58 protein-coding genes (2 of these 58 cut by a window edge) are annotated in these 54,886 nt (G+C 68.7%); 30 read left to right on the forward strand and 28 right to left on the reverse strand.

Features of this window, described 5'->3' with window-relative positions; all coding sequences use genetic code 11:
* Positions 1-879 carry the 5' portion of a M23 family metallopeptidase gene (locus tag ACFXKA_RS07015; protein ID WP_379426621.1) on the reverse strand. Its footprint begins 102 nt before the window's first position, so only the first 879 of its 981 coding nucleotides appear in the window; its start codon is at positions 877-879; the stop codon falls past the left edge of the window.
* Between the two features lie 813 nt (positions 880-1,692).
* Here ACFXKA_RS07015 and sucC point away from each other — a divergent pair.
* The 6 genes from sucC (at position 1,693) to purH (ending at position 9,079) form a co-directional block, all read left to right on the forward strand.
* On the forward strand, positions 1,693-2,859 hold the full coding sequence (gene sucC / locus ACFXKA_RS07020) for an ADP-forming succinate--CoA ligase subunit beta (RefSeq protein WP_154789973.1): 1,167 nt from the start codon (positions 1,693-1,695) through the stop codon (positions 2,857-2,859).
* Between the two features lie 14 nt (positions 2,860-2,873).
* On the forward strand, positions 2,874-3,788 hold the full coding sequence (sucD, locus tag ACFXKA_RS07025) for a succinate--CoA ligase subunit alpha (protein WP_379387303.1): 915 nt from the start codon (positions 2,874-2,876) through the stop codon (positions 3,786-3,788).
* Positions 3,789-4,080: 292 nt separating this feature from the next.
* Entirely contained in the window at positions 4,081-5,076 is a 996-nt protein-coding gene (locus ACFXKA_RS07030; RefSeq protein WP_379426449.1) for a DUF5336 domain-containing protein, read from the forward strand.
* A 123-nt stretch (positions 5,077-5,199) separates the two neighbouring features.
* Positions 5,200-6,771 (forward strand): DUF6350 family protein, encoded by a 1,572-nt coding sequence (locus tag ACFXKA_RS07035; RefSeq protein ID WP_379426450.1) that lies wholly within the window; start codon positions 5,200-5,202, stop codon positions 6,769-6,771.
* Between the two features lie 104 nt (positions 6,772-6,875).
* Positions 6,876-7,508 (forward strand): phosphoribosylglycinamide formyltransferase, encoded by a 633-nt coding sequence (gene purN / locus ACFXKA_RS07040; protein WP_379426622.1) that lies wholly within the window; start codon positions 6,876-6,878, stop codon positions 7,506-7,508.
* The gene (purH, locus tag ACFXKA_RS07045; protein WP_354836299.1) at positions 7,505-9,079 is read left to right on the forward strand and encodes a bifunctional phosphoribosylaminoimidazolecarboxamide formyltransferase/IMP cyclohydrolase; all 1,575 of its coding nucleotides are present in this window, start codon (positions 7,505-7,507) and stop codon (positions 9,077-9,079) included. The genes purN and purH overlap by 4 nt, the downstream gene beginning before the upstream one ends.
* 123 nt (positions 9,080-9,202) lie before the next feature.
* Here the strand turns inward: purH and ACFXKA_RS07050 are convergent, their stop codons facing one another.
* Complete coding sequence (locus tag ACFXKA_RS07050) at positions 9,203-9,664, reverse strand: hypothetical protein (protein WP_354836297.1); 462 nt, start codon at positions 9,662-9,664, stop codon at positions 9,203-9,205.
* A gap of 215 nt (positions 9,665-9,879) precedes the next feature.
* On the opposite strand from ACFXKA_RS07050, the gene ACFXKA_RS07055 reads away from it, so the two are divergent.
* Positions 9,880-10,440: a LysM peptidoglycan-binding domain-containing protein gene (locus ACFXKA_RS07055; protein WP_379426451.1), complete on the forward strand. Its 561-nt coding sequence runs from the start codon at positions 9,880-9,882 to the stop codon at positions 10,438-10,440.
* A 92-nt stretch (positions 10,441-10,532) separates the two neighbouring features.
* On the opposite strand, the gene rpsR is transcribed toward ACFXKA_RS07055, so the two are convergent.
* Genes rpsR through rpmB form a run of 4 tightly spaced genes read right to left on the reverse strand, consistent with a single transcriptional unit; the run spans position 10,533 to position 11,546 of the window.
* Complete coding sequence (rpsR, locus tag ACFXKA_RS07060) at positions 10,533-10,787, reverse strand: 30S ribosomal protein S18 (protein ID WP_040695439.1); 255 nt, start codon at positions 10,785-10,787, stop codon at positions 10,533-10,535.
* 33 nt (positions 10,788-10,820) lie between these two features.
* A complete protein-coding gene (gene rpsN, locus ACFXKA_RS07065; RefSeq protein WP_354836292.1) occupies positions 10,821-11,126 on the reverse strand; it encodes a 30S ribosomal protein S14 in 306 nt (101 codons plus the stop codon).
* Position 11,127: 1 nt separating this feature from the next.
* Positions 11,128-11,298, reverse strand: a complete 171-nt coding sequence (gene rpmG / locus ACFXKA_RS07070; RefSeq protein ID WP_354836290.1) for a 50S ribosomal protein L33 — start codon at positions 11,296-11,298, stop codon at positions 11,128-11,130.
* 11 nt (positions 11,299-11,309) lie between these two features.
* Positions 11,310-11,546 (reverse strand): 50S ribosomal protein L28, encoded by a 237-nt coding sequence (gene rpmB / locus ACFXKA_RS07075; protein ID WP_354836567.1) that lies wholly within the window; start codon positions 11,544-11,546, stop codon positions 11,310-11,312.
* A gap of 111 nt (positions 11,547-11,657) precedes the next feature.
* Here rpmB and mrf point away from each other — a divergent pair, with 111 nt between their 5' ends.
* Genes mrf through rpmF form a run of 3 tightly spaced genes read left to right on the forward strand, consistent with a single transcriptional unit; the run spans position 11,658 to position 13,412 of the window.
* On the forward strand, positions 11,658-12,947 hold the full coding sequence (mrf, locus tag ACFXKA_RS07080) for a ribosome hibernation factor-recruiting GTPase MRF (protein WP_379426452.1): 1,290 nt from the start codon (positions 11,658-11,660) through the stop codon (positions 12,945-12,947).
* Positions 12,948-12,951: 4 nt separating this feature from the next.
* Positions 12,952-13,236, forward strand: coding sequence for a type B 50S ribosomal protein L31 (locus ACFXKA_RS07085; RefSeq protein ID WP_379426453.1), 285 nt, complete (start codon positions 12,952-12,954; stop codon positions 13,234-13,236).
* Between the two features lie 2 nt (positions 13,237-13,238).
* Entirely contained in the window at positions 13,239-13,412 is a 174-nt protein-coding gene (rpmF, locus tag ACFXKA_RS07090; RefSeq protein WP_379426454.1) for a 50S ribosomal protein L32, read from the forward strand.
* Positions 13,413-13,733: 321 nt separating this feature from the next.
* Here rpmF and ACFXKA_RS07095 read toward each other — a convergent pair whose 3' ends face one another.
* A complete protein-coding gene (locus ACFXKA_RS07095; protein ID WP_379426455.1) occupies positions 13,734-14,726 on the reverse strand; it encodes a DUF1906 domain-containing protein in 993 nt (330 codons plus the stop codon).
* Positions 14,727-14,943: 217 nt separating this feature from the next.
* Here ACFXKA_RS07095 and ACFXKA_RS07100 point away from each other — a divergent pair, with 217 nt between their 5' ends.
* Complete coding sequence (locus ACFXKA_RS07100; RefSeq protein ID WP_379426456.1) at positions 14,944-15,744, forward strand: VOC family protein; 801 nt, start codon at positions 14,944-14,946, stop codon at positions 15,742-15,744.
* Between the two features lie 12 nt (positions 15,745-15,756).
* On the opposite strand, the gene ACFXKA_RS07105 is transcribed toward ACFXKA_RS07100, so the two are convergent.
* The 5 genes from ACFXKA_RS07105 to ACFXKA_RS07125 are packed head-to-tail and all read right to left on the reverse strand — an operon-like array spanning position 15,757 to position 21,067.
* A complete protein-coding gene (locus tag ACFXKA_RS07105; protein ID WP_379426457.1) occupies positions 15,757-16,590 on the reverse strand; it encodes a hypothetical protein in 834 nt (277 codons plus the stop codon).
* A 47-nt stretch (positions 16,591-16,637) separates the two neighbouring features.
* Positions 16,638-17,333 carry an ATP/GTP-binding protein gene (locus tag ACFXKA_RS07110; protein ID WP_354836276.1) on the reverse strand — a complete coding sequence of 232 codons (696 nt, stop codon included), beginning with the start codon at positions 17,331-17,333 and terminating at the stop codon, positions 16,638-16,640.
* Positions 17,314-17,691 (reverse strand): DUF742 domain-containing protein, encoded by a 378-nt coding sequence (locus ACFXKA_RS07115; RefSeq protein ID WP_040812792.1) that lies wholly within the window; start codon positions 17,689-17,691, stop codon positions 17,314-17,316. Before ACFXKA_RS07115 ends, ACFXKA_RS07110 begins: the two co-directional genes overlap by 20 nt.
* A gap of 11 nt (positions 17,692-17,702) precedes the next feature.
* Positions 17,703-18,110, reverse strand: a complete 408-nt coding sequence (locus tag ACFXKA_RS07120) for a roadblock/LC7 domain-containing protein (protein ID WP_154789962.1) — start codon at positions 18,108-18,110, stop codon at positions 17,703-17,705.
* Complete coding sequence (locus ACFXKA_RS07125) at positions 18,107-21,067, reverse strand: ATP-binding protein (protein ID WP_379426458.1); 2,961 nt, start codon at positions 21,065-21,067, stop codon at positions 18,107-18,109. Before ACFXKA_RS07125 ends, ACFXKA_RS07120 begins: the two co-directional genes overlap by 4 nt.
* A gap of 330 nt (positions 21,068-21,397) precedes the next feature.
* Between ACFXKA_RS07125 and ACFXKA_RS07130 the strand changes: the two genes are divergently transcribed.
* The 7 genes from ACFXKA_RS07130 (at position 21,398) to ACFXKA_RS07160 (ending at position 28,132) form a co-directional block, all read left to right on the forward strand.
* Positions 21,398-22,087, forward strand: a complete 690-nt coding sequence (locus tag ACFXKA_RS07130) for a response regulator transcription factor (protein WP_354836271.1) — start codon at positions 21,398-21,400, stop codon at positions 22,085-22,087.
* 89 nt (positions 22,088-22,176) lie between these two features.
* Positions 22,177-23,562, forward strand: coding sequence for a HAMP domain-containing sensor histidine kinase (locus ACFXKA_RS07135; protein ID WP_354836565.1), 1,386 nt, complete (start codon positions 22,177-22,179; stop codon positions 23,560-23,562).
* A gap of 452 nt (positions 23,563-24,014) precedes the next feature.
* Complete coding sequence (locus ACFXKA_RS07140; RefSeq protein WP_379426623.1) at positions 24,015-25,469, forward strand: S1C family serine protease; 1,455 nt, start codon at positions 24,015-24,017, stop codon at positions 25,467-25,469.
* A 98-nt stretch (positions 25,470-25,567) separates the two neighbouring features.
* The gene (locus tag ACFXKA_RS07145; RefSeq protein ID WP_354836561.1) at positions 25,568-26,062 is read left to right on the forward strand and encodes a MogA/MoaB family molybdenum cofactor biosynthesis protein; all 495 of its coding nucleotides are present in this window, start codon (positions 25,568-25,570) and stop codon (positions 26,060-26,062) included.
* Between the two features lie 98 nt (positions 26,063-26,160).
* On the forward strand, positions 26,161-26,307 hold the full coding sequence (locus tag ACFXKA_RS07150) for a hypothetical protein (protein WP_379397343.1): 147 nt from the start codon (positions 26,161-26,163) through the stop codon (positions 26,305-26,307).
* Positions 26,308-26,709: 402 nt separating this feature from the next.
* Positions 26,710-27,387 (forward strand): MspA family porin, encoded by a 678-nt coding sequence (locus ACFXKA_RS07155; RefSeq protein ID WP_379426459.1) that lies wholly within the window; start codon positions 26,710-26,712, stop codon positions 27,385-27,387.
* Positions 27,388-27,451: 64 nt separating this feature from the next.
* On the forward strand, positions 27,452-28,132 hold the full coding sequence (locus tag ACFXKA_RS07160) for an MspA family porin (RefSeq protein ID WP_379426460.1): 681 nt from the start codon (positions 27,452-27,454) through the stop codon (positions 28,130-28,132).
* A gap of 89 nt (positions 28,133-28,221) precedes the next feature.
* Here ACFXKA_RS07160 and mscL read toward each other — a convergent pair whose 3' ends face one another.
* From mscL to ACFXKA_RS07185, 5 genes are all read right to left on the reverse strand, one after another.
* Positions 28,222-28,620 (reverse strand): large conductance mechanosensitive channel protein MscL, encoded by a 399-nt coding sequence (mscL, locus tag ACFXKA_RS07165; RefSeq protein ID WP_379426461.1) that lies wholly within the window; start codon positions 28,618-28,620, stop codon positions 28,222-28,224.
* 76 nt (positions 28,621-28,696) lie between these two features.
* Positions 28,697-29,344: an SAF domain-containing protein gene (locus ACFXKA_RS07170; RefSeq protein ID WP_379426462.1), complete on the reverse strand. Its 648-nt coding sequence runs from the start codon at positions 29,342-29,344 to the stop codon at positions 28,697-28,699.
* 87 nt (positions 29,345-29,431) lie between these two features.
* Positions 29,432-29,731: an FmdB family zinc ribbon protein gene (locus tag ACFXKA_RS07175; protein ID WP_379426463.1), complete on the reverse strand. Its 300-nt coding sequence runs from the start codon at positions 29,729-29,731 to the stop codon at positions 29,432-29,434.
* A 70-nt stretch (positions 29,732-29,801) separates the two neighbouring features.
* A complete protein-coding gene (locus ACFXKA_RS07180) occupies positions 29,802-30,386 on the reverse strand; it encodes a 5-formyltetrahydrofolate cyclo-ligase (RefSeq protein ID WP_379426464.1) in 585 nt (194 codons plus the stop codon).
* A 23-nt stretch (positions 30,387-30,409) separates the two neighbouring features.
* Entirely contained in the window at positions 30,410-32,065 is a 1,656-nt protein-coding gene (locus ACFXKA_RS07185; protein WP_379426465.1) for a purple acid phosphatase family protein, read from the reverse strand.
* Between the two features lie 199 nt (positions 32,066-32,264).
* Between ACFXKA_RS07185 and ACFXKA_RS07190 the strand changes: the two genes are divergently transcribed.
* The 4 genes from ACFXKA_RS07190 to glpR all read left to right on the forward strand — a co-directional run bounded on the left by ACFXKA_RS07190 (position 32,265) and on the right by glpR (position 36,630).
* The gene (locus ACFXKA_RS07190; RefSeq protein ID WP_364614446.1) at positions 32,265-33,227 is read left to right on the forward strand and encodes a UTP--glucose-1-phosphate uridylyltransferase; all 963 of its coding nucleotides are present in this window, start codon (positions 32,265-32,267) and stop codon (positions 33,225-33,227) included.
* A gap of 97 nt (positions 33,228-33,324) precedes the next feature.
* Positions 33,325-34,584, forward strand: coding sequence for a gephyrin-like molybdotransferase Glp (glp, locus tag ACFXKA_RS07195; protein ID WP_364614449.1), 1,260 nt, complete (start codon positions 33,325-33,327; stop codon positions 34,582-34,584).
* A gap of 9 nt (positions 34,585-34,593) precedes the next feature.
* A complete protein-coding gene (locus ACFXKA_RS07200) occupies positions 34,594-35,244 on the forward strand; it encodes a GNAT family N-acetyltransferase (protein ID WP_379426466.1) in 651 nt (216 codons plus the stop codon).
* A 273-nt stretch (positions 35,245-35,517) separates the two neighbouring features.
* A complete protein-coding gene (gene glpR / locus ACFXKA_RS07205; RefSeq protein ID WP_379426467.1) occupies positions 35,518-36,630 on the forward strand; it encodes a gephyrin-like molybdotransferase receptor GlpR in 1,113 nt (370 codons plus the stop codon).
* 224 nt (positions 36,631-36,854) lie between these two features.
* On the opposite strand, the gene ACFXKA_RS07210 is transcribed toward glpR, so the two are convergent.
* Both ACFXKA_RS07210 and ACFXKA_RS07215 read right to left on the reverse strand, forming a co-directional pair.
* The gene (locus ACFXKA_RS07210; protein WP_379426468.1) at positions 36,855-37,907 is read right to left on the reverse strand and encodes a hypothetical protein; all 1,053 of its coding nucleotides are present in this window, start codon (positions 37,905-37,907) and stop codon (positions 36,855-36,857) included.
* On the reverse strand, positions 37,907-38,653 hold the full coding sequence (locus ACFXKA_RS07215; protein WP_354836243.1) for a ParA family protein: 747 nt from the start codon (positions 38,651-38,653) through the stop codon (positions 37,907-37,909). The genes ACFXKA_RS07210 and ACFXKA_RS07215 overlap by 1 nt, the downstream gene beginning before the upstream one ends.
* Before the next feature lie 299 nt (positions 38,654-38,952).
* Here ACFXKA_RS07215 and ACFXKA_RS07220 point away from each other — a divergent pair, with 299 nt between their 5' ends.
* Positions 38,953-39,882, forward strand: a complete 930-nt coding sequence (locus tag ACFXKA_RS07220; protein ID WP_379426469.1) for a C40 family peptidase — start codon at positions 38,953-38,955, stop codon at positions 39,880-39,882.
* Here ACFXKA_RS07220 and ACFXKA_RS07225 read toward each other — a convergent pair whose 3' ends face one another.
* Entirely contained in the window at positions 39,883-41,469 is a 1,587-nt protein-coding gene (locus ACFXKA_RS07225; RefSeq protein ID WP_379426470.1) for a family 20 glycosylhydrolase, read from the reverse strand.
* Between the two features lie 78 nt (positions 41,470-41,547).
* On the opposite strand from ACFXKA_RS07225, the gene ACFXKA_RS07230 reads away from it, so the two are divergent.
* Positions 41,548-42,498 carry an SMP-30/gluconolactonase/LRE family protein gene (locus tag ACFXKA_RS07230; protein ID WP_379426471.1) on the forward strand — a complete coding sequence of 317 codons (951 nt, stop codon included), beginning with the start codon at positions 41,548-41,550 and terminating at the stop codon, positions 42,496-42,498.
* On the opposite strand, the gene ACFXKA_RS07235 is transcribed toward ACFXKA_RS07230, so the two are convergent.
* A complete protein-coding gene (locus tag ACFXKA_RS07235; RefSeq protein WP_379426472.1) occupies positions 42,447-43,100 on the reverse strand; it encodes a TetR family transcriptional regulator in 654 nt (217 codons plus the stop codon). The genes ACFXKA_RS07230 and ACFXKA_RS07235 overlap by 52 nt on opposite strands.
* A gap of 132 nt (positions 43,101-43,232) precedes the next feature.
* Here ACFXKA_RS07235 and ACFXKA_RS07240 point away from each other — a divergent pair, with 132 nt between their 5' ends.
* Positions 43,233-44,315 (forward strand): substrate-binding domain-containing protein, encoded by a 1,083-nt coding sequence (locus ACFXKA_RS07240; protein WP_379426473.1) that lies wholly within the window; start codon positions 43,233-43,235, stop codon positions 44,313-44,315.
* A gap of 121 nt (positions 44,316-44,436) precedes the next feature.
* A complete protein-coding gene (locus ACFXKA_RS07245) occupies positions 44,437-44,742 on the forward strand; it encodes a hypothetical protein (RefSeq protein ID WP_379426474.1) in 306 nt (101 codons plus the stop codon).
* Positions 44,743-44,816: 74 nt separating this feature from the next.
* On the opposite strand, the gene ACFXKA_RS07250 is transcribed toward ACFXKA_RS07245, so the two are convergent.
* Complete coding sequence (locus ACFXKA_RS07250; RefSeq protein ID WP_379426475.1) at positions 44,817-45,080, reverse strand: hypothetical protein; 264 nt, start codon at positions 45,078-45,080, stop codon at positions 44,817-44,819.
* Between the two features lie 53 nt (positions 45,081-45,133).
* Positions 45,134-46,009: an alpha/beta fold hydrolase gene (locus tag ACFXKA_RS07255; RefSeq protein WP_379426476.1), complete on the reverse strand. Its 876-nt coding sequence runs from the start codon at positions 46,007-46,009 to the stop codon at positions 45,134-45,136.
* Between the two features lie 187 nt (positions 46,010-46,196).
* Here ACFXKA_RS07255 and ACFXKA_RS07260 point away from each other — a divergent pair, with 187 nt between their 5' ends.
* Positions 46,197-47,153: an undecaprenyl-diphosphate phosphatase gene (locus tag ACFXKA_RS07260; protein ID WP_354836557.1), complete on the forward strand. Its 957-nt coding sequence runs from the start codon at positions 46,197-46,199 to the stop codon at positions 47,151-47,153.
* A 91-nt stretch (positions 47,154-47,244) separates the two neighbouring features.
* Here ACFXKA_RS07260 and ACFXKA_RS07265 read toward each other — a convergent pair whose 3' ends face one another.
* The 3 genes from ACFXKA_RS07265 to ACFXKA_RS07275 all read right to left on the reverse strand — a co-directional run bounded on the left by ACFXKA_RS07265 (position 47,245) and on the right by ACFXKA_RS07275 (position 51,762).
* Positions 47,245-48,894, reverse strand: coding sequence for a cutinase family protein (locus tag ACFXKA_RS07265; protein WP_379426477.1), 1,650 nt, complete (start codon positions 48,892-48,894; stop codon positions 47,245-47,247).
* A gap of 248 nt (positions 48,895-49,142) precedes the next feature.
* Positions 49,143-50,243, reverse strand: coding sequence for a hypothetical protein (locus tag ACFXKA_RS07270; RefSeq protein ID WP_379426478.1), 1,101 nt, complete (start codon positions 50,241-50,243; stop codon positions 49,143-49,145).
* A 115-nt stretch (positions 50,244-50,358) separates the two neighbouring features.
* Positions 50,359-51,762 carry a lipase family protein gene (locus ACFXKA_RS07275; protein ID WP_379426479.1) on the reverse strand — a complete coding sequence of 468 codons (1,404 nt, stop codon included), beginning with the start codon at positions 51,760-51,762 and terminating at the stop codon, positions 50,359-50,361.
* Between the two features lie 184 nt (positions 51,763-51,946).
* Between ACFXKA_RS07275 and ACFXKA_RS07280 the strand changes: the two genes are divergently transcribed.
* The 3 genes from ACFXKA_RS07280 (at position 51,947) to ACFXKA_RS07290 (ending at position 53,610) form a co-directional block, all read left to right on the forward strand.
* On the forward strand, positions 51,947-52,765 hold the full coding sequence (locus tag ACFXKA_RS07280; protein WP_354836221.1) for an SDR family oxidoreductase: 819 nt from the start codon (positions 51,947-51,949) through the stop codon (positions 52,763-52,765).
* Between the two features lie 123 nt (positions 52,766-52,888).
* Positions 52,889-53,035 carry a hypothetical protein gene (locus tag ACFXKA_RS07285; RefSeq protein ID WP_379426480.1) on the forward strand — a complete coding sequence of 49 codons (147 nt, stop codon included), beginning with the start codon at positions 52,889-52,891 and terminating at the stop codon, positions 53,033-53,035.
* Between the two features lie 14 nt (positions 53,036-53,049).
* Positions 53,050-53,610 (forward strand): DUF4822 domain-containing protein, encoded by a 561-nt coding sequence (locus ACFXKA_RS07290; RefSeq protein WP_379426481.1) that lies wholly within the window; start codon positions 53,050-53,052, stop codon positions 53,608-53,610.
* A gap of 201 nt (positions 53,611-53,811) precedes the next feature.
* Here the strand turns inward: ACFXKA_RS07290 and ACFXKA_RS07295 are convergent, their stop codons facing one another.
* Both ACFXKA_RS07295 and ACFXKA_RS07300 read right to left on the reverse strand, forming a co-directional pair.
* A complete protein-coding gene (locus ACFXKA_RS07295; protein WP_379426482.1) occupies positions 53,812-54,264 on the reverse strand; it encodes a MaoC family dehydratase in 453 nt (150 codons plus the stop codon).
* Positions 54,265-54,274: 10 nt separating this feature from the next.
* Positions 54,275-54,886, reverse strand: partial view of a PHA/PHB synthase family protein gene (locus ACFXKA_RS07300; RefSeq protein ID WP_379426483.1) — the 3' portion only. It continues 1,098 nt past the right edge of the window; only the last 612 of its 1,710 coding nucleotides appear in the window; its start codon lies off the right edge, out of view; the stop codon is at positions 54,275-54,277.

Genomic DNA, 54,886 nt, shown 5'->3' on the forward strand with positions numbered 1-54,886 from the left:
GCCGGTCGAGAAGCCGCGGTTACCGACGGTCGCGATCTGGTCGCCCGCCAGCACGCGCTGGCCCTGCGAGACGGTCGCGGTGTCGATGTGGCCGTAGATGGTGACGGTGCCGTCATCGTGGAGCAGCCGCACCCACATGCCGAAACCGGAAGCGGGACCGGCCTCGAGCACGGTGGCGTCGGCCACCGCATAGATCGGGGTGCCGATCGGAGCGGCGATGTCCACGCCCTGGTGGGCGACGCCCCAGCGGATGCCGAAGCCGGAGGTGAAGGTGCCGGCGGCGGTGAACTTGGTCCACAACGGCCGGTTCTTCAATGCCTCCTGGTTGGCCATGTCGGCGGCGAACTGCTTGCCCTTGGCCAGAATGTCGTTGAACTGGTCCAGGCTCGCGGGCGCGTTCGGGCTCACCACCTGGGGCGATCCGGGGGCGCCGTCGCCGACCACCGAGGTCGCCGCGACCTCCTTGACCTGATTGGCGGCCTGGTAGTCGACATTGCTGTTGTCATGGCCCGTGGACTCGATGGTGGCCTGGCCCGCGGCCACGACCGCACCGGCCGCGACCGCGACGACCGCAGCGCGGCCCTTGAGCGCGGTGGGCGGGGCGGGTAGGCGGTGGGTGCCCCCGGAGCGGCGCTTGCCGCCGGAGCGGGTCGGGCGCGGCCCGTCGTCGTAGTCGGCGTCGTGCTCGGCTTCGGCTTCCCGCGCACTGCGATTCAGGCGGGCGCCGTCGCCGGAGAACTGGAGCTTCTCGCCGGACGCGGTCTTGAACGTGTAGACCGGTCGGTACTCGTCGGAGGGGGTCGGGTCCGCGGTCGGATCCCAGTTGGTCCGCGACTGCGGGGCCCAATCACTCGGGTTCGGTGCGGCCCAGCCGTTCACGGTGGTCTGGGCGTTGTAGTCCCAGTTCGGTTCGGGCTGCCAATCGGCGGATTCGTCCCACTGCGGGGACTCACCCCACTGCTGATCGCCGTTCCAGTCCGCTTCGGAATTCCACTGCGAGCCGGAATCCCACTGTGTGTCGCCGTTCCAGGCCTGAGTGGCGTCCCAGTCGCCGTGGGCGACCCCGCTGTGCATCGGAGCGGGAGCATCGAAGGTCGTCGCGCCGCCGTAGTTCTCTGCGTCCTCGCGATAGCGGTGTCCGCGGCGGGCGCGGGGCTGCGAGGAGAAGGGGCCGTCGCTCATTTGCGCCGGTCCGGAGAGTGCTGCGGGGCTGACAAGTCGCCTGCGGAGCGGCTCATTTCCTGGGGAGCGCTGTGCTGCGTCAAGCCTGCCGTCCTCCTGTCCGTGACCGGGTTGTGACATCGACCGCAACGACGGTAACGAAACGATTGCGGCTCAGCAAGCGATGGACTTGGTTCGACACGCTGCTGTGATATTGATCACGTTCTGAGCGGGAATGCGCTCACTGTGCTTGGGGTAACCGGGTGAGGTTTTTCGACGACGCAACGTAGTAGCCGGTATCGCTGTCCGGGATTCGTGTGTCCCACCTGGCGCGGTGTCAACAAGCTACCGATGAGTAGCATTGACGAGGGGTTTTGGGATTGCGGAGACAGTACCGTGACCTGCGCCACTTAGGCTGTATGCGGCTGATTTCCGCTCCATGTGACTGATTAGAGTCCGAGCCAACCCGCCTCCGACGACGGGCCGCCAACCAAGACGTTGTCACAACAACGCAGACGAGACGGTGAGTACATGGATCTCTTCGAATATCAGGCGAAGGAACTCTTCGTGAAGCACGGAGTGCCTTCGTCGGAGGGCCGCGTCACGGACTCGGCCGAGGACGCCCGTGCGATCGCGGAAGAAATCGGCAAGCCGGTGATGATCAAGTCGCAGGTCAAAGTCGGTGGCCGCGGCAAGGCCGGTGGCGTGAAGTACGCCGCCACCCCGGACGACGCCTTCACCCACGCGCAGAACATCCTGGGCCTGGACATCAAGGGCCACATCACCAAGAAGATCCTGGTTGCCGAGGCCAAGGACATCGCCTCGGAGTACTACATCTCCTTCCTGCTCGATCGCTCCAACCGCACCTACCTGGCCATGTGCTCGGTCGAGGGCGGCATGGAGATCGAGGAGGTGGCCGCCACCAAGCCGGACCGCCTGGCCAAGGTGCCGGTCGACGCCGTCAAGGGCGTGGACCTGGCCTTCGCCCGTTCCATCGCCGAGCAGGGCCACCTGCCCGCCGACATCCTCGACGCCGCCGCGGTGACCATCCAGAAGCTGTGGGAGGTGTTCATCAAGGAGGACGCGACCCTGGTCGAGGTCAACCCGCTGGTGCGTACCCCCAACGACGAGATCCTCGCCCTCGACGGCAAGGTGACCCTGGACGAGAACGCCGAGTTCCGCCACCCCGACCACGCCGAGTTCGCGGACATCGACGCCACCGACCCGCTCGAGCTCAAGGCCAAGCAGAACGACCTCAACTACGTGAAGCTCGACGGCGAGGTCGGCATCATCGGCAACGGCGCCGGCCTGGTCATGTCGACCCTGGACGTCGTCGCCTACGCCGGTGAGAACCACGGCGGCGTCAAGCCCGCCAACTTCCTCGACATCGGCGGTGGCGCTTCGGCCGCCGTCATGGCCGCGGGCCTGGACGTCATCCTCAACGACGAGCAGGTCAAGTCGGTGTTCGTGAACGTCTTCGGTGGCATCACCGCCTGTGACGCGGTCGCGAACGGCATCGTGCAGGCCCTGGAGATCCTGGGCGCCGAGGCCAACAAGCCGCTGGTCGTCCGCCTCGACGGCAACAAGGTCGAGGAGGGTCGCAAGATCCTCGTCGACGCCAACCACCCCCTGGTGACCCTCGCTCAGACCATGGACGAAGGCGCCGACAAGGCCGCCGAGCTGGCTGCGGCCAAGTAAGGACACGAACCAAAATGTCTATCTTCCTGAACAAGGACAACAAGGTCATCGTCCAGGGCATCACCGGCGGCGAGGGCACCAAGCACACCGCGCTGATGCTGAAGGCGGGCACCAACGTGGTCGGCGGTGTCAACGCGCGCAAGGCGGGCACCACCGTCAAGCACGTCGACGCCCAGGGCAACGAGGTCGAGCTGCCGGTCTTCGCGACCGTCGCCGAGGCCATGGAGAAGACCGGCGCGGACACCTCCATCGCGTTCGTTCCCCCGGCCTTCTCGAAGGACGCCATCATCGAGGCCATCGACGCGGAGATCCCGCTGCTCGTGGTCATCACCGAGGGCATCCCGGTGCAGGACACCGCCTACGCGTGGGCCTACAACGTGGACAAGGGCAACAAGACCCGCATCATCGGCCCGAACTGCCCCGGCATCATCACCCCGGGTGAGTCGCTGGTCGGCATCACCCCGGCCAACATCACCGGCAAGGGCCCGATCGGCCTGGTCTCCAAGTCCGGCACCCTGACCTACCAGATGATGTACGAGCTGCGGGACTTCGGTTTCTCCACCGCCATCGGCATCGGCGGCGACCCGGTCATCGGCACCACCCACATCGACGCCATCGAGGCGTTCGAGAAGGACCCGGAGACCAAGCTCATCGTCATGATCGGCGAGATCGGCGGCGACGCCGAGGAGCGGGCCGCGGCCTACATCCAGGCCAACGTCAGCAAGCCGGTCGTCGGCTACGTCGCGGGCTTCACCGCGCCGGAGGGTAAGACCATGGGCCACGCCGGCGCCATCGTCTCCGGCTCCGCCGGTACCGCCCAGGCCAAGAAGGACGCCCTCGAGGCCGCGGGCGTGAAGGTCGGCAAGACCCCGTCCGAGACCGCCGCCCTGGCGCGCGAGATCCTGGAGAAGGCGAGCATCAGCGCCTGATGAGTTCTCGTGCCCCGCTTCCTGGCGGAAGCGGGGCGCAGGGCGAGATCTGATTGGCTGAGCACGAAGGCCGCCTGTCGAATTCGACAGGCGGCCTTCGTGATTCGCGGGACTGTGACGAACCCGGCCGGGGGCGGGGGTTTGCGGGTGCGACGGTCCGGGTAGGGCGATCGTGTCCTGCGCCGATTCGGGTATTGCGGTCGGGCCACGGCTGGTGGTAGATGGTGCCCGCGGCCGTCGAGTGCAGTAGCGTCGGTGGAGGTTCGTGAACGACTCGATAGGAGACGACGACATGTCATACCCGACCGGGGGCTCGGGATACAACGCGCCCCAGCCGACGCCCTCTTCCGCTTTCGGATACGGCTCGCAGCCCGCAGGCGCTCCCGCTGCCGGTTCGGGAACGTCGTCCGTCGCGGGCAAGGGCCTGCCTTTCTTCCTCGCCGTGGGCGTGGCCGCGCTCGGCGTCATCAACTTCCTGCTCGGCTTCGCGCCCTATATCGGCACCAAGGCCGTCGACATCGGCAACACCCGGGTCGGCGGTGACACCAGCTTCAGCCTGTTCGAGAGCACCGGCTCCGCGGCGCTGGTGACGATCCTGCTGATCGCGGGTCTGCTGGCCGGCCTGTCGCTGCTGCCCAAGCAGAGCGGCAACACCGGCATCGTGGCGGCCGCCTCGTTCGGCGCGTTCCTGGGCATCCTGTTCGGCTCCTTCGACCTCGGCGACAGCGTGACGCTGAAGTGGGGCGGCTGGGTGATCCTTTTCCTGTCGTTCGTGCAGGCCGTGGTGGCCGTGCTGGCGCTGCTGTTCGAGCTCGGCATCGTGAAGGCGCCCGAGCCGAAACCCGCCGCGCCGCAGGGTGGTTACGGTCAGCAGCCGCCGCAGCCGTTCAGCTCCACCGGGCCGCAGTACCAGCAGCAGGCGTTCGGTCAGCAGCCCGGCTACGGTCAGCAGCCGTCGTTCGGTCAGCCGGCGGGGTACGGCCAGCAGCCGCAGCAGCCGTCCTACGGTCAGCCGGCCGGTTACGGTCAGCAGCCCGCGGGCTACGGCACCGGTTCCCAGCCGACCTACGGTCAGCAGCCGCCGTCCTACGGCCAGCAGCCCGCCCAGCCCGGTTACGGTCAGCAGTCGCCGTACGGCACGCCGCAGCAGCCGGCCGGGAGTGCGGACGCGACCCAGCATTTCGGCGCCCAGGCGCAGCGCCCGGCGCAGCCGTTCGGCGGCGAGCAGGCGGCGGATCCGTCGGCGGACGCCACCCGTGCCTTCCGGCCGGGCCAGGACGACAAGTAGTTTCGCCTCCCATCAGGAGCGGCCTCCGGTATGTGACCGGGGGCCGTTCTCTTTTGCCAGCGCGCCGGTCGTCCCGGCGCGCCTGACCCCACGGTTTCCGAGATGCTGCCACGCTGGATGTCCATGAATGCCCCCAGAACTGCCCTGGCTCGCCTGAGCGACCCCGATCTCCGGGAGCCGCGGCGGCCCCCGGTCCGGCGGCGCGGCGGGGGCGGCGGGGGTTTCGGATCGCTGACCCCGGAACGTGCCCGGGTGCTGATGCTGGTCGCCGCGCGCGCCTCGGCCATCACACTGCTGGCGATCTTCGTGCTGGTGTACGCCACCCTGTTCGCGGCGGGTAGCGGGATGAGCGGTTCGTCGGGCGCTATCGCCGCGAGCTGGCTTGCGGTGCACCAGGTTCCGCTGGTGATCGGCAAGACCGGGATCGGGCTGTGGCCGCTGCTGCCGACCCTGCTGATGCTGTGGCTGGTGGCGCGGGACAGCGCGCAGGCGGCCGGGCCCGAGTGCGAGACCGCCGAGCTGGGCTGGGTGCTGGGCGCCGCGGTGGGCGGCCCGCTGCTGATCACCGCGGTGTGCCTCGCGGTGGCCGAGGACGCGGCGGCGGTGGTGTCGCTGCAGCCGCCGGACGCCCTGGCCGCCTTCGCCTGGGTGCTCGGGCTGAATCTGCTGGCGGCGCTCGTGGGCATCGGTGCGCGGCGCTGGCGCGACTTCGCCGATCTACTGCCGATTCCCTTGCCGGACTGGGTGGTTCCCGGTTTCCGGGCGGGGCTGCGGGCGGTGGGCCGCCTGCTGCTGGCGGCGACCGCGGTGACCGTGGTGTCGTTCCTGCTGCACTGGTCCCGCCTCGGCGACACCTATCACGCGGCCGGAAACGCGGTCGGCGCACTGGGTTTGACGCTGCTGTCGCTGGCCTACCTGCCGAATGTCGCGGTGGACGCGGTGAGCGTGCTGGCCGGCGGGCAGGTACAGATCGGCCCGGGATCGTTGAGCCTGTTCGCGATTCAGGGCGCGCCGGTGCCCGCGGTGCCGGTGGCGGCCGCGGTGCCGTCGGGTCCGGTGGCGGTGTGGTGGCTGGTGCTGCTCCTGGCGCCCGCGGCGATCGGAGTGCTCTCGGGCCTGGATTGTGGTCGCACCTCCAATGATCGGGCGACCGCGCCCTGGGCGACGCTGACCGCCGCCGGGGTGGCGGCCGTCGTGGTGGCGCTGCTGGGCGTGGTGGCCGGGGGCGAGCTGGGCACCTTCGGCCGGATCGCGCCGAATGCGGTGGGCGCGGCGCTGGTGTTCGTCTGGCTGGCCGTCGCGGGATACGTGGGCATGCTGGGCGCCCGGTTCTTCGGCGGCCCGGCCGTGGTGGCCCCCGCGGCCTTCGACGACGCCTATGACGACGAATACGAGTACGAGGACGACTACTACTACGCGGACGACGACGCCGAGTACGCGGACGACGAGTACGACGATGACGAGTACGACGACTACGACGAGGATTTCGACGACGAGGCCGCCGGTGACGCCCAGCCCGGCGCCGGCCACGACGACGAGGGCGGCTGGTACGGCGACGAGGATCTCGACGGCGCCCTCGAGGCCGAACTGGTCGACGACCAGGACGAGTACGCCGCCGATGGCGCTGTGAAATCCACCGACAACCCCGACATCGTCGACGCGGAAGTGGTAGAGGGAGACCTGCCGGACAAGTAGCAAGTGGACGGTCGTTAGGCTTGAGGCGGCGGGTTCGTTTCCGCCGTCCCATCCCGCTCCGATCGACAGGGAGTAGTGCGCTGACGTCCACGCCCGCCCCGCAGCTGCCGCCGACCGCGCCCGCGAGCGTCGTGGTGCTGGCTTCCGGCACCGGATCCCTGTTGCGTTCGCTGCTGGAAGCGACGCAGCAGCCGGGTTATCCGGCCACCGTGGTCGCCGTCGGGGTGGATCGCGATTGCGCCGCCACCGAGCACGCCGCGGCCTTCGATGTCTCGTCGTTCAAGGTCGCTCTGCGCGATTTCCCGGACCGCGCCGCATGGGATGTGGCGCTCACCGAGGTGGTCGCCGCCTTCGAACCCGATCTGGTGGTGTCCGCGGGCTTCATGAAGATTTTCGGCCCCGCTTTCATGGACCGTTTCGGCGGTCGCATCATCAATACCCATCCCGCGCTGTTACCCGCCTTCCCGGGCGCGCACGGGGTGCGGGACGCGCTCGCCTACGGCGTGCGGGTGACCGGTTCCACCGTGCATCTGGTCGACACGGGTGTCGACACCGGGCCGATCCTGGCGCAGGAGGCGGTCACGGTGCTGCCCGATGACGACGAGGACACCCTGCACGAGCGCATCAAGGTCGTGGAGCGCCGGCTGCTGGCGGAGGTCGTCGCCGCTGTCGCTACCCGAGGCATTGTCTCCGATGGACGAAAGGCAGTTATCCCAGATGAGCGAGTTCTCCGGTGAGTGAACGCAAGCCGATCAAGCGGGCCCTCGTAAGCGTCTACGACAAGACCGGTCTGATCGAACTGGCCACCGGTCTGCACAGTGCGGGCGTGGAGCTGGTGTCGACCGGCTCGACCGCCGGCAAGATCGCCGACGCCGGCATTCCGGTCACCAAGGTCGAGGACCTGACCGGTTTCCCGGAGACCCTGGACGGCCGGGTCAAGACGCTGCACCCGCGGGTGCACGCCGGCATCCTGGCCGACACCCGCAAGGAGGAGCACGTCGACCAGCTCGTCGAGCTGGGTGTCGAGGCCTTCCAGCTCGTCGTGGTGAACCTGTACCCGTTCACCCAGACGGTCGCGTCCGGCGCGAGCGTCGACGAGTGCGTCGAGCAGATCGACATCGGCGGCCCGTCCATGGTGCGCGCCGCCGCCAAGAACCACCCGTCGGTCGCGGTCGTGGTGAACACCGGTGACTACGCCGACGTGATCGCCTCCGTGCAGCAGGGCGGTTTCACCCTGGCCGAGCGGACCGCGTTGGCCGCCAAGGCTTTCCAGCACACCGCCACCTACGATGTGGCCGTCGCCAGCTGGATGACCAGTGTGGCGGTCCCGGCCGTCGCGACGGAATCCGAAGGCGCGCAGCAGTTCCCGGAGTGGATCGGCGGCACCTGGCAGCGCGCGGATGTGCTGCGCTACGGCGAGAACCCGCATCAGGCGGCCGCGCTGTACACCAACCAGGGTGGCCCGGTCGGGCTCGCGCAGGCGCAGCAGTTGCACGGCAAGGAGATGTCGTACAACAACTACACCGACGCGGACGCCGCCTGGCGCGCCGCCTACGACTTCGACGAGCCGGCGGTGGCGGTCATCAAGCACGCCAACCCGTGCGGCATCGCGATCGGCGCGGACATCGCCGAGGCGCACCGCAAGGCGCACGCCACCGACCCGGTCTCCGCGTACGGCGGCGTGATCGCGGCCAACCGCGAGGTCTCCGTGGAGATGGCCGAGCAGGTCGCCGACATCTTCACCGAGGTCATCGTGGCCCCGTCCTATGCGAATGGCGCGGTCGAGGTGTTGCAGCGCAAGAAGAACGTGCGCGTGCTGGTGGCCGAGCCGGCCCAGCGCAAGGGCGCGGAGCTGCGTCCGGTCAGTGGCGGTGTGCTGCTGCAGGAGCGCGACATCCTCGACGCCGCGGGTGACAGCGCCGCCAACTGGACGCTGGCCGCGGGTGAGGCCGCCGACGAGGCCACCCTGCGCGATCTCGAATTCGCCTGGCGCGCGTGCCGTGCCGTGAAGTCCAACGCCATCCTGCTGGCCGATGACGGCGCGGCCGTCGGCGTCGGCATGGGTCAGGTCAACCGGGTCGATTCCTGCAAGCTGGCGGTGGAGCGGGCCGGTGACCGCGCCAAGGGGTCGGTGGCGGCCTCGGACGCGTTCTTCCCGTTCTCGGACGGCCCGCAGATCCTGGTGGCCGCCGGAGTGCGCGCCATCGTGCACCCGGGCGGTTCGATCCGTGACAAGGACACCATCGAGCTGTGCCGTGAGGCCGGAGTGACCTTGTACCTGACCGGTTCCCGGCACTTCGCGCACTGAGCGTGAGCCACTGCTGACGCGAGCCATGTAGCGGGACAACGACATCAGGGGCAGGGGCCCGGATCGTACATCGGTCCGGGCCCCTGTCGCGTGCGCGGACCGCCTCCGCCGCAGCGTCGGGAACTAGGTGGCGCTGAGGACTTTTCGATCACCCAGCGGGGACTTCAGCTGGATCTCGAGAGTGCCGAAGACGGCGATCATGGTGCACATCTTGCCGACCGCGTCGGGCAGGGTGCCGGACTTCAGGTCGACGGTGACGGTCGAGGAGGTTTCGGTGACGGTGGCGTTCACGCCGTAGCACTCGGGGGAGCCGGTCTGGAAGTTGACCGCGATCCGGTCGGGTGCGACCCGGGTCCAGCTGTCGAACGAAATGCCGTGTGGGCTCACGATACTCGGATCCGCCGTGAAAGCCCGTCCGATCTGCCCGTTGGGGGCCTCGGTGGGCGTGGTCTTGGTGCTGGTCGCGGCGGCGCCGCTCTTCGATTGGTCGCCAGTGCTTTCCGTGCTTCCGCACGCCGTGATGGTGAGCCCGATCAGAGTGGCTGCGGCGGCAGCGATCAGGCGGCGTCCCCGTGTCCCGTACATGGCTGACACCCTAGTGTCCGCGACCGCGCAGCAGGCGCACGCGCCGGATTCGGCCCCCTGGCGAATTTCTGGCGAAGACACGCCGAAATCTTCGCAGAACCGGCGCGTAACCGTGCGATGACCGGCTCGGGATCGGTAGTGTCGTGACAGATGCGCGAATGCAGTTCCGCGCCATCGGCTTATCTCATGATCACCCCCTCCCGAAAGGACGCACCGTGGGCGACTCGTTGAAGGTCGGCGAAGAACTCGGTCGTGGAGAGGCGCTGCAAGGCGGTGCCTACACCCTGACTCTGCAAGATGATGGCAACCTGGTGCTGTCCGAACCGAGCGGCAATGTCGTATGGGCCACCGGCACCAACGGCCAGGGCGTCGTCCGGGCCACCCTGCAAGACGACGGCAACTTCGTTCTCTACAAGGAGGACGGCGCCGCCTGGTCCACCGAGACCAATGGCAAGAACGTGGACCGTCTGGTCGTCCAGCCCGACCGCAATGTGGTGCTGTACGGCTCCGAAGGCGCCGTCTGGTCGTCGGGCACCAACACCGACAACCCGCTCCCCGCACCGGAGCCGGTCCAGGCCCAGGCCGCCGCGGTCGTCGAGGAGGTGCCCCCGCCGCCGCCCGCCGCCCAGACCTACACCGTCGAGCCGGGTGACACCCTGTGGGCCATCGCCGAGCGCTTCTACGGCGACGGCAACCGCTACCAGGAGATCGCCAACGCCAGCGGCATCGACAACCCCGACCTCATCCAGCCCGGCCAGGTGCTGACCATCCCGTAATCGCGGCTCCGCCAAGGATTTTGGGATCAAAGAAAGAGGCTCCGATGCGAAAGCATCGGAGCCTCTTTTCTTTTCGTCGTTTCAGGCGATCGCTATCGGCTCGTGAAGGGCAGCAGAGCCATCTCGCGGGCGTTCTTGACGGCGACGGCGACCTGGCGCTGCTGCTGCGGGGTCAGACCCGTCACGCGGCGGCTGCGGATCTTGCCGCGGTCGGAGATGAACGTGCGGAGCAGGTTCACATCCTTGTAGTCGACGGTCTCGACGCCGGCGGCGATCAGGGGATTCTTCTTCGGGCGGCGGGCCTGCTCGGCACGGACCTTCTTCGACGGTGCTCGCTTCACTGCCATGTCAGCGGTTCCTCACTCACGAATCGTGGATGCTTACCAGCTCGATTTGTGCACACCGGGCAGCTCTCCTCGATGGGCCATCGCGCGAACGCGCACGCGCGAGAGACCGAACTTGCGGAGATGACCACGCGGGCGTCCGTCCGCGGCGTCCCGATTGCGCAATCGTACCGGACTGGCATCCCGCGGCAGCTTCTGCAGGGCGGCCTGCGCGGCCGCCCGTTCGGTATCGCTGCTCGCCGGTTTGCGGATGATCTCCTTCAATTCCGCCCGCCGCTGCGCCCACCGTGCCACGACGAGTTTGCGCGCTTCGTTCTTGGCGATCTTCGATTTCTTGGCCACGTCACCGGTCCTCGCGGAAGTCGACGTGCCTGCGGGCGACCGGGTCGTACTTCTTCAGGATCATCCGGTCGGGATCGTTGCGCCGGTTCTTGCGGGTGACGTAGGTGTAGCCGGTCCCGGCCGTGGACTTCAGCTTGACGACGGGCCGGATGTCGGTCGATTTCGATGCCATTGCTCTCCCTTTCAGATCTTCTCGCCGCGGGCGCGCAGCCGGGCTACCACTGCCTCGATGCCGTCGCGGTCGATGGTCTTGATGCCCTTGGTGGAGACGGTCAGCGTGATGCGCCGGTCCTCGCTGGGCAGGTAGTAGGTCTTGCGCTGGATATTGGGGTCCCAGCGCCGGTTGGTCCGCTTGTGCGAGTGCGATACGGACTTGCCGAAGCCCGGCTTGCGGCCGGTGACCTGGCAGATGGCCGACATGGGCACTCCCTTCCGGTGGTAGATGTACATGACAATCGTTTTCGACAACGAATCTATTCCACGGTACCCTCGGTCCTCGGTAATTGAAAATCATTGTCGAAAGGGGGACCGGTGCCGTCCCAACGCAAGCCAGTGCTCGTCCTCGCGGGACTCCCCGGACGCGCCGCCGAGGGTGTCGAGCGGGGCGCCCGCCTGCTGGGCGGGAAGCCCGGCACGGTCGTGGTCCGGCACGACCTGAGCGAGCTGCGCCAGGGCGTGGTGCGGCGCATCGTCCGCATCGACGGCCGGGAGACCACGACCGTGCTGGAACTCGCGCACGGCTGCGTCTCCTGCACCCTGCGCGCCGACCTGCTGCCCTACCTGTGCCTGCTGGCCGAGCGGGATTCGGTGCGGCGCATCGTGTTCGCGCTGGATCCGGCCTTCGAGGCGGAGGCGGTGTGCCGGGCCATCGCCGACGTGACGGTGACCGGCGTGGTCGGCCGGGTGGACGGGCCGGCCGGGCGCAGCGTGCGCATCGACGCCGTCCTCACCTGTGTCGACGCCCGCGACTGGCTGGCCGACGCCACCGGCGACGAGACGCTGTCCGAACGCGGCCATGCCACCGCGGAGGACGAGCGCACGGTGGCGCAGCTGGCTGTCGGTCAGGTCGAATTCGCCGATGCCCTGGTGGTTTTCGACGGCGACGCCGACCTGCTGGACCGCGAGCGCACCGCCGCCGTGCTGGCCCGGCTGGCCCCGCGCGCCCCTGTCGCCTGGGTGGCCGGGCCGCCCGCGCTCGGCGGGGACGACCTGACCTGGCTGCTGCGCCGGATACCCGCGGAGGCGCGCCGCGGGGCACCCTTCGATCCGCACGCCTCGCTGCTGGCCGGCGGTCCGCCGCTAGAGCCGGATTGCGGTGTGGCACTGGTGGAGTTCGCCACCGACCGCCCCTTCCACCCCGATCGGCTGCACTCGGCCATCGATGTGCTGCTGGACGGCGTGGTGAGCGCCCGGGGCCGGGTGTGGCTGGCCACCCAGCCGGACGAGGTGGTGTGGCTGGAGTCGGCGGGCGGCGGACTGCGGGTCGGCGGCGCGGGAAAGTGGCTGGCGGCCATGGCATTCGGGGAACTGGACGAGGTGGATCCGGAGCGGCGCGCGCTGGCCGCGCTGCGCTGGCACGAGCACTTCGGCGACCGCCACACCTCGCTGGTGATCCTGGTCGCCGACGCCGATCCCGAGGAGGTCCGCCACGCGCTGCACTGGGCACTGGTGGACGAGGACGAACTGCGGCAGGTGCGCTTCGCGCCCGAACGGGTCGCGCTGTGGCCGGACCCGTTCGGCGATCAGCACGAAGAGCCGTGTGACACAACCCGATCCGTGCCCATCGCCGGGGACGGCGCCACTCGCGACAACGAAAGGTGAAGTGATGAAACAGGGAATTCATCCCGACTACCATCCGGTGGTCTTCCAGGACGTGAGCACGGGAAAGTGCTTTCTGACCCGTTCCACCGCGGTCTCCACTCGCACCATCGAGTGGGAGGACGGCAATACCTACCCGCTGCTGGTGGTCGATGTGACCTCGGATTCGCATCCGTTCTGGACCGGGAATCAGCGCGTGCTCGACACCGCCGGCCGCGTGGAGAAGTTCGAGCGCCGCTACGGCAAACGCGTTCGCGGCAGTCGCAATTCGACCAGCGATGAGGAGAACTGACCGTGGCCGTTCCGAAGCGCAGGATGTCGCGAGCCAATACCCGCAGCCGGCGTTCGCAGTGGAAGGCGACTCCGCCGGATCTGATTCCGGTCGAGGTCGGGGGAGTGGTGTACCAGGTGCCGCGCCGGCTCGCGCGGGCGGTGGAGCGCGGCCTGATCGGACGATTCCGACAATAGCCCCGAAGTTGCTGTCCCGCCGGGTATCTGCTCGAGTCTTGCCCCTACCGTGTTCGGTGGTCCGAATGTGGCGTGGGTGCGAAAAAGTTTCCCCGAAGTTGTGAACTCGTAGCCTGGCGACGGTATTCTCGTGCCTTGAGGGCGGGTTCTTCTGATCACAGAAGAACCCGCTCATCGCCACTTCAGGGCCCGTTCAGGCTCGCTTTCACGCCAGTTCACGCACTGTTCCGCAATAACACGCGGTCCGGTCGGTCGCCGGCCGGGTGCTGGAACAAATCCGACAAATCGGCCAAATCAACTGTCGGATACCACTTTCGGCTGCTACTCCGCCGGAGCTTGCCCCGCGGCGGCCGGATGGCCGTTCGGGCCGGTGCCCCAGCCGGGCAGCGGCACTCCGGGCAGCAACTGCTCGAGCTTTGCCAGCTGATCGGCGATCGCCGTGGCCGGACCCTCCACCAGCGAGAAGGGGAACGGCCAGCGGTGTTGACCCGACAGCCGCGCCACCTCGTCCTTGAGCTCGGCCGTCGTGGTCTCCAGATCGCTGATCTCGGTGCGCAGTTCGTCGATCTGCGCGAGTGCGGCCGCCAGCCCGTCCACCACCGTCCGGTCGCGGCCCTGGGCATCGGTGCCCAGCTGCGGCCAGCCCTGCAGACCGGGACCGCGCAGCTGTGTCTGGATGTCGCGCAACACCTCGTCCTGTTCGGGAGTCAAGTCGGGTTCCTCCGTTTCCACATCCCACTGGCCGAAGTCGGCTCGGTCGGTTTGGTTCACATCGCATTGCACGCCGTCGACCGTGACCTGCTCGCCGGTCTGATAGAGGGCGATACGCGGATCGATATTCCCCCCGGACCAGGCCACCGTCTGCCACGCCCAGGTCGCGGTCCCGCTGTCCAGTGCCCGGCTCACCGGCCAATATCCGCCGTAGATCCCGACATTCGCGCGTCCGATGACGCTGGCCGCGCCGTCCAGGTAGGCGTCGATGGGCGCCTGCTGCTGCGGGGTGGCGTCGAAATCGGCGGAGAAGTAGATGGGCCGGTCGGCCCGGCCCCCGCAGCGCAGCACCTGGGCCAGCGCGGCGCGCGCATCGGTGACGCCCGCGCCGTAGCCGTCGAGCATGCGGGCGGCGGTGGTCTCCCAGTTGGAGACGATGGAAATGCCCTGTGCGCGCAGGCCGTCCGCCTCGGCGGGAGTGAGGAGCTTGCCCGGCAGGGTGGGCCCGCCCTCGGACAGGTAACGGATGACGAAGTCGTATCCGGCCGCCCTGATGGCACTCGGCGCGGGACGACCTGCGGCGTAGTCCAGCCCGAAACGCATGGTTCCCACTGTAATTCGGCGGACACGCCGACTGTGCCGGATTGCGGTGGTTGACTGGTCGGCTATGAGCGAACGCGACAACTGATTTCGCACGATCGGGGTAACTCGCCGGGGACGTCCAGAGTCGGGTTGGCTCTCAACTTCACTCCGCATGCATGCCTGTCAACGGCTCTCAGCCGGGCGCTGAAGTCGCGGAGAGGCGGAAAGGTGATGACCGATGCCGATACGCAATGAGGCCTGGCCGCCGGGAACACCGTGCTGGGTCGACTGTCAGGTCGACGATCCGGCGAAGGCCGGTGAGTTCTACGCCGCGCTCTTCGGCTGGGACATGCAAGGCGGCGGCGAGGACGCCGGGGGATACCTCATGGCCCTGCGCGACGGGCAGGCGGTGGCGGGCATCGGGCCCAAGCCGGAGGGCGGGGTGCCGTCGGTGTGGACCACGTACCTCGCGGTCGCCGACGCCGACAAGACCGCCGAGCAGGTGACCGCGGCGGGCGGCAGCCTGCTGGTGCCGGCCTTCGACGTGCTGGAGTCCGGCCGCATGTTCGTGGCCGCCGACGCCTCCGGCGCGCCCTTCGCGGTCTGGGAGGCCCGCGCGCACGACGGCGCGGCGGTGTACAACGAACACGGCGCCTACGTCTGGAACGACCTGCACACCGGCGATTTCGCGGCCGCCAAGGCCTTCTACGGTGAGGTCTTCGGCTTCATCTTCACCGAATTCGACGACGAGGCCATGCGCTATGCCACCTTCACCCCGCCCGGCGGGACCGAGTCGGTCGGCGGCATCAACGACGACAGCGTCAACGGTGTCGCCGCCGCCCAGCCCTACTGGCTGACCTGGTTCCAGTTCGAGGGCATCGACTCCGGCCTCACCCGGGCCGTGGAGCTGGGCGCGACCGTGCTCATGTCCGCCACCGACGGACCCTTCGGCCGGATGGCCATCATGGCCGCGCCGCAGGGTGAACTGTTCGGCCTGCTCGATCCCACCACCGCCGAGCCGCCCGCAGCCGCAGACTGATCCGGAGAACGCTCAGCGCACCGATTCCGGCCGCCGCGGACCCTGCTGCGCCGCGGCCTGCTGCGAGGCCGTCTGCAGCGAAGTGCCGTGCGCCGCCTGCGGATCCGCGGTCCGCATCGGGGTCCGCGCCGCGCGCCGGTCCGGCGCGACCAGAATGGCCGTGATCGGAATCGCCAGCGACAGCGTGCCGATGATGAAGGTCGGCACGAAGAAGTTGAACAGCACGTTGCCGTGCGGAGTGGGCGCGGCCGGGTCCACGTGCACCTCGAGCCCGGTCAGCCCGGCGTAGTGCATGCCGATCACCAGGATCGCGTACAGCACCGCGCCGGCCAGCACCATCGGCACCGAGCCGACCCACAGGCTGAACCACAGCATCAACGCCGAGAGCACGAAGGCGATCACGTACACCGCCACCGAGGACACCAGGCTGCGATCGACACTGCCCTGAATCCGGATGGCGCCCAGCAGCAACTGGTGGACGTCACCGAAACCGAAGGCCATCACGGCCGCCGCCACCAGCAGCCGCCACCAGACCAGCCGCCGGCCGTTGACGAGCAGCGCCGCGAACACGGTGGCCGCCGACAGCACCGAGAACAGGGTGATGGACACGTTGTCGTAGCGCAGCTGGCTGCCCCGCACGTCGAAGCCGAGCATCGACACGAAGACCGGCATGGCGACGCCGACGCCGCCGATGGACACCGCCGCCACGAACAGCCACACGATCCGGAACCGCTGGGTCACCGACTTGGTGGACTGGCGAATGCAGGCCAGACCGCACGCCGCGCCCGCGAACGACACGATCAAGGCCAGCGCCAGCACCCAGTAGCCCATGGAGAAGTAGATCATCCCGACACCTCTGTCTTCGTCTGCTGCGACCCTGGACGCGCGAACCGCTAACCGTGCTGCGCGGTTTCGCGCTGTGCGGCCGTCAGCCGTTCGATCGCGTACTCGGTGACGGCGGCCAGTGCCCGGCGCACCTCGGCCGGATCGCGCGCGTCGATGTCCACGATCGGCACGCCCTCGCGCACGCTGAGCGCCTCACGGAGCTCGGTCACCGGGAAGCGCGGCGCGTCCGGGAAGCGGTTGACCGCGATCAGGAACGGCAGCGACTTGGCCTCGAAGAAGTCCACGGCCGCGAAGCTGTCCTCGATGCGGCGGGTGTCGACCAGCACCACCGCGCCGATGGCGCCGCGGATCAGGTCGTCCCACATGAACCAGAACCGCCGCTGCCCGGGCGTGCCGAACAGGTACAGCACCAGGTTGCCGGGCAGGATGATGCGGCCGAAATCCATGGCCACCGTGGTGGTTTCCTTGCCCGGCGTGGCGGCGAGGTCGTCGACCCCGTCGGAGTAGCCGGTCACCATGGCCTCGGTGCGCAGCGGCACGATCTCCGAGACCGCGCCCACGAAGGTCGTCTTGCCGGCGCCGAAACCGCCGGCTACGACGATCTTGGTCGAGGCCGTGCGCGACTCCTCACCCGGTCGCGGCGGGTACTGCAGCGCCAGGTTCGGGAACTGCCCGGTCGTGTACCCGGGGGCCCCGTGCGGGCCACCGGGGTAGCCTCCGCCGTCATAGGGCGCGGAGTCCATGCAGTGTCCTCTCCATTAGTGACCGGCGCTCGTCGAAGGTCGCCTGATCGCTCAAAGTCGAATGCACACGCAGGGTTCCGGCGACGACGAGATCGCCGATGACGACCCGCACCATACCCAGTGGCCGGCCCAGATGGGCCGCGATCTCGGCGACCGAGAGCCGCGCCGTACCGAGTCGCAGGATCTCGGTGCGCACGTCACCGGCGGGCCAGTCGAAATGGGCGGTGTAGGACAGGGTTTCGACGACCGCCTCGAGCGGTAGCTCCACCGCCGGCTCGGTGCGGCCGGAGGTCAGCGCGTAGGGACGAACACGTGTGGTCGGTGGCCGGTTACCGCCGCCGCCAAGGGGATTGGTCATGCGCAGCTCATCTAGGCAGTGCGGGCGGTGGCCGAGACCACCGACCCGACCCGGTCGACCAGTAGGGCCATTTCGTAGCCGATGCGGCCGATGTCGTGCTGCTTGTTGGCCAGCACCGCCAGGTGCGAGCCATTGCCGACACTCATGACCAGCAGGTAGCCGCGTTGCATCTCGACGATGGACTGCATCACCTTGCCGCCCTCGAAAAGCTGTGCGGCCCCGGCGGACAGGCTGGCCAGACCGGCGGTCACCGCGGCCAGCTGCTCACCGCGGTCGGCCGGCAGGTGCGGGCTGGTGGCCTGCAGCAGACCGTCCGCGGAGACCAGGACGGCGTGCGAAACGCCCGGTACCTCCCGGGTGAAGCGGGTGACCAGCCAGTTCAGATTCTCATCGGTGGTGGTGCGCTGGGTGTCGGTCATGCATGCCCTCCGTCGTTGTACTGGGAGTCGGCCCGCCCGGAGCGGACGCCGCTGAGATGCCTGGCGAGGCTGTCGCGGATCTCGTCCGGATTGCGGCCGCTGCCGTCGTCCTCCTGGGCGACGGCACCGGGCACCAGCTGGGCGCCGGGTCGCCGAATCGGCAGGCCGCCCTCGGTGCGACTGGTTGTGGTCGGATTGGCCGCCTCTTCGGCCGCGGCCCAGCCGCTGTCCGAACTCGACGACCAAGCAGCGCCGTTCTGGTTTCCGTCGGCCGGTTCCACCAGCCACTCGGACACCATGCGCTGATAGATCGGGGTCGGGGCCGCGCCGACCGGACGCAGGCCGGGCGGGGGAGCGACCGGGCGCGTGGCGGCGGGTGCGGCCTCGTCGCCGCGAACATTGGTGTCGGCGTTGCCGTTCGTGCGGCCGTCGCCGTTCGTGCCGCCGTTGGTGTCGGCGGCCGGGATCGTGGGCCGATCGTTGTCACCGAACGCGCTGTACCCGTTGCCGAAGTAGCTGCCGGTGTCGGGCCCGTTCGGATTCCAGCCCCGCGCCGGCTCCGCGATCTGCGGCTCGGGGGCGGGCGCGACGGTCTCGGGCATCCAGACGGACTCGGGAGCCGGCTCCGGCTCGGGCGTGCGCGCCTCGCCCCAGTAGTGCACCGGCGCGGGACTCTGCTGCGGCGCAGCCGGTTCCGGCCGCAGCGCGGACACGCTGTAGGCACGCGCGTCCTCGGGTTCGGTGAAGGCGTCGGTGAAGCCGTCCGAGAACCGGTCCTGCACCGGCGGCGGCTCGGCGAACGTGGGAACGATCGGCTGCTCACCGGTGTCGGGGCCCGGCTTGCGCTGTGGCAGGCCGGAACTGGTGAAACGCGCGGTGGTGGTGGCCGGGGCGGGCTCCGGCAGGTTCGGCACCGGGGTCAGCCGCGGCGGGGCGAGCACGGGTTGCGGGCCCGTGATCGGGCCCGAGGGCGCCGGAATCGGGCCGGACGGTACCGGAATCGGCCCGGACGGCATCGCGATCGGGCCGGAGGCCAGGGCTGCCGGGGGCACCGGCAGCGGGGAGGCGACGGGGTACTGACCGGTGGGGTCGCCGACGCGCTCCGGCGCGGGCGAGACCAAGCTGCCCGGCAGGTGCACGCTGCCGGTGATGCCCGGCTGCTGCACCATGGCGGAGGTGCGGCGCAGGCTGACGGTGATGTTGTGCCGCTTGGCCAGGCGGCCGACGACGAAAAGACCCATGCGGCGGGCGGTCTCGACATTGACCTCGCCACCGGAGGCCAGGCGGTCGTTGATGCCCTGCAGGTCCTCGGCGTTCATGCCGAGGCCGCGGTCGGTGATCTCGATCAGGTAGCCGCCGTCCACGGCGCGCGCCACCGACACCGCCACCGGGGTGGTGGGCGGGGAGTAGCGCAGCGCGTTGTCGATCAGCTCGGCCAGCAGGTGCTCGATGTCGACGGCGGGCTCACCGGCGACGATGCCGTCGGGCACGGTGCCGATCTCCACGCGCTGGTAGTCCTCCACCTGGGAGACCGAGGACCACAGCATGTCCGACAGCGGCACCGGCGCGAGATGGCCACGGCGCAGCGCGGTTCCGGCCAGCACCAGCAGGTTGTCGCCGTTGCGGCGCATGCGGGTGGCGAGGTGGTCGAGGCGGAACAGCGATTGCAGGCGCTCGGAGTCGTCCTCGTCGCGCTCGAGCTCCTCGATCAGCGACAGCTGCTGCTCCACGAGGGATTGGCTGCGGCGCGAGAGGGTTTCGAACATGTTGCCGATCTGCAGGCGCAGTCGCGCCTGTTCGGCGGCCAGATGGAGGGCCTGGGAGTGGATGTCGTCGACGGCTCGGGCCAGCTGGCCGATCTCCTCGGTGGTGTGCACGTCGACCGGCGAGATCTCCGGGGTCGCGCCGCCGGCGCGCACCACCTCGAGCTCCTGCGGCAGGTCGATGTGGGCCACCTGCAAGGCGTCTCGCCGCAGGCGGCGGACCGGGACGACCAGCGAGCGGGCCACCACCAGCGCCAGCGCGAGACCGGCCAGCAGCATGCCGATCACGATGGAGGTGTCGCGCAGCACGTTGTTGCGCGCCTCGGTGGTGAGCGCGGCCAGCTTGGAGTCCATCGAGTTCGCGACCGTGGACACTTCCTTCTCGTAGGCGTCGGCACTGCCGCGCAACGAGTCCTGCATGGCCGGCAGGCTGCCCGGATCGGGCACGTTCTGCATCAGGATGCCGACACGCGCGCCGGCATTGTCCTTCAGCGTGTTCGCGTTCTGCGCCGCGTCCGGCGCCATGCCGCGATACACCTCGATCATGGTGATCTCGGCGCCGATGGCGGTGAGCAGCTTGGTGCGCAGCGCCGGATTGGAACCCGCCCCGGGCGCGGCGAGCATGATCCGCTCCTGGGTGAGCAGGCGCGAGGCGGTCTCGGCGGCGCCGAACTGCAGGAAGGACTGCTGCACCCGGAGGTCGCCGACGGTGGGCGCGCCCGCGAGCGCGTTCTGCGCCCGGGTCTGCACCTCGTCGACCTGATCGCCGATGGTCTGCGGGGAGCTGGTGCGCAGGCTGTTGCGCATGGTCTTGGCGACGGCGATGGAGGCGCCGAGTTCCTTCGTGACACCCGGATCGGCGTTCGAGGACTTGAGGACTGTTTCGAGTTCGGCCTCGGCCTGATCGAACTTGGCCGTGGCGGCGTCGAGGTCGGGGTCGACGTCCTGATTGCCGCCGGTGATCGCGGCGACCGCGAGTTCGTTGCTGGTGACGAGGAATTTGATCGTGGGGCGGAGCACGTCCATCTGCTCGCTCGCCGCGCTCAGTTTCGAAATGGTCTGCAATTCGCTGTTGATGCGCAGTACCGCGAACGTCGCGGCGAGGAGCACCGGGAGCACCAGCACGATCCCGACTTTGCGGGTAACGGGCCAGTTGGACAGGCTGAATTGCCAGGACCGGGGTGCTGCTTCCATCCCGCTTCCGTCGCCTCCGCTTCACGATTGACCCTCGGGTACGTATGCGGTTGTACGGCTTTGGGGTCGAACCCGCGCGGAACCAACTAAGGGTCTTCTTTTACGGCCTGCAACATACCGCGTGAGCTGTCCAACGGCAATTCGTAGGACTTTGAGGTTTAGTTCCCGAATGCGGCCTTCCCGCAACGAGTTTCGCGCGAATTTGGGTGACACCGCAACCACTTGGCGTCGGCCCTCCGTGAAACGCGCAGGTCATCTGCCTCACTCGTCCGGCGTGTCGAAGGGGACCTTCTCAGTCACCTCTCAGTCGCTGTGGGCAGACTGGTTGCCATGCGCATTCTGGTAGTCGACGACGACCGCGCGGTCCGGGAATCGCTGCGTCGCTCGCTGACCTTCAACGGGTACACCGTCGACCTCGCGGTCGACGGTCTGGACGCCTTGGAGAAGACCGCCAGTCAGCGACCCGACGCCCTCGTCCTGGACGTCATGATGCCCCGGCTCGACGGGCTCGAGGTCTGCCGCCGGCTCCGCAGCACCGGCGACGATCTGCCGATTCTGGTACTCACGGCACGGGATTCGGTCTCCGAACGCGTCGCCGGACTGGACGCCGGCGCCGACGACTACCTACCCAAGCCCTTCGCCCTGGAGGAACTGCTGGCCCGGCTGCGCGCGCTGCTGCGCCGCACCGCAGGCGATCCGGCCGACGCCTTCTCGGAGGCCATGGCCTTCGCCGACCTGTCGCTGGATCCGGTCACCCGCGAGGTCACCCGCGGCGAACGCCAGATCAGCCTGACCCGCACCGAGTTCTCGCTGCTGGAAATGCTGATGGCCAACCCCCGTCGTGTGCTCACCCGCAGCCGCATTCTGGAGGAGGTGTGGGGCTACGACTTCCCCACCTCCGGCAATGCGCTCGAGGTGTACATCGGCTATCTGCGCCGCAAGACCGAGGCCGACGGTGAACCGCGTCTCATCCATACCGTGCGCGGCGTCGGCTACGTGCTGCGCGAGACCCCGCCGTAGGAGCCGTGCTCGTGGGAAGAACCGTTCCCCGGCGGCCGGTGGTCGCCGGACTCGGGTCGCGTCCGGAGTCGGCCGAGCTGCGGCCGCCCATGCCGCTGACCCGGTCGGTCTCGCTGCGCTGGCGGGTCACGCTGCTGGCCGCCTCCGTGGTGGCCGTCGCGGTCGCCTTCACCTCCATCGCCGCCTACGCCATGGTGGCGCGCTCGCTGTACGCGGACGTGGATTCGCAACTGCGGGCGCGGGCTTCGGTGATGATCGACAACAACCTCGACAGCCTCGGTTTCCAGTCGCTGGTGTTCGCCGGGCTGTACTCCAGCGATGTCGGCGTCGCCCTGGTCTTCCCGGATCAGTCGCAATACGTGCCCCCGCAGACCACGCTTCCGCCCATCGGCAATCAGGAGCGCGCGGTGGCCCGCGGCGAGATCGGCTTCTCGCTGCGCACCGTCGAGGATCAGCGAGTACTGGCGCGGCGCACGCACTCCGGATCCACCCTGGTCGTCTCGCAGCGGCTGCAGCCCACCAAGGAGGTGCTGGACCGGCTGGCCTGGCTGCTGTTCGTGGTCGGCGGCTGCGGGGTCATCGTGGCCGCGGCGGCCGGAACCACCGTGGGCCGCACCGGCTTGCGGCCCATCGCCCGGCTCACCGCCGCCACCGAGCGCATCGCCCGCACCGACGACCTCACCCCCATCCCGGTCACCGGCGACGACGAACTCGCCCGGCTCACCGACAGTTTCAACACCATGCTGCGGGCCCTGGGCGAATCCCGGGAACGGCAGCGCCGATTGGTCGCCGACGCCGGCCATGAGCTGAAGACGCCACTGACCTCTTTGCGCACCAATATGGAACTGCTCATCGCCTCCTCCCGGCCGGGCGCGCCCCGCATCCCCGACGAGGACATGGCCGAACTGCGCTCCGACGTGATGGCCCAGATCGAGGAGTTGTCCACGCTGGTCGGCGATCTGGTCGACCTGGCCCGCGAGGACGCGCCCGAGACCGTCTACGAGCAGATCGACCTCGGCGACGTGGCCGAGCGGGCGCTGGAACGAGTCCGGCGGCGGCGCACCGGAATCGAATTCGACGCCGAGCTGCGCCCCTGGTTCATCTACGGCGACGAACCGGGACTGGAACGCGCACTGCTCAATGTGCTCGACAATGCGGCCAAATGGAGCCCCGAGGGCGCCAAGGTCTTCGTCGCCATGCGCGAGAGCGGACGCGGGCTGCTGGAGTTCGCCGTCGACGACGCCGGGCCCGGCATTCCGCCCGCCGAGCGGGAACTGGTGTTCGAACGCTTCTACCGGACCACCGCCTCGCGCTCCATGCCCGGTTCCGGACTCGGGCTGGCCATCGTCAAGCAGGTGGTGACCAAACACGGTGGCACCATCAACATCGATACTTCCGACCGCGGCGGCGCTTTGATCCGTATCGTGCTGCCTGGAGAAGGCGCACCGCCGCTGCCCGACTCGGCGCCGGACTGAGCGCCGGAAAGCTCGGCGAAAAGCAAGCACGGTCTCAGTCCACTCTCAGTCGTTACCGCCAGGCTTGGCGACGAGACTCGAGGAGAAAACGAGAAATGACCGAGGATTCGACAGTATCCCCCGCAGGCGGGCAGGGCCCCGAGCCCGAAGGCGACGCCCCGGATACCACCGCCTCCGGCCTGCCCAAGCGCGACCCCGCAGGCTCGGCCACCCCCGAGGCCGGATCCCCGCCCTTCGACGGCTTCGCCGCCCCGCAGCCGGGCGCACCCGCCCCTGGCGGAATGACGCCACCTGCGCAGTCGGGCCATCCAGCCCCCGCCGAACGGGCCGCGGCTCCCGGATCGGCCACCCCCGCCTCCGCGGCTCCCGCCGGATTCGGTGCGGCGCAATCCTTTTCCACCGGTGCCGTCCAGGGACCGGGCTCCGGAGTCCCGTCCGGACCCGGTCCCGGCATTGCCGGACAACCGGTTCCGGGTCCCGCGGCACCGGGCCATCCGGGTGCCGGCGGCCCCGCCTACGGCGTGGACCCGGCGACCCAGATCCTGCCCGGCGCGGGTTACGGTCCGCCGCAGGGCGCCCCGGCCTACGGCGCGGCTTTCGGTGGGGCACAGCCCTATTCGGCGCAGTACGGGGCTGGGAAGCATCCGACCGAGGAGATTCCGGCCGGGCTGTACGGGCAGGCGTACGTGGCGTCGGGGGCCGGGTACGCCACCGGACAGCATCCGACACAGGTGATTCCGGGCGGCCCGGGCATGCCGGGCGCGCCGGGGATGCCCTACGCGGGCGCGCCCGCGCCCAAGCGGTCCGGGCGCACCGGTCTGGTCGCGGGTGCGGTGGTGCTGGCGCTGCTCAGCGGCGGGATCGGCGGCGCGGTCGGCGCGCTGGCCACCCACCACAACGACACCCGCTCCACGGTGACCAACGCGCTCGATCAGCCGCTCGGCAATGGCAAGACCGCGCCCGCGCCGGAAGGTTCGGTGCAGGCGGTGGCGCAGAAGGTGCTACCCAGCGTGGTCATGATCCGGGTCGCCGGCGCACGGGCCGAGGGAGAGGGGTCGGGCGTGATCCTGTCCTCGGACGGCCTGATCCTCACCAACAACCACGTTGTCAGCGGCGCGGGCCAGAACGCCAAGATGGATGTGGCCTTCAGTGACGGCACGACCGCCCCGGCCACCGTGGTCGGCGCGGATTCGGTGTCGGACATCGCGGTCATCCGGGTCACCGGCAAGACCGGTCTCCAGCCGATCGATCTGGGCCAGTCGGCGCACCTGCAGGTCGGCCAGGGCGTGGTGGCGATCGGTTCGCCGCTGGGCCTGGCGGGCACGGTGACCAGCGGCATCGTGTCCTCGCTCAACCGCCCGGTCTCCACCAGCGGTGAGCCGGGCTCGCAGGGCACCGTCATCGACGCCATCCAGACCGACGCGGCCATCAACCCGGGCAATTCCGGCGGCGCGCTGGTCGATATGAGCGGCAAGCTGATCGGCATCAATACCGCCATCGCGACCATGGGCACCGCCGAGTCGGCGGGTGCGCAGAGCGGCTCCATCGGCCTCGGCTTCGCCATTCCGGTGGACACCGCGCGCCGGGTCGCCGACGAGCTGATCAAGAACGGCAAGGCCACCTACGCCCAGATCGGGGTGACCGTGCGGGCGCAGGACGACGTCAACGGCGCGCGCGTCATGGACGTGTCGCCCGACGGCCCGGCCGCCAAGGCGGGCATTCCGAAGAACGCGATCATTACGAAAATCGATGATCAGATTGTGGATTCGGGTAATTCGCTGATTGCCGGGGTGCGCTCGCACCGGCCCGGCGACAAGGTCAAGGTGACCTACACCGACGACCAGGGCAAGAACCCCAAGACCGTCGAGGTCACCCTCGGCGAGGCAGCTGCGGAGGGCGGCCGATGATGATTCACGAGAGCGGTAGAGAACCGACCCCGGCGATTCGCGTCACCGGGGACGGGGGCTGGGAGCTGTTGTCGGACAAGGGCGCTACGGTGAGCACCATGGAAATCGATACCGCTGTCGCGGGCCGTGCTCTTGTCGTGGTCGTCGACGATCGAACCGCCCATGGCGGGGTGGACTCGCTGGGTCCGCTGGTCACCGAACTACTCACCGAGGCCGGGTTCCTGGTGGACGCCTCGGTGTCGGTGCAGGCCGATGAGGTGGAGATCCGCAATGCGCTCAATACCGCGGTGATCGGTGGTGTCGACCTGGTCATCTCGGTCGGCGGCACCGGCATGTCGCCGCGTGACGTGACCCCGGAGGCCACCGAGGAGGTGCTGGACCGGGTGCTGCCCGGCATCAGCGAGGCGCTGCGTTCGTCCGGGCTGGCCTCGGGTTCGCTGGACGCGGGGCTGTCCCGCGGTCTGGCCGGGGTCTCGGGCAGCACGCTGGTGGTGAACCTGCCGGGTTCGCGCGCCGCGATCCGGGACGGCATGGCCACCCTGGGCCCGCTGGCCAGCCGGGTCATCGATGAACTGTCCGGTCTGTCGGAATGATCGACGCCGAGCAGCCTTCCGAGTCATCCGAGACCTCAGGGTCATCCGAGACCTCGGAACCACCCCGTCCGGCCGAGCGCCGGGCGGGGTCTCGTCGTTTGACACCCGCCGAGCGCGCCCGGCTGGCGCGCATCTTCGGTGACGAGCTGCCGTCCACGACCACGGACGAGCGCACTCCCGAGCCCGAATCCGGCCGATCCTCCGATGATTGGCTGCGCTCCCAAGTTCCGCCGCATCACGGCTGAGTCTGCTGCCGCATCGCGGTCGAGTCGCGCTCGCGACGTATTCATACCCGACTATCCGCCGTCGGCCCGAACCTCGGCCCCGGTCAGGTCACCTTCGTTTGATCAGTTTCCGCCCAGCGGAATCCGAAGGGGCCCGTCGTGATTAGCTCCGGGCCCCTTTTGCTATCCGCGACTTTCTCGACATACCTGCGGGTTTGTGTTGATCAGTGGTCGACTCTGTTCGCTCACGTCTCAGAGCCCACTCCTGTGATGTAAAGTGCCCTCCGTCGCTACGCCATAAGAATTTGTGGCCAGTAACACGGCGGCAACAATGTGGCGACAAACTCAACCGGGGATTCGGAAGGGTCCCATTTCAACCTCGGTGGTCGAGGTTGAACTGCTTGAAACCTGATGAGGGGAAGTATGAGCGAGAACCGCACCCACGGTGTGCGTACCGCGGCCCGCTTTGCGGGCGTCGGCGCGGCTGCAGCCGTGGCCATCGGCCTTTTTTCCACTGGTGCCGCTAATGCCGACACCTTCGTGTCGTTGCCGGACGGCCAGAAGGTGAACCCGGCGGGCACCGTCACCATCACCCGGACGGGCGAGCACGCCATTGTGTCGCCGTCACTCGCAGCCAACGGTGCCGGCCGTGTGGTGTGGGTGAGCGGTGTTGCCTCCGCGGTGATCGATACGCCGGACGGCACCGTCGGCCCGAACAACGGCCCGGTCGGCGGCCCCGGCTCGAATAATTCGTCCACGCATGGCACTTCGCAGATCAACACCGGCTACATCGTCGGCTGCCAGATCAGCATCGGCGAGGACGCGATCTCGGCCGGCATCTCCGGCAACGTCAGCCTGAACAGTGCCGGCGTCGGCGGATCGATCGGCGTCAACCTCGGCCCCGGACAGGTGGCGTTCGTGCAGATCGACTCCAAGGACGTGCCGAAGTCGGGCACCTACTCCGTGGAGTACCGGGATGCCGAGATCCAGATCCAGGGTTGCGCGGGTTATGCCCAGGCGCGTGCGTACACGGTCGTCGAGGTCATCGGCGACAACTACTCCAAGACCACCCTGTACGGCCAGCCGTTCAGCATCGGCTGAGTGGTCTCCGCCCGCCAAATCCTTTCTCGCGTAAGCGAATTCAAACTCTGAGGGACAACCAGAAATGAACATCCGTAAGACCGCGGCGCGGGTGGCCGGTGTGGGCGCCGTCGCCACCGCAGCCCTTGGCCTGTTCTCCACCGGTGCGGCGAACGCCGACACCTTCGTGCCGCTGCCGGGCGGCGAAATCACCCAGACCCTCTCCGACGGCACCGTTGTCACGGTGAAGCTGGTCGGCGAGTCCGCCAACATCAGCCCGTCGATGGGTGCCACCCCCGTGCACCGCAACGCCTGGGTCTCGGCGTCGGCGCAGGTCCACATCTCCGGTGACACCACTGCCACCGGCGGCAAGATCTACCCGGGTTACGTGGTGGGCTGCCAGGTCACCATCGATGGCGGCAATGTCAACGGTGGCGCAACCGGCGGTGCCAGCTGGGACAACTCCGGCAATGTCACCCCGCAGGCCGGCGTCAACTCCGGCGCCAACCTGACCCTGGGTCCGGGCCAGGCCAAGTCGTTCTACATCCTCGACGAGGAAATGCCGGATGACTACGGCAAGGAAATCCACAAGACCCGCAACAAGTTCAGTGGTAACGATGGTTCGGTGACCTGGTCGGATGAGACCATCGGCCTGAACGGCTGTGCCGGTTACGCCCAGGCGCGCTCCTTCGTGAGCGTCGAGGTCGAGACCGACAACGTCATCAGCTGGGTCACCCTGTGGGGCCAGCCCTTCAGCCTGGGGTAAAACCCGCTAGCTGGTAATGGCAACGGGCCCGGCGCTTTTCGCGCCGGGCCCGTTTGCTGTATCCCGATCCGATATTGCTATGTCCCCGTTCACATCTCGTGCTTGCCACCGGCGCTGCGCGCGGCCAGCAGGTCCCGGATCTCGGTCAGCAGTTCGGTGTCGGTGACCGGGTCCTCCACGGTGCCCCACAGCTTCTTGGCCCTGCTGTACGGCAGTACCAGGACGAAGTAGAGCAGCGCCGCGATGATCACGAAGTTGATGGCCGCGGTGATGATCGGGCCGACGGCCACATAGGTCGCCGGTTTGTCGGCCACCAGCTGGAAGCCCAGGCCGAGCTGGCTGGTGCCGCCCAATGCGGCGAGCAGCGGGGTGATGATGCCGTCGCTGAACGCGGTGACGATGGCGACGAAGGCGGTACCCATGACCACGGCCACCGCCAGGTCGATGACATTGCCGCGCATCAGGAAATCCTTGAAACCCTTGAGCATTGCGGAAGCTCCTCTACCTGAGGGATCGAACGCAGTAATGGGGGTATACGGGATGCTAGTTCACCCGCGGGCCGGTTCAGTGGAACACGACGGTGAGTGCCGTCCGCAGCGAGGCCGCGGCCACCGCGGCGGCCCGCCGGGAATCCAATGCCACCAGCACGATCCGGTCGGTGCGCCCGCGCGGGTTCTCCGTGCCCGACACCAGCACCACGGCCGCGTCGGCCGCGAGCAGCCGCGCGGGACGCCCGCCGCCGCCCGAGTCCTCGCCGGCCACCACGTCCACTCGGTCCCCGGCCCGCAGGATTTCGGCAACGGCATTGTCCGCCAAGCGAATCGGGACGATGCGCGCATCGGCGGACTGCGCCGCCACCGCCGCCAGCCGCGGCCCCACCACCCGGACCTCGGTGACGATCTCACCCGCCGCCAGCGCGCCCGCCAGGGTGGCTCCGCGCAGCCGTGCGGCCTCCCGCACGGCGCCGGTGGGCAGGGTCGCCGTCTCCCGTGCCGCGACCCGCACATCGCCGTCGCCGAGCACCTGTCCGGGTGGCAGATCCCGGGCGGCGACCAGGACCGGGGTGTGTCCGGCCGCCGGGTCGGCGCGCACGGCCAGAAACCCCGCCAGAACGAGCAGCGCGACCGCCCCGGCCCGCCGCAGTAGCACCGCGTCCGCCCAGATCAGGCGGCTACGGAACTCGTGCAGGATGGCTCGATACGGTCGCGTCATGCGGGGCAGCGTACGGTCGCCCCGGTACCGACAGGCCCGGGCGGAACCCGGGCTGTGGATAACGAAAAGCCTGTGGAGAAACTCGGATCAGGCGGCGGAGGTGCTGGAGCCGCTGGTCGACGCGGCCGAGGTCGAGGAGCTCGAGGCCGTGGAGCTGGAGCTCTCCGAGGAGGTGGACGAGGACTTGGCCGGCTCGGAGGAGGTCGATCCGTTGCGGCTGTCGGTGCGGTAGAACCCGCTGCCCTTGAAGACGATGCCGACCGAGTTGAACAGCTTGCGGAGCTTGCCGTTGCACTGGTCGCAGGTGGTCAGCGCGCCGTCGGAGAAGGACTGCACGATGTCGAACTTGTTGTCGCACTCGGTGCATGCATACGAGTAAGTAGGCATCGGGAAACCTCCACGCTCTTCGTCGAATTAGCACTCTACAGCTGGCAGTGCCAACGCTGCCAATCGGGTGTCAATTCCCGACCCGATCTGCGAGCCGTCGCAGGCCCCCGAGCGGGGTCAGTGCCCACCCCATTCGGTGGTCGTGCGGCTCTTCCGGCAAACGCTCCACGAGTTCGTCGTCACGCACCACCGCGATCAATCGCGCGTCGGCGCGGCAGGCGCTCAGACTTCGATCGTAATAACCGGCCCCGCGCCCCAATCGAACCCCGCGCCGGTCCACCGCCAATGCCGGAACCAGAATCGCCGCGGCCTTCGCGATCCCATTCGCGACCGGCGCGCCTTCCGGTTCCCGAAGTCCGAACCGCCCGCGCCGCAGCCCCGCCGGACCGGTGTACTCGGCCCACTCCAGCGGACCGGGTTCGCCGGTAACCGGCAGCAGCACCCGCGCCCCGGCGGCCCGCAGCGCGTCGAGCATGGCGAGCGAGCCGGGCTCACCGCCGACGGGCACGTAGGCGCACACCCACCCCGCGGCGGCGAGCGCCCCGGCCGCCGCGGCCAGTGCCGCCGCCTCGCGCTCCTGGTCGGCGGCGGGCAGCGCCCTGCGCCGCGCGAGGATCTCCTCGCGCCAGGCGCGCTTGTCCCGCTCGTCGGTCACGCTTCCACCCTAGGACGGGTGGGTCAGCGGTCCGAGCGCGGCCGGGTGAGGGTGAAGGTGTCGACGGCCTTCAGATCGCTGGTCGGCCCGGTGAGGGCGTAGTAGGTGCCGGTGATGGTGGTGTTGCCGCCCGGCTGACCCGGGTCCACGTCGAAAGCGCAGAAACCGTAAGGGTGTTCGGCGTCCTTGAAGGCCGACCAGGGCGCGTCCTCGAGGACGTACACCGGCGCCTTCTTGCCGGTGGCCGGATCCACCTCGCCGACCGCGGTGATGACCCGGCACTTGTCGCCGGGGAAGAACAGCTGATTCGACGGCGAGGAGGTGCCGCCGCCGCCGATCACCAGGTGCACGGTGCCCTCGCTGGTGTCGACGACGTCCTTGCGAGTGTCGGCGGGCCTGGGGGTCAGCGTCTCGGACCCGGTCACCCCGCGCAACGGATGCGAACGCTCGTAATGGTGTTCGTGCCCGCACAGCACCAGATCGACCTGGTATCTGTCGAACAGCGGCAGCCAGTCCTGCCGGATGCCCAGGTCCGCGCCGTTGAACTTGTCGGCCGAGGAGATGGCGACCTGGTGCATGAACACCACCACCCAGTCGATGCCCTTATCGGCCCGAGCCCGGGCCAGTTCGCCCTCCAGCCAGCGCTTCTGGGCGCCGCCCGAGTAGCCCCTGACGTAGGAGTTGCCGCCGTCCTGCAGACAGATGTCGTCATTGGCGACCGCGATCACCCGCACGCCGCCGACGGTGAACGAGTACCAGAGGCCCTTGGCGTGGTCCTCGCTACCGGATTCCGGGACGGTGAAGTAGGTCTGGAACGCCTGGTATCCGATGGGTCCGTTGCCGAGCTCGTTCTCGTGGTTGCCGGGCGCGGGCATCCAGGGCCGGTAGCGGGCGGAGCGAGAGTTGTTGGCCCACCAGTCGTTCCAGGTGCGGATGCGGTCGGTGGCGATATTGGCGTAGCAGAGGTCGCCGTTGACCAGGTTGAACAGCGGGGCCAGCGATTCCACCGCCGAGGTGACGTCGCCGGCGTACTGGGAGCCGAGGTTGTCGTTGAGGGCCTTGCCGTCGACGATCTTGCCGACGGTGGGCGTGCCCTGGTCGCCGAAGCTGGTGAATCGGAACTTGGCGCGGCCCGCGGGCGCGGTGCGGATGGTGCCGAGTTCGGGCGGCGCGCCGTCGTGCCCGGCGGCGTACACGTAGTCGGTGTCGGGGGACAGGCCGGTGATCCGGGCGTGGTGGGCCTGAATCTCGGTGCCGGACTTGGCATCCCGGTAGGTCCGGGTCTCGGCCTGCACGCTCTTGCCGAAGCCGGCGTCGGCGGTGCCGTAGCGCACGGTGGGCTTGGTGACCGATCCGGTGGTGTGCCAGCTGACCACCACCTCGCGGGTGGCGTCGGATCCGAATTGCAGGTGCAGGCCCGCGACCCGGGGCGCGGCCGCGCGGTCGGGGGTGGTCACCAGTTCGGCCGAGCGCGGCCACGCCTCGGAGTTCGATGCGCCGCCGCGCAGCGTGACCGCTCCGCCGGCGCCGACCGCGAGCCCGGCCAGCCCGGCCACCGCGGACGCGCCGAACAGCCGGCGGCGGCTCAGGCCGCGCGCGGCGTCGGGCGAGTTCGCGGCGGATGCGGCCGGGTTGTCCGAGGTGGAATCGGGGCTGTGGGAATCCTCACGATCGGTCATGCGTGTCAGCTAACAACCGTTGGGTACGTGAGAGGTCACAGTGCGGCGAACTTGAAATGAAATGAACAGGTCGGTCTGCCAGTTCCGCTCCGGTCCGGCGTTCGGTGCGCTCCCGGCGCTCCCGCCCCTTAGGCTCTCGGGGATATCGAGGCGGCCCTGAGCCGGTCTCGGGCGTGTGACGGATGGATAGGGTGAATTCATGACAGCTAATGGCGGCGGAGCCGAGTCGTCGAACGGCGGCGCAGCCGAGTCGTGCTTCCGTACCGCGGTGGTTCCCGCGGCGGGGCTCGGCACGAGGTTCCTGCCCGCGACCAAGACGGTGCCCAAGGAGCTGCTGCCGGTGGTCGACACACCGGGCATCGAATTGGTCGCCGCCGAGGCCGCGGAGTCCGGCGCCAACCGGCTGGTGATCGTGACCTCGCCCGGAAAAGACGGTGTGGTCGCACATTTCGTCGAGGATCTGGTGCTGGAGAGCACCCTGGCCGAGCGCGGCAAGTTCCATCTGCTGGAGAAGGTGCGCAAGGCGCCCGCGCTGCTGGACGTGACCTCGGTAGTGCAGGAGGAGCCGCTGGGCCTGGGTCACGCGGTGGCACAGGCGGAATCGGTGCTCGACGCGGACGAGTCCGCCATCGCGGTGCTGCTGCCCGACGACCTCGTGCTGCCCGGCGGCGTGCTCGAGCTGATGGCCAAGGTGCGCAGCACCTACGGCGGCTCGGTGCTGTGCGCCATCGACGTGCCGAAGGAAGAGGTCAGTGCCTACGGCGTTTTCGACGTCGAGGAGCTGCCCGGCGGCCCGCAGGACGTGCTCAAGGTCAACGGCATGGTGGAGAAGCCCGCCATCGCCGACGCCCCGTCGACCTTCACCGCGGCCGGGCGATACCTGTTGGACCGCGCCATCTTCGACGCGCTGCGCCGCATCACCCCCGGCGCGGGCGGTGAGCTGCAACTGACCGACGCCATCGCGCTGCTGATCGCCGAGGGTCACCCGGTACACGTCGTGGTGCATCGTGGGTCGCGACACGATCTGGGGAACCCGGGCGGTTATCTTCGAGCAGCGGTCGATTTCGCTCTGGAACGCGAGGAATACGGTCCCGCCCTGCGGGAGTGGCTCGAGCAGCGGCTCGGGTCCGGCTGGAATCCCCAGCTGACCTCGTACGAATAGCCGCAACGGGCAGAAGTGAAGGACAGGCGCCGGGGTCGCGTGGGCGGCCCGGCGGGCGACACGTCGACGGCGGCGGGCGAGACAACGGAAGGGCGGCATGCGCTCGGTTGAGGATCAGCAGATCAAGGTGACCGCTGCGGCCGTGGCCCCGCGGCCGGTCCGGGTCGCGATCAGCGAGGCCCAGGGACTGCTGTGTGCCGAGGACGTGGTGACCGAGCGGCCGCTGCCGGGCTTCGATCAGGCCGCGATCGACGGATACGCCGTGCGCAGTGTGGATGTGGCCGGCGCGGGCGCGAATATCCGTGACGAGGACGGTAATTCGGTGCACCTGAGCCTGCCGGTGGTGGGTGAGGTGGCCGCCGGATCGCGGCAGCCGATCCGGCTGCAGCCGCGCCAGACCGTGCGCGTGGACACCGGCGCGCCGCTGCCCACCCTCGCCGATGCCGTGCTGCCGCTGGAGAACACCGACGGCGGCCGGGCCCGGGTGAAGGTCTACGAGTCGGTGCGCTCCGGTGACTACGTGCGCCGCATCGGCGACGATGTGCAGCCCGGCGATCTGGCCGTGCGCGCGGGCACCATCATCGGCCCGGCCCAGGTGGGTCTGCTGGCCGCGGTGGGCAAGGACAAGGTGCTGGTGCATCCGCGGCCGCGGCTGTCGGTGCTGTCGGTCGGCGGCGAGCTGGTCGACATCGACCGCACCCCCGGACCGGGGCAGGTCTACGACGTGAACTCCTACGCGCTGGCCGCCGCCGCGCGCGACGCGGGCGCGGACGTGAACCGGGTCGGCATCGTCAGCTCCGATCCCAAGCGGCTGCGAGATGTGGTGGAGGGCCAGCTGGTTCGCTCCGAGGTGGTCGTGATCGCGGGCGCGGTCGGCGGCTGGGCGTCGGAGCAGGTGCGCGAGGCCCTCGAGGGTCTGGGCGAGCTGGAGATCACCCGGGTGGGCATGCATCCGGGCTCGGTGCAGGGTTTCGGCCTGCTGGGCCGCGATGAGGTGCCGACCTTCCTGCTGCCGTCGAATCCGGTTGGCGCGCTGGTGGTTTTCGAAGTCATGGTGCGTCCGTTGATCCGGATCGCGCTGGGCCGCCGCCATCCCATGCGGCGCATGGTGCGGGCGCGCACCATCCTGCCGATCGCCTCGATTCCGGGCCGGCGCGGGTATCTGCGCGCGCAGCTCATGCGCGACGAGCAGACCGGCGACTACCTGGTGCAGCCGCTGGGCGGCCCGAACGGGGCGTCCTCGCATCTGCTGGCGACCATGGCGGAGGCCAACAGCCTCATCGTGATCGATCCCGAGGTCACCGAGGTGCGCACCGGTGACGAGGTGCAGGTCGCGTTCCTTGCGCAGCGAGGGTGAGGCGTGGAGATGAATGTCTTCCGGACCGCCCAGCATCCGGGCTGGCCGGCCCATCTGGGGCCGGTGCGGGTCGCCGCGGGCATCGTCACGCTGCGTCCGATCCGTTTGCGTGATGCCTCCGCCTGGAGCCGGATTCGCATCCGGGACAGGGATTATCTGGAGAAGTGGGAGCCGACCGGCCGCGGCCCGTGGGAGGCGCGCAACCACTCGAGCAATTGGCCCGCGCTGTGGTCGGCGCTGAAGGCCGAGGCCCGGCGCGGCGCCATGATCCCGTTGGTCATCGAGGTCGACGGCGTGTTCAGCGGGCAGCTCACGGTGGGCAATATCGTGCGCGGCGCATTGCGTTCGGCGTGGATCGGCTACTGGGTGTCGAGCGAGCTGAGCGGGCAGGGCGTGGCCACCGCGGCGCTGGCACTGGGGCTGGACCACTGCTTCGGTGAGGTGGGCCTGCATCGGGTGGAGGCCACGGTGCGGCCGGAAAACCTTGCCAGCCAGGCGGTTCTGCGCAATGTCGGCTTCCGCGAGGAGGGCCTGCTGGAGCGCTACCTGGATGTCGACGGGGCCTGGCGCGATCACCTGCTGGTCGGCATGACGGTCGAAGAGGTCTCAGGAACGGTGGTGGACAGGCTGATTCGCGCCGGACGCGCCGCCAGAGACTGATAACTCGCTGTGTATTTCGGCGGCCCGATTACCGCCTCTGCCTGCGGCTCACCAGAATTGCCCCGCCGAATCGGGTTTCCGGGGCCCGACCCGGAGAACGACCGAGGGGTCGGCTGTTACTAGTGTTACTTGTGTGGTCGGCGCGCCTGTGGGGAATTACCCCGGTGTGGAATTAACCTACGGGTTCCGGTGGTGCGTCTGGGTACCCACCGGTAGGCGCTGCGGTGCACGTCGAAGGGACTATGAGCTGGGCGGGACGGAGGTGTGACAGCAATGCCGAATTCGATCTTGTGGATCGGTTTGGTGGTGCTCTGGGTCTTCGTCCTGTTTCCGATGCTGGCCAACCGCCATCCTCGTATACGGCAGCACACCGACGCCGCGCTCTCCACGCGGATCCTGCATCGCGGTGGTGCCGCACAGCGCACCAGGAAAGGTCCGGCGACCGGACATGACACCGACCCGGATTACGTGCCGGTTCGCAGAAAGCTTCAGCACCCGAGCGAGGATCCGGAGGATCGGATGACCAGATCGGACGACGCAGCTGCATCGGACGAGAAGGAAGTCGACACCGAGGCTGCGCCCATCGCCGAAGCGCAGACGCCGCCCGCCGAAGTGCCCGGGCCCGAGGGGGATTCGGCCGACGGTGTCGAGGCGGTGGATATCGCGGCCGAATCCGAATCCGAGTCCGAGCCGGCCGAGTCCGAGACGCTCCCCGAAACCGCCACGGCCGAGGGCGAACCCGAGAACGATGGGGCGGTGGCAGACGACGCCGACCGCGAGGCCGAGCGCGAAGAACGGCGGGAGGCGCCCCAGCGCGCCCGCACCCCCGCGCTGCGCGAGCCCGATCCGGCACCGGAACCGGAACTCGAATCCGAGGACGAGGACGCGGATTTCGTGCCGTCCCGCCGTGGCCGCGGCGGTTTCGATCCCGAGGCCGACGCCGCCGCCCGGGCGGCCCGCTACACCTTCCGTCAGCGCGCCGTGCTGGGCCTGGTGCTGTTCACCCTCATCCTGGCCGCCGCCGGTCTCGCCGTCTCGGCGGTGCTGTGGTGGCTGTGCGCCCTGTCCGGCACGGTCCTGGTGGCGTACCTGGGTTACCTACGCAGACAGGTCCGCATCGAGGAGGACATCCGCCGCCGCCGCGCCGCCCGCCTGGCCCGCAAGCGCGCCGAGGACGACGAGGACGACGAAGAGGAGTCGCGCCGCCGCGAACGCCCACGCCCGGATCGCGAGCAGACTCGTACCCAGCTGCGCCGGGCGGTCCTGGTCGAATCCGATGACGAGGACCCGCTGTTCGAGCATCTGGAGCTGTTCGATGCCGCCGCCGCCCGCGCCACCCGCCAGCGCGCTGCCGGCGCCCGCGAACGCCGCGTGGTGGGCGAGTAGACCTACCGGACACAGTGTGAGGGCTCCCCGAGCGATCGGGGAGCCTTTTTGCTGTGCGGGCAAAGTCGTGCCGTGCGGGCAAAGCCCCGCCTTAATAGGTTTTTACTATTTCAGAAAGATTGCATTCCTATCGAATTCGCGGCGGTGAGCGCGGACATCGAAAAGGCCCGGCACTCGGCCGGGCCCTTTCGACGATGCGGAGTAGCGCTGTGACGATGCGGACGCTATTCGGTGTCGGGCATTCGCCCGGCAAGCGGAATCTGGCGCTCGATGAGTTCGGCGAGCGTCCGCAGTTTGGCCGCGAATTCGCGGGCCGCGACCGGATGGTCGGTGGAGCCCTTGACCACCTTCTGGGTGAGCGCGGTGAGGCGCGACTCCACCGAGCTGAACAGATCGGGTGTCTGCGCCTGCTCTTCGATGAGGTCGCCGCGCAGCCACGCCCGCAGCCGCTGCACCACTGTGGCCTCGTCGTAATCGTCGGGCAGCACCGCGACCGCTTCGCGCAGCTTGCCCGCGGTGACCTTCACGTCGGCGGCCAGTGTGGTGTAGACGGTGACCGCCGCGTCCTCGCCGTGGGCTGCGGCCACCGGTAGCAGCTCGCGGATCTGTCCCTCGTTGATGGCGGGCGCGAGCGGGTGCAGGCGGGAGGCCAGCGGCCAGGCCCGGATCAGCTTGTGCGCGTAGGACCGCTGCATGTCCCACCGCTTCTCGACGTACTCGTCGAAGGTGGCGTGATCGGCGCGGTAGAGGCGCCCGTCGCGCACGATCTGCAGGGCGCGCCCGGCGGTCCAGAAGGCCACCCGCAGCGCGTCGATGGAGGACTCGCAGAGCTCGAGCTGATCGGCTTCGGTCCGGCTGAGCGGTCCCTCGCCACCCGCACTGGGCAGCGGCAGGTCTAGCACGCTCGGCGCGGGCTCGACCTCCGGCGGGGCGGCCGCCCGGACCGGTGCGGGTCCGGGCGGTGCCGAAGCGGCCGGGGCGGCAACCGGTTCGGGTGCGGTCGCCACGGGTTCGGGCGGTGCCGGGGCGGGTGCGGCCGTCTCCCGAGCCGGTGTCGACTGCGCTGGTTCCGGTGCGGATATCGCCGAGTCCGCCTCCGGCTGTGCGGGTTTGGCGGGCGCCATGAGCACGGTGGTCGCGGCCTGGGACAGCTTCGGGGTTCGCGGCCATTTGGCGTCGCGCAGCGGCGAGACCGGGGGAGTGTGCTCGGCCTCGTCGGCGAGCGGGTTGCGGCCCAGGCCCCCGCCGATGGAACTCTTGCGGCGCTGGGGCGGCATCAGGCCGACACCTCCGCCGGCATGCGACCGGACTGCGCGGCCTCCAGATAGGGCTGTATCAATTCGTCACCGACGGAACGGTATTCGCCGAGATCCTCGATCGGATTCTCGGCGCCGTCGCCGACTTCACCGTCGGCGGCTTCGCGGTACCACTTCCAGGCGCTCACATAGGATTCGAATACGTCGTATTCGGCGTCCTCCAGATTGGCGCGCTGCGTGCGGTATTCGGTGGAGACATTGACGCCGTTCTTCATGGTGACCGGAACCTTGGTCATGAGCACCCGCACCCGAATGGCCTTTTCGTGTTCGGCGGCCGCCTCTTCCGCGGCGCGATAGGTACTGGGCACGCGTTTGACCTCCGACGGGCTGACGCTGGTGACGAGAACGAGCTCATCGCTCACCGTGACGGCGGCCTTGAAGATGTCGGCCGATTCGCCGCCGGCGTCGACGATGATCACGTCGTAGTTCGCGGAATTGTCGGTGATGCAGTCGTTCACGTGCCGGGACGGGAAGGCGAGCAATTCGAAGGGAATGCCGACCTCGGCCCGCTGTAGCCGCCGATACCAGGAGTAACCGGTCTGGCTGAGCGGGTCGGCGTCGATCACGAGCACCCGAAGTTCGTGCACCGTGGCGAAATACGAGGCGAGAAAGAAGGCGGAGGTCGTTTTACCCACGCCGCCCTTGAGATTCCCCAGTGTGACAACCAGGGGCTCGGGAAGATTCGGTAGCGCACCGGATTTGGTCATCGATCATCCTCCTGATGATGGGGAGGGCTGTTTTTCCGTCGATCAGTCTCACACGGTCGCGCGTCCGGGCTCGTGAAGGCTCGCGCGATGTCGTCGAATTCGATGAAAATTGGCTGTGTCCAATTGGACACAGCCGTCAATGGTTACTGTTTCGTTATCGATAACACGCATGTCACTTGTTGCACCCCGTGCAATTCGGGCGAAATATGCACTCTCGGATCTGCTGCAGGACCGAAGAGTTCGAGTGTGATGGACGGAAACCGAATAGCTTTCACGGCTTGATCGGAGGACGACCGCTCATGGAAACCAACGGTGATAGACAGAAGGTTCGAGTGCTACCGCGGCTGAGCCTGCGGACCCTGGCGACAGGAGTCCTCGGCGCGGCAGCCTTCGGAGCAGCCCTGCTGTTCACAGCGGGCCACGCGCACGCAGCGCCGGTCTCGGTCCCCGGTATCGGGGAGATCGAGATTCCCACCGAGATCAAGATTCCCACCGAGATCGCGACCCAGTTCGGCCTCGCTTCCGTGCCGAGTGTGGATATCACGCTGCCGGGCGTGGATATCGCACCGCCGGGCGTGGATATCGCGCCGCAGCCCGCGGTCGGCGAGACCTCCGCCGTCGGCTGGGCGGATGCCTCGCGCATGGTCGGGATTCCGGGACATATCACTATCGCCCCGGCCGACCCCGTACCGGATCAGATTCCGGTCCAGGCGCTTTCGCCCATACCGCTGTACCCCGGGATTCCGGCTCCAGAATCCCGCTCGGTGGTGGTGGCCGGTCTCGGCACCTTCGCGGTGCCCAGCAGCCTGCCCCCGCTGGTCGGAATCCCCGGCGTGACCGATCCCGCGGCGCCCCGTGCGCCGGTACCCGCGGCCATGCCGAAGAAGACCGTCGGCGAACGCGCCGTGGAGGCCGCCCGCACCAAGCTCGGCGCGACCTACGTCATGGGGGGTAATGGCCCGGATACCTTCGACTGCTCGGGTTTGGTGCAGTGGTCGTATCGTGAGGCCGGAGTCGAAGTGCCGCGTACCAGTTATTCGCAGCTGGCCGCCGGAACGCCGGTGTCGGTGGACGATCTGCAACCGGGTGATCTGGTCTCCTATTACGGCGGCGGCCATTCCGCTCTGTATCTCGGTGACGGAAAGGTCATCCACGCCAGCGACTACGGTTCCGGCGTGAAGGTCTCACCGCTGACCACCATGCCGATGGCCGGAGCCAGACGCTTCTGATCAGGACCACCCGACCGCGGACGCGCGGCCGAGGAAGTCCGGATACCCGATCCCGCCGGTGCCCGCCCACAACTGCTGGGCCATGACCGGCAGCCGGGCCCGCAGCGGAGCGACGATCTGCTCCGGAGCCAGGGCGGCAGGATCATCGCACCAGAGGAAGAGCATGGAGCCACGCAACAGCGGGCGATCGGAATCGGGCAGTCGCTGCCCGTTCACGAAAAGCCCCGGGTCCCAGGCCCACAGCAGTTCCGGCGGAGCGTTGAGCGCCGCGGCCGGCCCGCCGGTCGTGAAGTACGTGGGCGTGAAGGCCGCATTGAGGATGGGATGCCCGTCCCGGGTGAAGTCGGCGGGTGTGCGACCGCCGGGCAGCCACGGCAGCCCACCGGCGCCGGCCGACCAGTACTGCACCACCAGTTCGGGTTTCGGTGTCAGGACTCCAGGATGGTCGAAGCCGTCGTTCCAGACCCGCGGCGTCTTGCCGAGCGATTCGACGAGATCCGCTGCCCAGTTGGCGAAGTCGATGATGATATCGCCGGGTGCGGCTCCCGGGCCGAAAGTCCGTGTGGCGTAGTCACCCAGCTGGGGATAACGCGTGTAGTCGGAAATGTACTCGTCACAGCCCAGGTGCCAGTAGTGCCCGGGAAACAGAGGTACGAACTCGTGCAGAATGTCGCTGATCAATTGGCGCGCAGCGGGATTGGTGAGATCGATCTTGCCGCCGACACCGCCGCCGATCGCGCTGTCCAGCACCGCGTCCTGCGGTGTGGTGCGGGCCGGGCGCAGGACCAGGTCCTGATGCTGGGCCAGGATGGCGTTCATGTGGCTGGGCATGTCGATTTCGGGCACGATATCGATACCGAAAGACTGTGCATAGGAGACAATTTCGCGAATATCGTCGGCGCTGTAGTGCTCGGGCGAGGTGATCTCCGGGTGCATGACGCTCGCCAGCCGGAAGCCCTGCGAGTCCGACAGATGCAGCTGCACCAGGTTCATCCGGAGGTACGCGGCGTCGCGGATGCGGGCCTTCACCCAGTCGACGGGAAAGAACTCGCGCCCGGTGTCGAGCATGAGCCCGCGCTCGCTGTAGTCCGGCCGGTCCTCGGCGACGCCGCGGGGCAGGGCGCTGGTCTGTCGCAGCCATTGCAGGGCGGTCTGGGTGCCGTGCACGATGCCGGTCGGGCTGTCGGCGGTAATGGTGAGCCGATCGGCGACGGCGATGCGATACGACTCCGAGACCGGGTCGTCGATATCGCCTGTGCGCAGCACGATATCGCCCGGCCGGTCGCTACCCGTGGTCAGGGAGATCGGTTTTCCCGCCCGGATCAGGTCCTCGGCAAGGTGTTCCGCGATTTCGGTGGAGCCGGCGTCGGCGATAATGCGGGGTTCGGAGCCGAGTATGAATTCGGGCTCGTCCGATCCGGTCGGCGTCCAATGCTGAATACTCGGGACGGTTACTGGAAGTTGTTGTGCTGCAACAGAATCCGCGTGAATCACGGAGATATGGACGAAAGTCCAGGAGGTTGCCAGCGCGAGACCGGCGGCGAGGCGGTGGCAATGGCGACTGGGGCGAATCGAAATCCCGGGCACGGCCACAATTGAACCCTTCGGGCCCCTGATACGTCATACGATGCTGGGATTTACCGGCCGACATGGACGAGGTACGACATGGGGATCAGGAAATCCGCTGCGCTCGCCGGCGCGATGCTCGCCTGCGCGGCGCTGTCGTCTTTCGCCGCGGCGCCGGCCTCGGCCGCGCCGGTCTGTCCCGGCGCGGGACAGCCGACCGCGGTGGTGGCCGCGCTCCCGGGTGCCGCGCTCGAGGGGCTGACCATCGACCCCGCCGGGCGAGCGTTCGTCACCGATCTGGTCAGCGGGCAGGTCTTCCGCATCGACGCGCCAGGTGCGCCCGCGGTGCCGATCGCCAAGGTGCCCAGTGGCGGGGCGGGCGCGCTGGCCTGGCTGCCGGACGGCCGGCTGCTGGTCGGCTACGGCGCGGATCCCCGGGTGTTCGTGGGTGATGCGTTGCGGCAGGCCGGGATCGTCACCGTCGACCCGGACACCGGGGCTGTGGCTCCCTTCGCGACGGGTCTCTCGGCGGCCGACGGCATGGACGTGGCGCACGACGGAACCGTCTATGCCACCAATGATTTCGGTTCCCTGGTGGGCCGGGTGGTGCCGAACGGTGTGGTGCAGCCGAACTGGGCGAGCTTCCCCAGCGCCAATGGCGCGGTGCTCGACCCGGACGACTCGTACCTCTACGTGTCGCGCACCTTCGTGAACCCGGGCGTGAGCCGGATCCCCACCAATGCCCCGTGGGCCCCGCAGTCGCTGCTGGACCTGTCCGGCGGTGACTTGCTCGCCGCGCCCGACGGGCTGACGCTGGATTCGCTGGAACGCCCGGTGCTGCCGTTCAATTCGTCCGGTCAGGTGGTCCGTATCGACGCGCCGGGGCAGTACTGCGTGCTCGGCTCCGGACCACAGCTGACCAGTGAGGTGCAGTACGGCCGTGGCGGCCAGGGCTTCTCGGCCGGGCGGCTGTTCGGCATCACCTTCAGCGGGATGGTCTACGAGATCCCCGGCGGCTTCGACTCGGATGCCCGGACCGCGACGTCCTGACCGACCGGTTCGGTCAATAGCCCGACGATCATGGCGATGATGCTGTCCCGGGCGTCGGCGCGCTCGGCCGCGGTGGGCAGGTCCTGGCGTTCGTAGTCGGCGAGTAGGGCGAACATGACGGTGGTCATGGCCTGCAGCCGGTATCGGCGCTGCGCCGGGGTGATGTCGGGCATGGCGCGGTAGAGCCGCGCCACCAGGACTCGTGTTGCGGACCAGCGCTTCTCGTGCAGGTTCGGTCCGGTCACGGCGGGATGCGCGCGCGCCTGCTCGAGGAATCGCGCGTAGTGCGTCGACCCCTCGGCGTAGGGCACGTCGAACATGGGCCGCACCAGAATGGCGACCAGCGCGGCCACGCTGTCCGGTGCGCCCGTGGCCTCGTGCTCGGCCAGCAGTTCGGTGCGCCGGGATTCCAGTGCAGGTTGATGCCGTTCGATGATGGCCGCGATGAGCCCGTCCCGGGAGCCGAAGTGGTAATGCACCGCGGAGTTGTTGCGCTGTCCCGCCGCCACCGCGATATCGCGCAGGGCGGCGTCCGGTCCGCGTTCGGCGATGGTGCGCTCACCGGCGAGCAGGATCAGCTCGCGCGCGTCAGGACTGTTCACCGGGGTCACTATAGGGCGGGGCCGGGCTGTAGCGATTTCCCGGTTCGCGGCGAAACGGTACTATCGTGCCCCTTCGGCATGTACCGCCCCGTACCGGGCGGACGCAGGCGGCGATGACGGTGGTGATGTTCGATGACGCGACGGTATTTCCGGTCGCGCCGGGCCACGGTGGACCTCGCGCTGGTGGTGCCGCTGAGCGGTCCCGCGGGCATCTTCGGGCCGTCCTGTGAGGCCTGTGCGTCGCTCGCCGTGGAGGACGTCAATGCCGTCGGCGGCATTCTGGGCCGGCCGGTCCGGCTGCACCCCGTGGACGCCGGTGCGCCGCTGCCGGTGCTGGCCGCGCAGATCGACCGGATGGTGAGCCTGGGCATGATCGACGGGGTGGTCGGCTGGCACCTGTCCAATGCCCGCAAGGTGATCACGCCGCACACCGCGGGCCGGGTGCCCTACGTCTACACCACCTTCTACGAGGGCGGGGAGGATTCCGACGGCGTCTACATGGTGGGGGAGACGCCCGACCACCAATTGTTCCCCGCGCTGCGCTGGTTCCGCTCCGAGCTGGGGGTGCGGCGCTGGTGCGTCGTCGGCAACGATTACGTGTGGCCGCGTGAAACATCCAGGGCCACTTGGGAATTCGTCCGCAGCACCGATATCGACGTGGTCGGCGAGGTGTTCGTCCCGCTGGGCGGCCGCGATTTCACCGCTGCCCTGAACCTGATCCGGCGCTCGCCCGCGCAGGGGGTGCTGGTGTTCATGGTCGGCGCGGACTGCGCGGCCTTCAATCAGGCGTTCGCGGCAGCCGGGCTGGACGACGGGCGGCTGCGGCTGAGCATGATGATCGGCGAGGACGTGCTGTACGCGGGCGGTCCGGACAGCGCGCGCGGATTGTTCACGGCCTGTGGCTATTTCGAGAGTCTGGTGTCACACGAGGGTATGGCGTTCGGCGGCCGTTACACGGCCCGTTACGGGCAGCTGGCCCCGGCGCTGAACAATATCGGCGAATCCTGCTACGAGGGCCTGCTGCTGTTCGCCTCGCTGGCGGAGGCGGCGCGCAGCCTGGATGTGCGGGTCATCGAGCGCGAATCGGCGCGGGTGAGTTACGGGGGTCCGCGCGGCGAGGTACGGGTGCGCGGGGCGCACACGACACAGCCGGTGTACCTGGCGGGGACGGATGTCATGGACTTCAGCGTGATCGCCGATCTGACCGGGCTCTGAATCGGCTGTCCTCGTCCGCCGTTCGCCCCCGGGCAGCTCGTTCGAATGAGGGCGAACGCTACGTTGCGTTCACAGCGATGGCAATGAGGAGATGCCGTCATGAACAGGATAACGGCTGCGGGTGAGTCCCGCGACGGTGTCCGCGGCCGTGGGCTACCTGCAGGAGCAGGCGCTGATCCGGCGGGACCGGGATCCGGGCAGTCGTCGCGACCGCTATGTGATCGACGAATCCGCCTGGTACCGAGCCACTCTCGCGGGTGCGCGTACCAACGAGCGACTGGCCGCCATGGCGCGCGACGGCGCCGACGCACTGGGTTCGGCCACGCCCGCCGGGGTGCGGCTGCTGGACATGAGCGAGTATCTCGAGCGGGTGGGCCTGGATATGGTCCGCTCCGCCGAACGCTGGCGCGCACACCTGGCCCGGTGAGTGGCAATTGGCCCGGTGAACCGCAATCGAGGCCTGCCGGTCGAGCCGCAATCGAATCCGGCCCGGTAGCCGGCCTAGAGCGCGGGTGCTCCGGGTGGTGCGCCGCGAAATGGATTCGCGACGGCAATTCCCGGGAATCTGTGGTGAATGCGATCCACATACCGGCGCACCGTGGAGAGTTCGGCACTGATCGACTGCCGGGCTTCGAGGGTGGGTGCGGTCTGCAATCGCCGGGTCAGTTTGACTACATGCCTTTCCAATTCGTCCAGGAAGATGCGGGCCTGAGCTAACTCGGGATCCTCGCCGGCGTCGGGATTGTCGAATCCCCTGTACTGCATATCGCGGAAGTATTCCACGCAGCCGGGCTCCGCGTCGCGCAAATGGATTGCGTCTAGGTCGAATTCGCGGCGCGCAGGAATGCGTGCGCCGCATCGAATACCCCGGCGGGGTCTTCGAGCTGCGGCCAGTGCCCGATCCGGTCCAGGCTCACCACATCCGGGTCGGCGACCAGTTCGCGGTAGCGGGCCACCATGTGCGCACCGGAGTTCGGGTCGAGCGGGCCGTTGATCAGCCGCATCGGAATCTCCTTGCGCAGCAGCGGTTCGACCCAGCGGTCGCGGTAGGTGGTGCGCTCGGCCACGAAGCGACCGACCAGATGATTGACGAAGCGGCCGTTGCCGTAGAACAGCACCTCCTGCAGTGTCCGCATCTCGTCGTCGGTGGGCTTGGTGTCCGGGCCGAACACCTCGCGCACCGCGGGCGCGATGACCCCGCCGGTCATGAGCGGGCCCACCAGGTGACCGAGGGGTGTGCCCAGTAGTTTCTGCACCAGGCGCGGGCGATACGCCTCCACGAACAGCCCGCCGTTGAGGAACACCACGGCCCGGATGTCGGCCGCCGCGGTGCCGTCGAGGCGGCGGGCCAGCAGCTCCTGCGCCACGCTCACGCCGAGATCGTGTGCCAGCAGCAGGGTTTCGCCGATGCCGAGCCGCCGCAGCAGGGCCTCGTGCATATCGGCGTGCTCGAGCACGCTGTAGTGATGGCGAATGGGCTTGTCGGAGAAGCCCATCCCGAGCATGTCGGGCGCGATCACGTCGTAGTGGGCGGTCAGATCCGGCCAGATGCGATGCCAGTCGTAGGAGTTGAAGGGATAGCCGTGGATCAACAGCAGCGTCGGTCCCTTCCCCTCCCGGATGTAGAAGATCCGATGCCCGTCGAAGTCGAAGTAGCTCCCCCTCGACATCCACTCCGTGAGTTCCGCTCGCATTTCCGTCTCCCGCCCATCGTCGGTATACCGATCGTTCTCATCCTGCCGCATCCTCTGCTGATCCACCACGTGTGCGCACGCCGACACGGCATCGAGTAGCCTCGCCAAGCGAGCTGCCCCGGCGCGATCACGCAATGCCCGTGTATCGGCCCGGGGTGTTCGGATCCCCGCACCGCCCCCGACAGGAATTCGAATGGCCATCAGTTACCTGGAATCGATCATCGTCGGCGCGCTCCAGGGGGTGAGTGAGCTCTTCCCGGTATCCAGCCTGGGCCACAGCATCCTGCTGCCCGCCTGGGTCGGCGGTAAATGGGCCGACGATCTGAGCATGTCCGCGAAGGACTCCCCGTATCTGGCGCTGCTGGTGGCCATGCACGTCGCCACCGCGCTCGCCCTGGTGATCTTCTTCTGGCGGGACTGGGTGCGCATCGTTCAGGGGCTGTGGGATGTGGCGCTGACACGCCAAATACGAACGCCCGAAGCGAGATTGGGCGTATTGCTGGTGATCGCCACGATTCCGGTCGGCCTGGCCGGCCTGCTGCTGGAGAAGGCGGTCCGCAACTATCTCGGCACGCCTGTTCCGACATCGATCTTCCTGGCGATCAACGGCTTCGTGCTGCTGTCGGCCGAGCTCATGCGCAAGCGTGAACACGAACCCGAGTTCCAGCTCGCCAGCCCCACCGGCCGCACCGGCGACCTCTCCATGGAGGACACCGTCGTGCTCCCGATGACCGACCCGGCCCGCGCCTCCGATGTCCGGCTGTCCCGCCTCGGCATGCGCGACGCCACCCTGATCGGCGCCGCGCAGATCGCCGCCCTCTTCCCCGGTATCAGCCGGTCCGGCAGCACCATCGTCGCGGGCCTGTTCAAGGGCATGCGTCACGAGGACGCCGCCCGCTTCGCCTTCCTGCTGGCCACGCCGGTGATCCTGGCGGCGGGCGTGCTGAAGATGCCGGAGCTTTTCAAGCACGAGAACCACGCCATCCTCGGCCCGGCCTTCGCGGGCAGTGTGGTCGCGGGTGTCCTCTCCTATATCTCGGTCAAGTTCCTCACGGCCTACTTCGAGACCAAGACCCTGACCCCGTTCGCCATCTACTGCCTGGTCGCAGGCCTGGGCAGCCTGGTCTGGTTCACCATCCGCTGAGCCGGAACCGGCGAGCTCCTTCGGAAACGAGCATGCGCTGGGGCCGCACCCTTCCGGGTGCGCCCCAGCGCATGCTCGTTTCGCCGGTGGGTCAGTGCGTGACCGTGGTGGTCGGCGGTGTCGTGGTGGTCACCGGGGGAGTGGTGGTGACCGGAACCGTCGTGGTGGTCACCGGCGGGGTGGTCGTGACCGGCGGCGTGGTCGTCGCCGGGGTAGCCGCGTCCGGGGTGACCGTGGTGGTCGGCGGCGTCGTCGTGGTGGCGGGCGTCGTCGTGCCCGGGGTGGTGGTTCCGGCGGCCGGTGTCGTGGAACCGGTTGCGGGAGTGGTGGTTCCGGACGTGGCGCTCTTCGGCGCCGCGGCCAGCACGTTGGGGGCGGTGGTGGGGGTCGGGGTCAGCGTCTTCGGGTTCAGCTGGCCGGCCTGGGCCTCCTTGGCGAGCTCGGTGAGCCACGCGGCGGCGTACTCCGCGGAGGTCAGGGGCTTGCCGTTGTCCGGGTTGGAATCCCGCCAGTAGTCGAAGTGGTGACCGGTGCCGTTGGGGCCGAGGGTCAGGTTGTACGGGTCGTTCAGGAGCACCGGGATGGTGTTCTGGTTGGTGGTGATCAGACCGACGACCTCGTTGAAGACCTTCTGCGGCAGGTACGCCAGCGGTGACATGGTCTCGGCCTGAATCGAATCCGCGGCCACCGGGGTCGGGTTGTCCTGATTCGGCTTGTAGCCCGGCTGCGAGACCTTGAGCAGGACGTCGAGGAAGGTCTCCTTGCTCGTCCACCAGCCCGGGTTGTGCGCGATGTCGGCGAAGGCGTCACCGGCGATCTTTCCCAGCACCATCGCGACATCGATGCCCGTGGTGGGGGTGAGGCCGTCGCTCTGCATCTGGTCGGCATTGATCTGGCGGCCGACATTGATGGCCAGCTGGAGCAACGAGATGTTCTTCGGCGCGGCGCAGGTGAGGTCGCCGTCGGAGCAGAAGGAGGCGATCCGGCCGTTCAGTGCGCCGAAGTCACCGGACTGGTCCGGCAGTGCGCCCTGACCGCCGGCGACGTCCTTGCCGGTCTGATAGCTCTGGTTGAAGTTGTCGGGATGGCTGGGGTCCTTCGCACCCGGGAACGGACCCTCACCCGCTGTCCGGCCCGAGTCGGCGAGAATGACGACACCGGCCACATTGCCCGGATCGACGATCCCGTACTTGCCGTCCGCCCCGGCGCTCTGGTGCCCGACATCCATGGCGACCCGGCGCGCGACGTCCGCGCCCTCGCTGTAGCCCACGATGGCGTACTTGGTGTTGGGGCAGGCCGCGGAGATGTCGCGCATCACCTGCTCGGTGTTGGCGACACCGGTGTTCACGGCGTCCTCGTAGCTGTTCAGGTTCGCCGGATAGGAGACGTACACGGCCCAGTACGAATTGGAGTCGACCGATCCGCCGGGCGCGTTCACCACCGGATCCACCCAGTGGCTCTGGTAGTCGTCCGACAGGGCCGCGGGCAGCTCGTTGCCATTGGCGTCGACCAGCATCTTCGTGGTGCCCTGTTGCGGCGAGTCGTTGCGCCCGGCCACCGAGATGGTCACCATGTCGTGACATTCCGTGACCGAGGCCTTCAGCGCCGGATCGGCCTGCTTCGAGTCCGGCGACGACGTGATCGCGAACGTGGCCGCGACCGCTACCGCCACGCCCAGCGTCGCCGGCGCCGCCACCGCCGACGCGATCTTATGTCGTTTCATGAAGCCACGAATATCCATGCCCGAATCCCCATCTCACCCCGACAAGTGAACTGTCAGGCCCTGCGCGCGTCCGGGCCGTCTACCACCGGAGACGTCGTCACAGGAGATTCGAACGTTACTTGATCGAATGAGTCGTTATCGCACCAGGACCTGGGCCGGGGCCCGGCGCAGGTCCTGGAGCAGCGAAAACGTGGTCACCCGCACCCGGTTCCGGCGGACCGGTCGGGTACGGGTGACGGGTGTGATCCCGGCGTTACCGGTTGGGACTAGGGCGCGTAGCGGAGGATCGCCGCGGCGTGTGCGCCGTCGGGAATGTCGTCGCCGCGGACGGCCAGCACGCGGCCATTGGAAAGGAGCACGCGCCTGGAGATTTCGTCGAGGACGCCCGGGGCCTCGCCGTCTCCGGTGGCGGCGGCGAGTGCGCCGTCCTGGGTCACGGCGCCGGGAACCGACGCGTCGATATCGACGAAGAGGGTGTGCACGATGCCGTAGGTGGCGGCGCGGGCGATGTCGGAGAGATCGATGACGCCGCGGCCGTCGCTGCGGCGCTTCTCGAATTCGCTTCGGACATCGGCCAATTCGGCGGCGTAGTGCTGATCGAGCAACTGCCGGGCGCGGGCTGCGAGGTCGCCGTCGGAGAGGTGCTCGGGATTGCCGGGGATGCCCGCGGCCAGCAGCAGCGGGTAGCTGTCGACCGAGCGGTACAGCGAATCCGTCGGTTCGGCGGCAGCCAGGATGAGCGGGATGTCGTGACCGGCCAGCACCGGCCGCAGCGCCTGGTCCACGGCCCGGCAGAACTGCCGCACCCGCACCTTGCGGCCCTCGCTGCCCTGCAGGCGGCCGTGCGGGCTGCGGCCCAGCGGCGGCAGATCCAGGTACTTGTTCAGATCGGTCGGGAGTCCGGCGACCGCCACCTCCGCGGCCGGACCCTCGGCCGCGACCTCCACCAGCCGCACCGCGTTCTCGGACAGGGCCAGCACGAAGGCGGTTTGCGGGAAGGTCACCGCCCGCAGCAGCGGCTTGATGTAGAAGCGGTCGCCGAGGGTGGCGCCGGGTTCGAGCCGGTTGGGCAGGCGGTAGGTGCGCATGCCCTCGGGTGTGGCGTGCACGGCCAGGGTGCGGGACTGGAAGCGCCAGTAGTCCTCGTCGTCGACGAGGTCGGCGAAGGCGTCGGTCAGGGTGATCCGGGCCTGCTTGTCGGTGACCCGGTCGAGCACCTCTTTCGCCTGGTTCTCGAAGGCCACCCGGTTCTTGTCCGGGGTCGGGGTGTCCGCCTCGGTCGGGGTGTAGACGGATACGCACCACGGTCCGGTGGTCGACGCCAGCGCCAGAATCTCGCCGCGCGTGGGGATATCTGTATGCAGCATGCTCACCCTCCACGAAGTCGATTTCTTCTGCCCAGTCCAAGGTAGCTGACACGTTGCTACGTCTGGACCGGGCCCGCATCGCCCATGTCGGCCGGGCCCCGATGGGCCGGGTCGATCAGGCCCCGATGGGCTTGCCGAAGAAGGAGGCGAAGGTCTCGCCCAGGGTGTCGCCGAGGGTCTGCAGCTCGCCCGGGGTGCCGAGCATGGACGGCATGTCGGTGATGGAGCAACCCGGTTGCGCCGCAACGCCGTTCAGCCGATCGAAGAGCCACATGAGCGCGGCGGGGCCGCCGGTGACCTCGGCCAGGATGTGCTCGCTGGCCCAGTCCCGGGTGTAGGTCACCTGCGCGTCGGGTTGCTGGCAGTAGGTGTCGACCAGCTGGTTGGTCGAGGGCAGCGGGAGGATCTCGTCCCAGTGCGAGTGCCAGATGAACAGCGGCATCTCCGGCAGGCTCTTACCCAGACGAGTGTCCTCGAGCATGGCCTGCACCGCCGGTTCCTGGAGCGGGTCGGGCGAATTGATCATGCCGGTGATGTTCAGGAACGGCAGCAACGCCGTCTGGTACTGCACGCAGAACGGGGCCTTCAGCGTTCGCAGCAACTGCCCGAGCGGATTGAGCTTCTGATCGAGCAGGGTGTTGAAGTCCGGGTACTCGCGCGACAAACCCAGCACCGCGCCGAGCACCAGGCCCGCGGTCGCCTGGTTGTTGGCCATGAGCAGGGTCGCGCCCAGATCCGCGCCGGTGCCGCCGGAGGCCGCGCCAACGATATTCAGTTCCGGCGCATAGGTTTTGCGCAGTTCGGCGGCGTGCGTGGTGGGCATCGATCCACCCGAGTAGCCGTAGAGGGCCACCGGTGCGCCCGTGCCGACCTCGAGCGGCGCGAAGGAGGTGGCGGCGCGAATGCCGTCGAGGGTGATGCGGCCGCCCAGCGGGCCCGCCGCATAGGCCGAATTCGGTCCCTCGTGATCGGGGATCACCACCGCGAAGCCCTTCTGCAGCGCGGCCTGCGCGAACAGGAACTCGGCCGGCGCGACGATCTGCCCGACGAACGGCGCGGCCGAAAGATGTTGCAGCGCATAGGAGGGACTGCAGTATCCCTGGGTCGAGTCCTCGGCGATCTGCACCGAGAGCAGCTTGCGCGGCGCCGGCGCGACCCCGCGCGGCTTGATCAGGGTGGCCACCGCCGGGATCGCCTCGTCGCGACCGTTGTTGGAGCGGTAGGAGACCTGCCAGGCATCCACATTGAGCGGGATCAGGCCGAAGTTGGCGAGGTTGACCTGCCGGGCGGCGATGATCTCACCGGGCGCGGCGGCCGCGACCACGTCGGCGGGCGGCTGGTAGAAGCCCGGATCGAGTTCCGGTGGCAGCGGCAGGATCTGCGCCGGCTGAATCGAGGGCAGGACCGGCGCTGCGGGATCGGCCGGCGCCGGTCCCGCGGTCAGCCCCGTCACCACCAGCGCACTGATGGACATCGTCCCGAGCCGCAGTAACCGCCCGGTCAATCGTCTGGTCTTCATCGACCCACTTCCTCACCCTGATCCCCATTGTGAGACTATCCAGTCTCAATATTGCCGAGCTCACTTTGCCACAGCTGTGACCCGGCTCGCAATATGCGCGCGTGGCGGAATCGGCATATATATCCCCGCGCGACCGTCTCGGCCCTTGCTTGGAGTGCACTCCAGCTGTCTAGGGTCGGAGAACATGAGCAAAGTGTGGTTCATCACCGGTGTATCAAGGGGTTTCGGGCGGGAATGGGCGCTCGCCGCACTGGAGCGGGGGGACCGGGTCGCGGGTACCGCGCGCGATCTGAGCACCCTCGACGAGCTGGTCGCCAAGTATCCGGAGACCTTCCTGGCGCTGCGGCTCGACGTGACCGACCGCGCGGCCGACTTCGCCGCCGTGCGGCAGGCGGCCGACCATTTCGGACGCCTCGACATCGTCGTGAACAATGCCGGCTACGGCCAGTTCGGCATGATCGAGGAGCTCACCGAACAGGAGCTCCGGGATCAGCTGGAGACCAATGTGTTCGGCGCGGTGTGGGTGACCCAGGCCGCGCTGCCCATCCTGCGCGCGCAGGGCAGCGGCCACATCCTGCAGGTCTCCAGTATCGGCGGCATCTCCGCCTTCCAGAATCTGGGCGCCTACCACGCCTCGAAGTGGGCACTCGAGGGTCTGTCCCAGTCGCTGGCCCAGGAGGTCGCGCCCTTCGGCATTCACGTGACGCTCATCGAGCCGGGCGGCTTCGCCACCGACTGGTCCGGGCCGTCCTCGCGGCACGCCACGCCCAACCCCGCCTATGACGCCGCCCGCGCGGCCCGCGCCGCGCAGCGTTCGGCGGTCCGCTCCGGCAATCCGGGCGCCACCGGCGCCGCGATCCTCGCCGTCGTCGACGCCGACGAGCCGCCGCTGCGTCTGTTCCTCGGCGAGGTCCCGCTGGCCATCGCCACCGCCGACTATGAGTCGCGGCTCGAGACCTGGCGGAAGTGGCAGCCGATTTCGGCTGCGGCCCAAGGTAACTGAACATGCGAGTCCGGTCCATGAACCGGTCGGAATCGCCGCCGCGGCACTGAGTCCGGATTTCATCCGCCCGTGTGGGTCTCGATCCACATGGGCGGATGTCGTTTCGGTTCACGGGTTGCCGTCTTGCCCCCGCCTGGTGGCCTGATCGCCTTGACCGGCATGGCCCGCGGCGTCGCCGCCCAGCACCTCATCGCGCCCGACGCCTTCGACCTCGCCGCGGCGGTGCAGGCTTGCCAGCGTTTCGTCGAGCGGAGTCTCGCCAGCGGATAACTACAGTGAGTCCGATGACAGGTAAAGAGATGACGAAAAAGATCGCGACTCTTGCCATGGCCCTCGCGGCGGTCGGCCTGCTCGGCGCTTGCAGTAGCAACAGCAGCGAGCCGATCCCGACCACCACCTCCGGTGCGGCGCCCACCTCGGCATCCGTGGCGGTCACCTCGACATCCGCGGCGGTCACGCCGGGCTCGCCCGCGGCCATGCTGGCCGCCACACCCTGGGAGACCACCTCCGCGACCGACGCCCACGGCGCCGCGGTCCCCCTCACCGACGACAATGTCACAAACTACGTCGGCTTCGCCTACTTCAAGGCCGACGGCACCTTCACGATGTTCAACCTCGACGACACCCCGAAAATGCACGGCGACTGGTCCGTCTCCCCGGACGGCAGAACTCGCACCATCGTCGCGAAAAATGATGCGGGCCAAGAACAATTCACCCGCGTGGTCGACATCGTCACCTTGAACGACAAGGACTTCACCTACCGCGTCTATCCCACGGCGGACGACAAGACCGTCTACTTCGACATCATCCACACCCCGACGACCCACCCCGAACCCACCAGGTAATCCGCACTCCGGCAGACGAATGCCGCCCGCGTCCTCTGCTGATGGCGCGGGCGGTGCGGTCGATTCGCACCGCTGTGTGCCCTATCGGGAACGCGGCCCCGATCCCGTTGCACAGCACCGCGGTGCACCCGGACCCGAATCTGTTGTCCCAGTACGGGAATGAGCCGTTGCTCGACGTCGTTGGCGGGCATCGGCGCGTGCTCACGGGTAGAGCACCACGACGTCGGCGACGCAGGCGGGACGGTTGCTGCCGTCGATCTCATAGGTGAGGCCGAACACCGCCTCCACGCCGGAGGTCTTCCGCTGGGCGGCAGTCAGCGTCACCACCGCCCGAATCTTGGACCCCACCGGCACCGGCGCGGGGAAGCGCACCTTGTTCAGGCCGTAGTTCAGCGCCGCGGTGAGGTCGCAGATCTCGAGGACGTCGGCGATCATCGCCGGCGCCAGTGAGAGCGTGAGATAACCGTGCGCGATGGTGCCGTTGAAGGGCCCGTCGGCGGCCCGCCGCGGATCGGTGTGGATCCATTGGTGATCGCCGGTGGCGTCGGCGAACAGTTGCACCTGCGGCTGGGTGATCTCGATCCATTCGGTGGTACCGAGTTGCTGTCCGGTCAGGCCGATCAGGTCGGCGGGTGAGTCGAGTCGTGTTGTCACGGTATGCCTTTCAGTGAGTGAGCACGTAGGTGCCGGGGGCCGGGTCCTGTGCCGGCAGATCGGGGGCGCCGAGCGTCGCCGGTGCGTCCCGGTCCGGTCCGCTGCGTTCGGCGAGCCAGTGCGCGAAGTCGGGCCACCACGAATCGGCCTGCTGCGCGGCGTTGTCCACCCATGCGGCCGGATCGGCGTCGTCGGGCGCGCCGACGCGATAGGCGGCCTTCGGATTTCCGGGCGGATTCACCAGCGCGGCGATATGGCCGCTGGTGGACAACACGAATCGGCAATCCTTGCTGCCCAGCAGCCGGGCGCTGCGATAGCAGGCCTGCCACGGCGAGATGTGGTCGGCGAGCCCGGCCACCACGTAGGTGTCCACGGTCACCCGCGACAGGTCCACGGGCGTGCCGAGCATGTGCACGCCTCCGGGGACGGTGAGCGAGTTGTGCACACCCATCAGCACCATGTCGCGGTGCAGGGCGGCGGTCATGCGGGTGGTGTCGGCATTCCAGAACAGCACGTCGAAGGGCGCGGGCGCGCGGCCCTGCAGATAGTTGTTGACCCAGTACCGCCAGACCAGATCGGTGGGCCGCAGCCAGGCGAACACCTCGGCCAGCGAGCGGCCGTC

Origin of the sequence: Nocardia sp. NPDC059228 (genome assembly GCF_042754245.1) — a bacterium.
Classification (GTDB): domain Bacteria; phylum Actinomycetota; class Actinomycetes; order Mycobacteriales; family Mycobacteriaceae; genus Nocardia.

Bases quoted from the DNA above. Each gene is read 5' to 3' on its own strand.
- sucC (WP_154789973.1), top strand. From the start codon at position 1,693: ATGGATCTCTTCGAATATCAGGCGAAGGAACTCTTCGTGAAGCACGGA.
- sucD (WP_379387303.1), top strand. From the start codon at position 2,874: ATGTCTATCTTCCTGAACAAGGACAACAAGGTCATCGTCCAGGGCATC.
- ACFXKA_RS07030 (WP_379426449.1), top strand. From the start codon at position 4,081: ATGTCATACCCGACCGGGGGCTCGGGATACAACGCGCCCCAGCCGACG.
- ACFXKA_RS07035 (WP_379426450.1), top strand. From the start codon at position 5,200: ATGAATGCCCCCAGAACTGCCCTGGCTCGCCTGAGCGACCCCGATCTC.
- ACFXKA_RS07050 (WP_354836297.1), bottom strand. From the start codon at position 9,664: ATGTACGGGACACGGGGACGCCGCCTGATCGCTGCCGCCGCAGCCACT.
- rpsR (WP_040695439.1), bottom strand. From the start codon at position 10,787: ATGGCAGTGAAGCGAGCACCGTCGAAGAAGGTCCGTGCCGAGCAGGCC.
- rpmG (WP_354836290.1), bottom strand. From the start codon at position 11,298: ATGGCATCGAAATCGACCGACATCCGGCCCGTCGTCAAGCTGAAGTCC.
- rpmB (WP_354836567.1), bottom strand. From the start codon at position 11,546: ATGTCGGCCATCTGCCAGGTCACCGGCCGCAAGCCGGGCTTCGGCAAG.
- ACFXKA_RS07085 (WP_379426453.1), top strand. From the start codon at position 12,952: ATGAAACAGGGAATTCATCCCGACTACCATCCGGTGGTCTTCCAGGAC.
- ACFXKA_RS07095 (WP_379426455.1), bottom strand. From the start codon at position 14,726: ATGCGTTTCGGGCTGGACTACGCCGCAGGTCGTCCCGCGCCGAGTGCC.
- ACFXKA_RS07100 (WP_379426456.1), top strand. From the start codon at position 14,944: ATGCCGATACGCAATGAGGCCTGGCCGCCGGGAACACCGTGCTGGGTC.
- ACFXKA_RS07105 (WP_379426457.1), bottom strand. From the start codon at position 16,590: ATGATCTACTTCTCCATGGGCTACTGGGTGCTGGCGCTGGCCTTGATC.
- ACFXKA_RS07110 (WP_354836276.1), bottom strand. From the start codon at position 17,333: ATGGACTCCGCGCCCTATGACGGCGGAGGCTACCCCGGTGGCCCGCAC.
- ACFXKA_RS07115 (WP_040812792.1), bottom strand. From the start codon at position 17,691: ATGACCAATCCCCTTGGCGGCGGCGGTAACCGGCCACCGACCACACGT.
- ACFXKA_RS07120 (WP_154789962.1), bottom strand. From the start codon at position 18,110: ATGACCGACACCCAGCGCACCACCACCGATGAGAATCTGAACTGGCTG.
- ACFXKA_RS07125 (WP_379426458.1), bottom strand. From the start codon at position 21,067: ATGGAAGCAGCACCCCGGTCCTGGCAATTCAGCCTGTCCAACTGGCCC.
- ACFXKA_RS07130 (WP_354836271.1), top strand. From the start codon at position 21,398: ATGCGCATTCTGGTAGTCGACGACGACCGCGCGGTCCGGGAATCGCTG.
- ACFXKA_RS07135 (WP_354836565.1), top strand. From the start codon at position 22,177: ATGCCGCTGACCCGGTCGGTCTCGCTGCGCTGGCGGGTCACGCTGCTG.
- ACFXKA_RS07145 (WP_354836561.1), top strand. From the start codon at position 25,568: ATGGAAATCGATACCGCTGTCGCGGGCCGTGCTCTTGTCGTGGTCGTC.
- ACFXKA_RS07155 (WP_379426459.1), top strand. From the start codon at position 26,710: ATGAGCGAGAACCGCACCCACGGTGTGCGTACCGCGGCCCGCTTTGCG.
- ACFXKA_RS07160 (WP_379426460.1), top strand. From the start codon at position 27,452: ATGAACATCCGTAAGACCGCGGCGCGGGTGGCCGGTGTGGGCGCCGTC.
- mscL (WP_379426461.1), bottom strand. From the start codon at position 28,620: ATGCTCAAGGGTTTCAAGGATTTCCTGATGCGCGGCAATGTCATCGAC.
- ACFXKA_RS07170 (WP_379426462.1), bottom strand. From the start codon at position 29,344: ATGACGCGACCGTATCGAGCCATCCTGCACGAGTTCCGTAGCCGCCTG.
- ACFXKA_RS07175 (WP_379426463.1), bottom strand. From the start codon at position 29,731: ATGCCTACTTACTCGTATGCATGCACCGAGTGCGACAACAAGTTCGAC.
- ACFXKA_RS07185 (WP_379426465.1), bottom strand. From the start codon at position 32,065: ATGACCGATCGTGAGGATTCCCACAGCCCCGATTCCACCTCGGACAAC.
- ACFXKA_RS07190 (WP_364614446.1), top strand. From the start codon at position 32,265: ATGACAGCTAATGGCGGCGGAGCCGAGTCGTCGAACGGCGGCGCAGCC.
- glp (WP_364614449.1), top strand. From the start codon at position 33,325: ATGCGCTCGGTTGAGGATCAGCAGATCAAGGTGACCGCTGCGGCCGTG.
- ACFXKA_RS07200 (WP_379426466.1), top strand. From the start codon at position 34,594: ATGAATGTCTTCCGGACCGCCCAGCATCCGGGCTGGCCGGCCCATCTG.
- glpR (WP_379426467.1), top strand. From the start codon at position 35,518: ATGCCGAATTCGATCTTGTGGATCGGTTTGGTGGTGCTCTGGGTCTTC.
- ACFXKA_RS07210 (WP_379426468.1), bottom strand. From the start codon at position 37,907: ATGCCGCCCCAGCGCCGCAAGAGTTCCATCGGCGGGGGCCTGGGCCGC.
- ACFXKA_RS07215 (WP_354836243.1), bottom strand. From the start codon at position 38,653: ATGACCAAATCCGGTGCGCTACCGAATCTTCCCGAGCCCCTGGTTGTC.
- ACFXKA_RS07220 (WP_379426469.1), top strand. From the start codon at position 38,953: ATGGAAACCAACGGTGATAGACAGAAGGTTCGAGTGCTACCGCGGCTG.
- ACFXKA_RS07230 (WP_379426471.1), top strand. From the start codon at position 41,548: ATGGGGATCAGGAAATCCGCTGCGCTCGCCGGCGCGATGCTCGCCTGC.
- ACFXKA_RS07240 (WP_379426473.1), top strand. From the start codon at position 43,233: ATGACGCGACGGTATTTCCGGTCGCGCCGGGCCACGGTGGACCTCGCG.
- ACFXKA_RS07250 (WP_379426475.1), bottom strand. From the start codon at position 45,080: ATGCAGTACAGGGGATTCGACAATCCCGACGCCGGCGAGGATCCCGAG.
- ACFXKA_RS07255 (WP_379426476.1), bottom strand. From the start codon at position 46,009: ATGCGAGCGGAACTCACGGAGTGGATGTCGAGGGGGAGCTACTTCGAC.
- ACFXKA_RS07265 (WP_379426477.1), bottom strand. From the start codon at position 48,894: ATGGATATTCGTGGCTTCATGAAACGACATAAGATCGCGTCGGCGGTG.
- ACFXKA_RS07270 (WP_379426478.1), bottom strand. From the start codon at position 50,243: ATGCTGCATACAGATATCCCCACGCGCGGCGAGATTCTGGCGCTGGCG.
- ACFXKA_RS07275 (WP_379426479.1), bottom strand. From the start codon at position 51,762: ATGAAGACCAGACGATTGACCGGGCGGTTACTGCGGCTCGGGACGATG.
- ACFXKA_RS07280 (WP_354836221.1), top strand. From the start codon at position 51,947: ATGAGCAAAGTGTGGTTCATCACCGGTGTATCAAGGGGTTTCGGGCGG.
- ACFXKA_RS07290 (WP_379426481.1), top strand. From the start codon at position 53,050: ATGACAGGTAAAGAGATGACGAAAAAGATCGCGACTCTTGCCATGGCC.